The organism is Pseudoalteromonas ulvae UL12, assembly GCF_014925405.1.
In the GTDB taxonomy this organism is placed as follows: Bacteria; Pseudomonadota; Gammaproteobacteria; order Enterobacterales; family Alteromonadaceae; genus Pseudoalteromonas; species Pseudoalteromonas ulvae.
Genome location: NZ_AQHJ01000024.1, coordinates 1 through 57671 on the forward strand (window position 1 = coordinate 1; position 57671 = coordinate 57671).

General features: G+C 42.3%; 53 protein-coding genes and 1 pseudogene (1 of these 54 running past the window's edge). 17 read left to right on the plus strand and 37 right to left on the minus strand.

The window, feature by feature from the left end:
• Positions 1–116 precede the first annotated feature (116 nt).
• Together PULV_RS06940 and PULV_RS06945 are read right to left on the minus strand one after the other, a co-directional pair.
• On the minus strand, positions 117–1844 hold the full coding sequence (locus PULV_RS06940) for a hypothetical protein (RefSeq protein WP_193331276.1): 1728 nt from the start codon (positions 1842–1844) through the stop codon (positions 117–119).
• 132 nt (positions 1845–1976) lie between these two features.
• Positions 1977–2516: a hypothetical protein gene (locus tag PULV_RS06945; RefSeq protein WP_193331277.1), complete on the minus strand. Its 540-nt coding sequence runs from the start codon at positions 2514–2516 to the stop codon at positions 1977–1979.
• A 334-nt stretch (positions 2517–2850) separates the two neighbouring features.
• Between PULV_RS06945 and PULV_RS06950 the strand changes: the two genes are divergently transcribed.
• Complete coding sequence (locus PULV_RS06950; RefSeq protein ID WP_193331278.1) at positions 2851–3801, plus strand: IS110-like element ISPtu2 family transposase; 951 nt, start codon at positions 2851–2853, stop codon at positions 3799–3801.
• 40 nt (positions 3802–3841) lie between these two features.
• On the opposite strand, the gene PULV_RS06955 is transcribed toward PULV_RS06950, so the two are convergent.
• Positions 3842–4267, minus strand: coding sequence for a hypothetical protein (locus PULV_RS06955; protein ID WP_193331279.1), 426 nt, complete (start codon positions 4265–4267; stop codon positions 3842–3844).
• Between the two features lie 256 nt (positions 4268–4523).
• Between PULV_RS06955 and PULV_RS06960 the strand changes: the two genes are divergently transcribed.
• Together PULV_RS06960 and PULV_RS06965 are read left to right on the plus strand one after the other, a co-directional pair.
• The gene (locus PULV_RS06960; protein ID WP_193331280.1) at positions 4524–4763 is read left to right on the plus strand and encodes a site-specific integrase; all 240 of its coding nucleotides are present in this window, start codon (positions 4524–4526) and stop codon (positions 4761–4763) included.
• A 211-nt stretch (positions 4764–4974) separates the two neighbouring features.
• Positions 4975–5757, plus strand: a pseudogene (locus PULV_RS06965) (integron integrase); the annotation flags it as partial.
• A 259-nt stretch (positions 5758–6016) separates the two neighbouring features.
• On the opposite strand, the gene PULV_RS06970 reads toward PULV_RS06965, so the two are convergent.
• The 6 genes from PULV_RS06970 to PULV_RS06995 all read right to left on the minus strand — a co-directional run bounded on the left by PULV_RS06970 (position 6017) and on the right by PULV_RS06995 (position 13088).
• On the minus strand, positions 6017–7630 hold the full coding sequence (locus PULV_RS06970) for an ABC-F family ATPase (RefSeq protein ID WP_193331282.1): 1614 nt from the start codon (positions 7628–7630) through the stop codon (positions 6017–6019).
• Between the two features lie 209 nt (positions 7631–7839).
• On the minus strand, positions 7840–8397 hold the full coding sequence (locus PULV_RS06975) for an isochorismatase family protein (protein ID WP_193331283.1): 558 nt from the start codon (positions 8395–8397) through the stop codon (positions 7840–7842).
• On the minus strand, positions 8391–8831 hold the full coding sequence (locus PULV_RS06980; RefSeq protein WP_193331284.1) for a helix-turn-helix domain-containing protein: 441 nt from the start codon (positions 8829–8831) through the stop codon (positions 8391–8393). Before PULV_RS06980 ends, PULV_RS06975 begins: the two co-directional genes overlap by 7 nt.
• A 206-nt stretch (positions 8832–9037) precedes the next feature.
• Positions 9038–11218 (minus strand): catalase/peroxidase HPI, encoded by a 2181-nt coding sequence (katG, locus tag PULV_RS06985; RefSeq protein ID WP_193331285.1) that lies wholly within the window; start codon positions 11216–11218, stop codon positions 9038–9040.
• A gap of 195 nt (positions 11219–11413) precedes the next feature.
• Positions 11414–11872 (minus strand): GNAT family N-acetyltransferase, encoded by a 459-nt coding sequence (locus tag PULV_RS06990; protein WP_193331286.1) that lies wholly within the window; start codon positions 11870–11872, stop codon positions 11414–11416.
• 46 nt (positions 11873–11918) lie between these two features.
• Positions 11919–13088: a tetratricopeptide repeat protein gene (locus tag PULV_RS06995; protein ID WP_193331287.1), complete on the minus strand. Its 1170-nt coding sequence runs from the start codon at positions 13086–13088 to the stop codon at positions 11919–11921.
• A gap of 174 nt (positions 13089–13262) precedes the next feature.
• Here PULV_RS06995 and PULV_RS07000 point away from each other — a divergent pair, with 174 nt between their 5' ends.
• A complete protein-coding gene (locus tag PULV_RS07000) occupies positions 13263–14579 on the plus strand; it encodes a DASH family cryptochrome (RefSeq protein ID WP_193331288.1) in 1317 nt (438 codons plus the stop codon).
• Positions 14576–16129: a cryptochrome/photolyase family protein gene (locus tag PULV_RS07005; RefSeq protein WP_193331289.1), complete on the plus strand. Its 1554-nt coding sequence runs from the start codon at positions 14576–14578 to the stop codon at positions 16127–16129. The genes PULV_RS07000 and PULV_RS07005 overlap by 4 nt, the downstream gene beginning before the upstream one ends.
• Here PULV_RS07005 and PULV_RS07010 read toward each other — a convergent pair.
• The 3 genes from PULV_RS07010 to PULV_RS07020 all read right to left on the minus strand — a co-directional run bounded on the left by PULV_RS07010 (position 16126) and on the right by PULV_RS07020 (position 17660).
• A complete protein-coding gene (locus tag PULV_RS07010) occupies positions 16126–16416 on the minus strand; it encodes a YciI family protein (RefSeq protein ID WP_086742192.1) in 291 nt (96 codons plus the stop codon). The genes PULV_RS07005 and PULV_RS07010 overlap by 4 nt on opposite strands.
• Before the next feature lie 23 nt (positions 16417–16439).
• Entirely contained in the window at positions 16440–16685 is a 246-nt protein-coding gene (locus PULV_RS07015; RefSeq protein WP_086742193.1) for a DUF6868 family protein, read from the minus strand.
• Between the two features lie 69 nt (positions 16686–16754).
• Entirely contained in the window at positions 16755–17660 is a 906-nt protein-coding gene (locus PULV_RS07020) for a LysR family transcriptional regulator (RefSeq protein ID WP_193331290.1), read from the minus strand.
• A 155-nt stretch (positions 17661–17815) separates the two neighbouring features.
• On the opposite strand from PULV_RS07020, the gene PULV_RS07025 reads away from it, so the two are divergent.
• A complete protein-coding gene (locus tag PULV_RS07025) occupies positions 17816–18343 on the plus strand; it encodes an NADPH-dependent FMN reductase (protein ID WP_193331291.1) in 528 nt (175 codons plus the stop codon).
• 237 nt (positions 18344–18580) lie between these two features.
• On the opposite strand, the gene PULV_RS07030 is transcribed toward PULV_RS07025, so the two are convergent.
• On the minus strand, positions 18581–19807 hold the full coding sequence (locus PULV_RS07030; RefSeq protein ID WP_193331292.1) for a nucleoside recognition domain-containing protein: 1227 nt from the start codon (positions 19805–19807) through the stop codon (positions 18581–18583).
• Positions 19808–20064: 257 nt separating this feature from the next.
• Between PULV_RS07030 and rsmF the strand changes: the two genes are divergently transcribed.
• Positions 20065–21504, plus strand: a complete 1440-nt coding sequence (gene rsmF, locus PULV_RS07035; protein ID WP_193331293.1) for a 16S rRNA (cytosine(1407)-C(5))-methyltransferase RsmF — start codon at positions 20065–20067, stop codon at positions 21502–21504.
• Between the two features lie 323 nt (positions 21505–21827).
• Here the strand turns inward: rsmF and PULV_RS07040 are convergent, their stop codons facing one another.
• From PULV_RS07040 to yceD, 14 genes are all read right to left on the minus strand, one after another.
• Complete coding sequence (locus tag PULV_RS07040; protein ID WP_193331294.1) at positions 21828–23699, minus strand: metallophosphoesterase family protein; 1872 nt, start codon at positions 23697–23699, stop codon at positions 21828–21830.
• A 6-nt stretch (positions 23700–23705) separates the two neighbouring features.
• Positions 23706–24485: a TatD family hydrolase gene (locus PULV_RS07045; protein WP_086742198.1), complete on the minus strand. Its 780-nt coding sequence runs from the start codon at positions 24483–24485 to the stop codon at positions 23706–23708.
• Between the two features lie 13 nt (positions 24486–24498).
• Positions 24499–24825 (minus strand): PilZ domain-containing protein, encoded by a 327-nt coding sequence (locus tag PULV_RS07050; RefSeq protein WP_086742199.1) that lies wholly within the window; start codon positions 24823–24825, stop codon positions 24499–24501.
• A gap of 8 nt (positions 24826–24833) precedes the next feature.
• A complete protein-coding gene (gene holB / locus PULV_RS07055) occupies positions 24834–25742 on the minus strand; it encodes a DNA polymerase III subunit delta' (RefSeq protein ID WP_193331295.1) in 909 nt (302 codons plus the stop codon).
• Positions 25743–25744: 2 nt separating this feature from the next.
• Complete coding sequence (tmk, locus tag PULV_RS07060) at positions 25745–26368, minus strand: dTMP kinase (RefSeq protein ID WP_086742201.1); 624 nt, start codon at positions 26366–26368, stop codon at positions 25745–25747.
• Position 26369: 1 nt separating this feature from the next.
• Complete coding sequence (gene mltG / locus PULV_RS07065; protein WP_227009371.1) at positions 26370–27362, minus strand: endolytic transglycosylase MltG; 993 nt, start codon at positions 27360–27362, stop codon at positions 26370–26372.
• Entirely contained in the window at positions 27355–28152 is a 798-nt protein-coding gene (pabC, locus tag PULV_RS07070) for an aminodeoxychorismate lyase (RefSeq protein WP_193331296.1), read from the minus strand. Before pabC ends, mltG begins: the two co-directional genes overlap by 8 nt.
• 81 nt (positions 28153–28233) lie before the next feature.
• Positions 28234–29472 carry a beta-ketoacyl-ACP synthase II gene (fabF, locus tag PULV_RS07075; protein ID WP_193331297.1) on the minus strand — a complete coding sequence of 413 codons (1239 nt, stop codon included), beginning with the start codon at positions 29470–29472 and terminating at the stop codon, positions 28234–28236.
• A 91-nt stretch (positions 29473–29563) separates the two neighbouring features.
• Positions 29564–29800, minus strand: a complete 237-nt coding sequence (gene acpP, locus PULV_RS07080; RefSeq protein ID WP_009840252.1) for an acyl carrier protein — start codon at positions 29798–29800, stop codon at positions 29564–29566.
• Positions 29801–30031: 231 nt separating this feature from the next.
• Complete coding sequence (gene fabG / locus PULV_RS07085) at positions 30032–30778, minus strand: 3-oxoacyl-ACP reductase FabG (RefSeq protein ID WP_193331298.1); 747 nt, start codon at positions 30776–30778, stop codon at positions 30032–30034.
• A 17-nt stretch (positions 30779–30795) separates the two neighbouring features.
• The gene (gene fabD / locus PULV_RS07090) at positions 30796–31731 is read right to left on the minus strand and encodes an ACP S-malonyltransferase (RefSeq protein WP_193331299.1); all 936 of its coding nucleotides are present in this window, start codon (positions 31729–31731) and stop codon (positions 30796–30798) included.
• A gap of 127 nt (positions 31732–31858) precedes the next feature.
• Complete coding sequence (plsX, locus tag PULV_RS07095) at positions 31859–32896, minus strand: phosphate acyltransferase PlsX (protein WP_193331300.1); 1038 nt, start codon at positions 32894–32896, stop codon at positions 31859–31861.
• A gap of 23 nt (positions 32897–32919) precedes the next feature.
• Positions 32920–33084 (minus strand): 50S ribosomal protein L32, encoded by a 165-nt coding sequence (gene rpmF / locus PULV_RS07100; RefSeq protein ID WP_086742207.1) that lies wholly within the window; start codon positions 33082–33084, stop codon positions 32920–32922.
• A gap of 10 nt (positions 33085–33094) precedes the next feature.
• The gene (yceD, locus tag PULV_RS07105) at positions 33095–33619 is read right to left on the minus strand and encodes a 23S rRNA accumulation protein YceD (protein WP_086743165.1); all 525 of its coding nucleotides are present in this window, start codon (positions 33617–33619) and stop codon (positions 33095–33097) included.
• A 118-nt stretch (positions 33620–33737) separates the two neighbouring features.
• Between yceD and PULV_RS07110 the strand changes: the two genes are divergently transcribed.
• On the plus strand, positions 33738–34331 hold the full coding sequence (locus tag PULV_RS07110; protein WP_086742208.1) for a Maf family protein: 594 nt from the start codon (positions 33738–33740) through the stop codon (positions 34329–34331).
• A gap of 23 nt (positions 34332–34354) precedes the next feature.
• Here PULV_RS07110 and PULV_RS07115 read toward each other — a convergent pair whose 3' ends face one another.
• Together PULV_RS07115 and rluC are read right to left on the minus strand one after the other, a co-directional pair.
• Positions 34355–34990, minus strand: coding sequence for an HAD family hydrolase (locus PULV_RS07115; RefSeq protein ID WP_193331301.1), 636 nt, complete (start codon positions 34988–34990; stop codon positions 34355–34357).
• Positions 34980–35942 (minus strand): 23S rRNA pseudouridine(955/2504/2580) synthase RluC, encoded by a 963-nt coding sequence (gene rluC / locus PULV_RS07120; RefSeq protein WP_086742210.1) that lies wholly within the window; start codon positions 35940–35942, stop codon positions 34980–34982. The genes PULV_RS07115 and rluC overlap by 11 nt, the downstream gene beginning before the upstream one ends.
• A gap of 443 nt (positions 35943–36385) precedes the next feature.
• Here rluC and rne point away from each other — a divergent pair, with 443 nt between their 5' ends.
• Positions 36386–39427, plus strand: a complete 3042-nt coding sequence (rne, locus tag PULV_RS07125) for a ribonuclease E (RefSeq protein WP_193331302.1) — start codon at positions 36386–36388, stop codon at positions 39425–39427.
• 137 nt (positions 39428–39564) lie between these two features.
• Here rne and yejK read toward each other — a convergent pair whose 3' ends face one another.
• Positions 39565–40584 carry a nucleoid-associated protein YejK gene (yejK, locus tag PULV_RS07130; protein ID WP_086742212.1) on the minus strand — a complete coding sequence of 340 codons (1020 nt, stop codon included), beginning with the start codon at positions 40582–40584 and terminating at the stop codon, positions 39565–39567.
• 63 nt (positions 40585–40647) lie between these two features.
• Between yejK and PULV_RS07135 the strand changes: the two genes are divergently transcribed.
• The 7 genes from PULV_RS07135 to PULV_RS07165 all read left to right on the plus strand — a co-directional run bounded on the left by PULV_RS07135 (position 40648) and on the right by PULV_RS07165 (position 47544).
• On the plus strand, positions 40648–40860 hold the full coding sequence (locus PULV_RS07135) for a YejL family protein (RefSeq protein ID WP_086742213.1): 213 nt from the start codon (positions 40648–40650) through the stop codon (positions 40858–40860).
• Between the two features lie 3 nt (positions 40861–40863).
• A complete protein-coding gene (locus PULV_RS07140; protein ID WP_193331303.1) occupies positions 40864–42357 on the plus strand; it encodes a DUF3413 domain-containing protein in 1494 nt (497 codons plus the stop codon).
• A gap of 72 nt (positions 42358–42429) precedes the next feature.
• Positions 42430–42942: a BAR domain-containing protein gene (locus PULV_RS07145; protein WP_086742215.1), complete on the plus strand. Its 513-nt coding sequence runs from the start codon at positions 42430–42432 to the stop codon at positions 42940–42942.
• 89 nt (positions 42943–43031) lie between these two features.
• Positions 43032–44129, plus strand: coding sequence for a hypothetical protein (locus PULV_RS07150; protein ID WP_193331304.1), 1098 nt, complete (start codon positions 43032–43034; stop codon positions 44127–44129).
• A 3-nt stretch (positions 44130–44132) separates the two neighbouring features.
• On the plus strand, positions 44133–44777 hold the full coding sequence (locus tag PULV_RS07155) for an LOG family protein (RefSeq protein WP_086742217.1): 645 nt from the start codon (positions 44133–44135) through the stop codon (positions 44775–44777).
• 24 nt (positions 44778–44801) lie between these two features.
• On the plus strand, positions 44802–46532 hold the full coding sequence (gene aceK / locus PULV_RS07160) for a bifunctional isocitrate dehydrogenase kinase/phosphatase (protein ID WP_086742218.1): 1731 nt from the start codon (positions 44802–44804) through the stop codon (positions 46530–46532).
• A 70-nt stretch (positions 46533–46602) separates the two neighbouring features.
• Entirely contained in the window at positions 46603–47544 is a 942-nt protein-coding gene (locus PULV_RS07165; RefSeq protein WP_193331305.1) for a LysR family transcriptional regulator, read from the plus strand.
• A gap of 99 nt (positions 47545–47643) precedes the next feature.
• Here the strand turns inward: PULV_RS07165 and gap are convergent, their stop codons facing one another.
• The 5 genes from gap to glk all read right to left on the minus strand — a co-directional run bounded on the left by gap (position 47644) and on the right by glk (position 53571).
• Positions 47644–48651 carry a type I glyceraldehyde-3-phosphate dehydrogenase gene (gap, locus tag PULV_RS07170; protein ID WP_193331306.1) on the minus strand — a complete coding sequence of 336 codons (1008 nt, stop codon included), beginning with the start codon at positions 48649–48651 and terminating at the stop codon, positions 47644–47646.
• A 10-nt stretch (positions 48652–48661) separates the two neighbouring features.
• Entirely contained in the window at positions 48662–49285 is a 624-nt protein-coding gene (locus PULV_RS07175; RefSeq protein ID WP_193331307.1) for a bifunctional 4-hydroxy-2-oxoglutarate aldolase/2-dehydro-3-deoxy-phosphogluconate aldolase, read from the minus strand.
• A 29-nt stretch (positions 49286–49314) separates the two neighbouring features.
• Entirely contained in the window at positions 49315–51180 is a 1866-nt protein-coding gene (gene edd / locus PULV_RS07180; RefSeq protein ID WP_193331308.1) for a phosphogluconate dehydratase, read from the minus strand.
• Between the two features lie 343 nt (positions 51181–51523).
• The gene (locus PULV_RS07185; protein WP_086742223.1) at positions 51524–52543 is read right to left on the minus strand and encodes a LacI family DNA-binding transcriptional regulator; all 1020 of its coding nucleotides are present in this window, start codon (positions 52541–52543) and stop codon (positions 51524–51526) included.
• A 44-nt stretch (positions 52544–52587) separates the two neighbouring features.
• On the minus strand, positions 52588–53571 hold the full coding sequence (gene glk, locus PULV_RS07190) for a glucokinase (RefSeq protein WP_193331309.1): 984 nt from the start codon (positions 53569–53571) through the stop codon (positions 52588–52590).
• 294 nt (positions 53572–53865) lie between these two features.
• Here glk and PULV_RS07195 point away from each other — a divergent pair, with 294 nt between their 5' ends.
• Entirely contained in the window at positions 53866–54897 is a 1032-nt protein-coding gene (locus tag PULV_RS07195) for a LacI family DNA-binding transcriptional regulator (protein ID WP_086742225.1), read from the plus strand.
• Positions 54898–54913: 16 nt separating this feature from the next.
• On the opposite strand, the gene PULV_RS07200 is transcribed toward PULV_RS07195, so the two are convergent.
• Positions 54914–56461 carry a hypothetical protein gene (locus tag PULV_RS07200; protein WP_193331310.1) on the minus strand — a complete coding sequence of 516 codons (1548 nt, stop codon included), beginning with the start codon at positions 56459–56461 and terminating at the stop codon, positions 54914–54916.
• 176 nt (positions 56462–56637) lie between these two features.
• Positions 56638–57671: the final stretch of a glucan 1,4-alpha-glucosidase gene (locus PULV_RS07205; protein WP_193331311.1), read on the minus strand. Its footprint extends 1384 nt past the window's final position; the window shows 1034 of its 2418 coding nt (coding positions 1385–2418); its start codon lies beyond the right edge, outside the window — the gene reads right to left on this strand; its stop codon occupies positions 56638–56640.

The following is a 57671-nucleotide window of genomic DNA, read 5'->3' on the forward strand; positions in this document are numbered from 1 at the left end:
GCAACACCAAATAAACTGAGTATCAAAAATTCCACATTTTTACCCGAGTAACATAACGCCGTGCTCACCGGTAGATTAGGAGCGAAGCGAGTAATTTATCCGTGTGCAGCAATTTGTTATGTGCATTCTTCAACCTCTTGCATCGTACAAAACTCTAACTGACCAATCTTCCATCGTGTCGTAGGTTCTGAGAGATGAGTAATCCTCTCAGTTTTATCTTGACTTTCTTTCAGCGAGTTAAATAAATCCATAAGTACTGGGCTGGGGTAATCTCTTTTAACGATTTGACTACAATTATAGAATTGTGGCCAATTTGAGAATGCTGTGTCTTCACTGCCGAGGATTGATCTCAGTGAATGAGCATAATGCCTTGATAGAGCAATGCGGAAGATATTAAATTCGTCAGGCCAGTCACTATCTAATTGAAATGTAGACTTTACACCCTGATTGCCAACTGTTATCAGCCATTTTTCCACTGCATCCATCCAGCTTGATATTTGCTTATTTAGTCGATCAGTTCTGATAGATTTTGCGTGTATATCAGCACCATACAACTCTTGATGCTTGAGTTGTACTAGCAATATTGTGCCGGTTTTTTTCTCTAACACGACCAAATCTATGTCGGATATGACTTGCTTGTTTGTGCGTATTTTAATGTTTTCTAAATAGCTCAAATTTTTAATAGAATCATTTAAAACTCTTCTGCACGCACGCTGAAAAGACATTTCCCTGCTTGTTTGGTTCTTATCATAGTCTTTGGGGAAGTAAAATCTAAGTGATTCAAGCATGTATCTAACTGGTTCGGAGTGCGCGCCGAATATTGATTTAATTAGGCCTGTCTCTGAATTCCTTATGAATATTGGGTGGGGGCTTCCAGGGGCGTCAATAATATCCAGACTGTCACGACTATAAGTTAACACTTCAAATATTCTTTTTGCTTGTTCGATTGAGATTTCGCTAAACTCTTTATAGTAAGAGCCGAAATAATTAACCGCATCATGTAAACTTTCAACAAATGTATCTACATCAGCGCTAATTGTAAGAATATCTTCCAGTCTGATTTCAGGGTGCTTTTCGATCAAAACCTTGCAGCAATGATAATGCCTCAAGCTACTAGAGATCATGAACTTGAGCCCTAACATATAGTGCTGCATTCTAATTCCACCAAACTCAACAGCATAGTGAAAACTGTCATAACCTTCTTGAAGGCTGACTTCATGTGTTGCCAGTGCAAAAAAGTACTCATCTAGAGCTGGATCAGATTCATAACCAATAAAGTGATCCATGAAAGGGTAAACAAGGTCATAAATCTTCTCTGTAACGTTGCTTTCGATCTCTTTCCATTCTTTAAGTGATTTAACCCCATTAAATAGCCGTCTGGACTCTCTATAATAGTGTTCTAATACTCCTCTTTCATGAAAGTCATCATCATAAATATCTTGTGGAAGTGTAATTAAAAAATTATTCTCACCTAAGTTTTCAATCTTTCCGATTCCCTTTGAAACAGTTTGAGCAACACGTCGGCCATGCTGGATCATTCCCAATCCAGAAACCATTTGCAATGCTTTCACTGACATATCAGCTTGCCTGCGAAAGGTAAGAACAGGTGCATCAAAGCTAGCTCGACTTCCCAGTGCCAGCTTAATCAGCCGGGAAGTACCTATTTGTAAAATATATAGCTGTTCTTGTTCCTGTTCGGTAGGATCGTTCAGGTTGGAGTAATACCAGTCAAGCTCATTTACTGCACAGCGCAGAATCCAACCAACATTATCTTTTTCCAAAATAGGGATAATTTTGGATTCTTCCTTATTTAGCGCCTTAAAAAAAGCTTTCAAAGTTTGCACAAGTTATCGCTCGATGGTTGGCTGTGAGGCACATAACGCCTCATTCAGAGGCAAAAAATAGTTGGTTAAAATAAGCGACGCAGGAGCAAAAACCAACTGTTTTTTTGTCCTTTGGAATGACTTGTTATAAGCCTATTCACCATACCACTCTGGTTTTGGTTCTTTTGAGTTCCAAGCCCAGTCTCTCAAAGTTTCAATGACGTATTCACGATTATACTTATCGTAGTATGTTGGATTAAGTCCTGTACTTTGAAAGTCATCTAATTTATTTACTTCAAAGCAAGCCTCATCATCGTCTTTTCGAGATGTAATCAACGTTCCGTTTTTACCACCAAATTGAGGAAGTAAACCCGTAATTTGATATTCTTCGCCATCTGAACCAGTGAACTCATATGGAGATATAAATTCTATACCCAAATCTTTTGCTGCATTTAACCAAGCTTTCTGGGGACGGTTAAACAGAGACTCTAATAAGTCCACATTTTCATTGTCTGGCGCATCTATATCTTTATAAATGACAAAATCAACGAAACCATCTTCATCGAAGGAAACAACCCAACGCTCTGAAAATGCTTCAACTTCTACATCAACGCACCCGATATGTTCTCGGTACTCTAAACGAAGTGGAAATTTTTTTTCTCTCATTCGAGCTAAGAACTCAAAAAGTTTCATCGGAATCCTAAAGGCTTATAACGCCTTGCTAAGCGGCGTGAAACAGTTGGCTAAACTCGCGAGGAACGAGCGTGAGCCAACTGTTACACGTCCGTTTAAGCAACTTGTATGGATAATAAACCCATCTAATTATTCTTTTAAACCAAGTTCGGGTAATGTGAGACCCAGGCTTTAGCTGCAACTAAAGCTCTCTTTTGTGGTAGTTCGATTAAGCGATGGATCCTCTGTTGAGAGACCGATAACAAGAATGAACGCCACAAAAGACTCCAAGCATCACACTCGAATAGTCTACTGGGTCTCGAACCCGCATTATGCAAGCAAGAGTTAGCTTATTATGAAAACAAATACTAATCAAAACATTAATGTCGGTGTCGATACCGGCAAATTTCAACTCGATATTTATATTCGCCCTCTTGATATCTATTTCACCGTTAAGAACGATGAAAAAGGGATTGCTGAGGCAATTAAAAAAATCAAAATTCACTCTCCAAAACGTATCATTATTGAAGCCACTGGCCGCCTTGAAATGCCCTTTATTATTGCATGTGCAAAGGCCAATTTACCCTTTGTCATTGCCAACCCAATACACATAAAACGCTTTGCTGGCGCCATTGGTCAACGCGCTAAAACCGACAAGCTAGATGCACAGTTGATTGCACATTATGGCGAAGCAATTAAACCCACACTCTCCACCCTAAAGCCTGACATCATGCAGATTATGAGTGATTTGGTTGCCAGAAGAAATCAGCTGTTAGTCATGCAAACGATGGAAAAAAACCGCCTGCAAATTTTACCAAAAGAGCTGATTTCAACCATCAAACCTATTTTAACAGCCTTTAAAAATCAGATTGAAAAAATTGAAAATAAAATTCTAAAACTCATTGAATCATGCCCTGAATATTCAGCCAAAAACACGATCCTACAAAGCATGAAAGGCATTGGTAAAATTGCCGCTGCTTCCATCATCAGCAACTTACCTGAGCTTGGCTATATGTCGAATAAAGAAGCCGGTGCATTGGTTGGCGTTGCACCTATGAATCGTGAAAGTGGCCGCTATAAAGGGCTTCGGAAAATTCAAGGTGGGCGACATCAAGTGCGCACCGTTTTATACATGGCGATGATGTCAGCCATCCAATCAAACCCTGTTTTTAAATCAACTTATCAGCGATTAGTTGCTGCTGGGAAACCAAAAAAAGTAGCGCTTATTGCGTGTGTCAGGAAGATGATTGTGATCTTAAATTCGATGCTCAGAGACGGGGTGATGTGGGAAGCGCCAAAAGTTTAAAATTAGCTATTGACGCCATAGTCTCTTGTTAAATGGCTACTTAGTCGCTTAACTTAATGTCTTCGCTAATTAACTTTTCAATTTCAACTGATAAGGCTTTGGCAACCTTAGATTTTTCCATCAGCTCGAAACGTTGCTCTTTAGTTATTTTGGTGGAATTCAAATCTGCAATATAAAAACATTGATCAAAATAGTTTTTTAATTTGTCAGCAATTTTCCCACAAAAATAAAAGCGAGCATTCCGCGAGCCATAATAAAATTTATGTATGTGCTCTCTCTCTGCGGTATCTGCTTTTTGCTCCATATGCATTTTCAGTTCAAAAAATGCATCATAAATTTCCTTTTTATGGCCATGTAAACTAATTTTATTAGCCTTATGAGCTTCACTCCATGCCCAACGAGCATACAGAGCAGATAATGCCGCAACCAAAATCGCTGCAAAAGCTAACCAATCACTAGTATCCAAATTTAACTCCGAATCAAATAATACACACATGCCATTTAACAATTTAATATCGAGCGATTGGGTCGTTTTTCTGCCGTGAACCGTCTCGAGTTTCTACTTCAGGAATTTTTATCACATTGGATAACATATTGCTACAAAAAGCTTTCTACCTCTAAGGCTAAAATTGCTTTGGGGTGAAAACGACCCAATCGCTCGTTTTCTTGACTATACGAGAAACTCACTAACACTGTATATATATACATACAGGAAAGTATCTATGAAAACGCACTCACCGTTTCTTAACCACATTTATGATTTTATGTTAACTCGACAATACTCGTTAAGGTCAATCAAGCCATACCTTAAATGGATTTCGTCTTTTATCCATTTTCATAATAAGCGTCATCCAGCGTCAATGGGTGATAATGAGGTCGAACAGTACCTTGATCATTTAGTCTTAAACGACAATGTATCACCCAAAACTCAAGCAACAGCGTTAAACGCACTGGTCTTTTAATATACCCTATCAACTTGAAGATGCATGTTTCAGAGCACCATCGTGTTTTCAATACTAGGCACGCTAATGCAGGAATGTAGGCACCTTTTAAATTATCGTAACAACGTAGTGGAAACACGGTGGCGCTTCCAAAGGGCAAGTTTTACAAGCGTTTATGCTGCGTTATTGATTTTGATAAGGGGAAAGCCATTACCTGCAATCAATGCCTTGCCTAAACGCTTGTAAATTCTTGCTGAAATCAAGCATCTCCAGGTTGATTGGGTATAAACACATTATTAAACAAGAGCTCAATTGCTCGTTGAACTTTGTGAGGAGTAAACGTCAATCAAAACTTCCGATCGTGATGACACCCGAAGAGGTCAAACTGCTTATGTCGCATTTGGGCAAACGCTATTATTTAATTGCAGGATTAATGTATGGTAGTGGTTTACGAGTGATGGAAGCTGTCCAGCTTAGGGTTCAAGATATTGATTTTGACTATAAGTGTGTCTGTGTTTGGAACGGCAAAGGTAACAAACACAGAATAGTCACCTTGGCAGCTGAGCTATTTCCATTACTTAGAAATCAAATCCATCAGGTAGACGAATACTTAAAACTCGACCTACAAAACCCAACGTTTGCGGGCGTTTGGATGCCGCATGCGCTAGCTAAAAAATATCCAAGCGCCAATAAATCATTGCCTTGGCAGTATCTTTTTCCATCTTACAAACTCAGTGCTGATCCCGAAACGGGTGAAATCCGTCGTCATCACTTTCATGAAACCGGGATCCGAAAAGCAATCAAACAGGCTGCCAAAGCAGCACATTTAGCAAAACCCATTACACCACATACACTGCGCCATTCTTTTGCAACACACATGCTGCAAAATGGCGCAGATATTCGTACTGTACAATCACAATTGGGGCATTCGGATGTCAAGACCACGCAAATTTACACTCATGTTTTACAGCAAGGTGCTAATGGCGTTGTTAGCCCGCTGTCTAAACTGCTTTAATAATCAATGTGGTTATTTATACAAATACTGTAAATTTTGAACATCGACGTTTTTTATGGTTAAAAAAGCTATCATTCAAGGCTGTTGAGTCGGGCTAAAGCCCGACCTACAATTTACACACAAAACAAGTCGCGACATAAAGTCGCTGCTACGAAACAAGTTACACGGATACATGCAGGTAACAAAAAACCGGCTTTCGCCGGTTTTTTTAATCGTGATATTAATCACTTATAAGTGAATAAAGTATGGCTCGCCTAACTTAGCGCACACCTAATAGCGCAGCTTGCTCTGCTTGACTGGCTAAGTATTCATCAAACGTACCGTGAAAATTCACCACTTTTTTATCTTTAATGTCGATGATGCGTGTCGCAAGAGATGAGACAAACTCACGGTCGTGGCTGACAAAAATCAACGTACCGTGGTAGTCTTTTAACGCGTTATTTAATGCTTCAATGGCTTCCATATCCATATGATTGGTTGGCTCATCCATAATCAGCACGTTGATGTCTTGCATCATCAATTTGCCAAATAATAAGCGATTTTTTTCACCACCCGAACAATTTTTAGCTTTTTTATTCGCGTCGTCAGCGGTAAATAATAACCGCCCTAACATAGCACGCACCATTAAATCATTGTGCTTAGCGGTGCGCCACTGTGACATCCAGTCAAATAAAGTTAAGTCGTTATCAAAGTCTTTGGTGCTGTCCTGTGGGCAATAACCAATTGAGGCATTTTCAGACCATTTGATGACCCCTTCATTTGCGTTTAGCTCATTGATTAAACAGCGTAAAAAGGTCGTTTTACCCACGCCGTTTTCGCCAATGATCGCAAGCTTTGCTCCAGCTTCTAAAATCAACTCGCCTTTAGAAAATAACACTTCGCCGTCAAAGCCATGGCCAAAATCTTCTAAAATAAGCGCCTGACGGTGCATTTTTTTACCTTCATCAAAACGCAATGAAGGCGAAATGCGACTCGTCGATTTCACCTCGTCTAGGGTGATTTTTTCCATGCGTTTTGCACGCGAGCTGGCTTGTTTTGCTTTTGACGCATTGGCACCAAAGCGATTGACAAAATCTTGTAATTCTTCGATTTCAGATTGTTTTTTCGCATTGCCAGCGAGTAATTGCTCGCGGATCAATGACGAGGCTTCAACAAACTTTTCGTAGTTACCTGGGTAAATGCGCAGCTCACCGTAGTCGATGTCTGCCATGTGTGTGCACACTGCATTTAAAAAGTGACGATCGTGCGAGATGATGATCATGGTGCATTTACGCTGATTCAATTCGTTTTCGAGCCAGCTAATGGTATGAATATCAAGGTTATTGGTCGGCTCATCGAGCAATAAAATATCTGGGTTTGCAAACAAAGCTTGTGCCAATAACACACGCAGTTTCCAACCTGGTGCCACTTGCGACATTAAACCAAAGTGAAATTCTTCTTCAATGCCCGCTTTTAATAAAATTTCGCCTGCACGACTTTCGGCGCTGTAACCGTCCATTTCACCGTATTGACTTTCAAGATCGCCGACACGCATGCCATCTTCTTCGCTCATTTCGGGTAACGCATAAATACGGTCACGTTCTTGTTTGACTTTCCAAAGCTCAGTGTCACCCATAATAACAGTGTCAACTACTGTGAACTGCTCAAAAGCAAACTGATCTTGGCTCAAGTTACCGACTTTTAGACCCGGTGTGATTGAGACGTTGCCCGATGTCGGTGTTAACACCCCGCTCAGGATTTTCATAAAGGTTGATTTACCACATCCATTTGCACCGATTAAACCATAGCGGTTACCGTTGCCAAATTTAGCTGAAATATTTTCGAACAAAGGTTCTGCACCAAACTGCATGGTGATATTTGCGGTTGAGATCAAGATGAATTCCTAAACAAGCTGCATTACCGGCCATTTAAAAATGAACAAGTAATTAAAAAAAGATTGGTCTAAATGAGGGCGCAAATTATACAGAGCCTTTGCCCATGCTGTCGAGCAATGCTTGCTTTTATTATCTGTTCTCTTTAGATCGATATTCCAATAACATTGGACCTTGAAATCACAATCGCAACAATATTAATCTCATGACATTACGAATTTATTGACTTGATCAGCTTTAACACGGATTTAAATTCAGGCGCTAAGCAATCGCCCATCAATTCAAACAAGCACATTTCAACACTGGTTTGGCGCGCGCCAGCTTGCAGCATGTTAGCGATGGCCAGCTCTTTATTACTTAGAGTGCGCGATGAGAGGCATTCAGTTACTAACTCGACCTGCAACCCTTGAGATAATAAGCTCATGACGGTTTGATACACACAAATATGGGCTTCAATACCGACCACTAGCCATTGAGTGATCCCTTCGTTGACTGATTGCTGTATCTTGTCAGTAAAGTCTGGATTGCCACAGGCATCAAAGGTCATTTTTGTGACAGGCGCAGTGGGTAAATATTCAGCAAGGCTTTGCACTGTACCACCTAGTTTGTCGGGATTTTGCTCTACCGCCAATATTGGTAAGCCCAATAGTTGCGCGCCTTTTAACAGGGTTTGAGTCTGTGCAATCATTCGTTCACTGTTGTGAACTAAGGTTGCAAGGGTTCCCTGAATATCAATCACCAGTAAACCCGTGGTCTGTTTGTTTAACACTCTGCTGCTCCTTGGTGGATTTCGCGCTGTAAAACGGCCACTAATTGCCCTGTTTTACCTGTGTGCACGCTTTGGGCTAAGTCAGGTGTCAGAATTTGCACCAATGACCAGCCTTCGAGGCCTTGTTGATTCAAGATACTCGCTAAATCAGGCAACGTCGATTTTTTAAGCCCGGCTAAAAACCCTTGATTGTTCTCTATGGTTAATGTTTTAAATTCATACTGCTTGAGGCTAGGTGTGAGCTGTTTATCAAACGTTGAAATTGCAACATCAAACGCCGCGGCGATGGCTTTTTTTGATTGTAAAGACGCATGCCCTTGGCTTTCGATGCGTTGGATGGTGCGAATATTCAGACCACTTGCGAGGGCTAATTCTTCTTGTGACCAAGCTTGTTCTTTACGTAGGGTGATAATACGTTGTGTATCGATGATCATAATGACTCCTTGATTGTCTGTTAGTGTTTATCATCGCGTAACATGGGTGTCAGCGTCACGACAGTCTGGCGTTAATTACCCGACAATAACACGACAGTTTTACGTCAAAAAGTCCATTTTGTTATTAATGTGCGTTATCAGAAGATAAAAAAGCCGACTTAACACAAGGTTTGTCGGCTGATAAGCACTTTTAAGCTAGACAATGCTTAACGCAAATCAAAGCGGTCAAGCTCCATCACTTTGACCCATGCACTCACAAAGTCATCGATAAATTTTGCTTTGGCATCTGTTGATGCGTACACCTCAGCTAACGCTCTAAGCTGCGAGTTTGAGCCAAAAATCAAATCGACTCGGCTGGCTTGCCAGCGTACTTCGTTCGTTTGTCTATCGCGCCCTTCGAATACTTGCTGATCGCCATTGCTTGGCTGCCATTGTGTATTCATATCGAGTAAGTTAACAAAAAAGTCTGTACTGAGGGTATCGACTTGATGGGTCAACACACCCAAAGTTGACTGATCGACATTGGCACCGAGCACTCTTAGTCCGCCAATTAATACGGTCATTTGTGGTGCGCTTAACGTCAATAACTGTGCTTTGTCTATCAATAATGCTTCGGCGGGTACACTGTATTGGCTTTTTTGATAGTTTCTAAAGCCATCGGCTATGGGTTCAAGCACAGCAAACGAGGCTTCATCGGTTTGTGCCTGACTTGCATCGGTGCGCCCTGCCCGAAACGGGACGCTAATTGTATGGCCTGCATTTTTCGCAGCTTGCTCAACCCCGACACCACCCGCCAGCACAATTAAGTCAGCCAAGGATACATGTTTGCCAGCACCATTATTTTGATTAAACCTTTGCTGGATGGTTTCAAGTTCTGCCAGTACAGCCGATAACTGTGACGGCTGATTGACTGGCCAATCTTTTTGTGGCGCAAGTCGAATCCGTGCGCCATTGGCTCCACCGCGATAATCAGAGCCTCTAAAGATCGACGCTGCTCCCCAAGCTGTACTAACAAGCTGTGATACGGTTAAATCACTGGCGCCAATCTGTTGTTTTAATACCGCGATGTCATTGTCATCAATAAGCGCGTAGTCACAAGGCGGGATCGGATCTTGCCACAGCATCTCTTCACTTGGCACTAATGGCCCTAAACAGCGGGCTTTTGGCCCCATATCACGATGAGTTAGTTTGTACCATGCACGAGCGAACGCGTCGGCGAGTTGATCAGGATGCTGGTGAAAACGTTTTGAGATTTCTGCGTAAATGGGATCTTCACGCAAAGCAATGTCAGAGGTGGCCATCATAGGGGCATGGCGTTTATTGACATCGTGGGCATCTGGCACTGTGCCCGCGCCTGCTCCGTTTTTCGGTGCCCATTGTTTGGCTCCCGCTGGGCTGCTAACTAGCTCCCATTCATAGCCAAATAAGGTATCAAAATAACCGTTATCCCATTTGATTGGATCCGGTGTCCACGCTCCCTCTAGCCCACTGGTAATCGTATCGACCCCCTTGCCTGAGCCAAGGCTATTTTTCCAACCAAAACCTTGTTCGCTGATGTCTGCAGCTTCTGGTTCGGGGCCGACATGCGCGGGATCGCCTGCTCCATGGGTTTTGCCAAATGTATGACCACCGGCAATCAAGGCGACGGTTTCTTCATCGTCCATGGCCATGCGCGCGAATGTATCGCGAATATCACGTGCAGATGCTAACGGATCTGGTTTGCCATCTGGTCCTTCTGGATTGACATAAATTAAGCCCATTTGCACTGCTGCAAGAGGGTTTTCCAGTTCACGATCCCCTTGATAGCGTTTATCGCCGAGCCAAGTCGTTTCAGCGCCCCAGTAGATATCTTCTTCTGGCTGCCAAATATCGGCCCGTCCACCAGCAAAACCAAATGTTTTGAATCCCATGGTTTCAAGGGCGCAATTTCCAGCCAAGATCATTAAATCGGCCCACGAAATCTGCGCACCATATTTTTGTTTGATTGGCCAGAGTAATCGGCGTGCTTTATCTAAATTTCCGTTGTCTGGCCAACTGTTAAGTGGGGCAAAACGTTGCGAGCCCGATCCTGCGCCACCGCGACCATCTGCGGTGCGATACGTGCCCGCGCTATGCCACGCCATGCGAATAAAAAATGGCCCATAATGGCCATAATCCGCCGGCCACCAAGGCTGTGAGTCTGTCATGAGTTGATTTAAATCGTTAATTAAACTGTCTAAGTCCAGTGACTTAAATGCGTGGGCATAATCAAACGTGTCTAGCATTGGGTTTGAGGCTGTGCTGTGCTGATGCAACACTGAAAGATTCAATTGATTAGGCCACCAATCTTGATTACGTGTTCCGCCGCCCGCAGCATGGTTAAATGGGCATTGACCTTGTTGAGACATAACTTACTCCATTGCATGTGTGCCAAGAACCTTTACTCTGGATAATCAATCTCTTCAGCAGAGCAGAGGTTCAATATAACGAAAAAAAATACCCCTAAGTTATAGAGGTATTTTTTTATTCGCGCCAATGGATAAAAACTAAGTGTTCAATCGATTAAACTGATGGTTAACCGATGTGCTTTAAGCATATTATGATTAAAGAGCGTTAACCGTCGCTGTGCCTGGCTTGATGACAAAGCCTTTTTCAATCCCAGCTTGAAACCCAACTTTTTCATACACCCGATGAGCACCTGTCAATTGCTCGCCTGATAACAACATCACCTTATAACAATTGTGTTGCCAAGCAAGTTCAATGGCAAATTCTAGTACTTGCTGACTTAATCCTTGCCTGCGAAAGGCTTCAGCGGTAATGACATGTTCAATAATGCCAAACGGCCTGGCTCCGTTGGCAATACTATTATTAAGGCCAAGGGCACAGGTCGCGGCCAGTTGCCCATTTTGTTCGGCCACAATAATAAAACAAGTCGGATCATCGAGCATGATTTGCCATGCCTGCTGTGCTTGCGCTTCGCTAAGTTCAGGATCATCTGGCCGCAACTCTTGATAAAGGGCTTGAACTGCGGCTCTGTCGGCTGCCTCGGCAAGTCGGATCATGATTGTCTTACTCCTTAGTCAATCGTCAATAAATGGCGATACGCTATTATTGTGTATCGGATGCTTGTCGCTGTGCTTGGTAGCGCTCTAATGTGGCTTGTTGTTTATTTTGATGCCACTGAATCAAAGTTTTTGCCTTCTCAACAGCGCGCAGTTGCACGGCTATCGCTTGCTCAATCTGCCCCTGTTCGCTATAAAACTCGGCCAAAGCAGATTCTGCATACGATGACTCAGGATACAATCCAATAATGCGCTTAAATAAGCCTTCAGCTTCTGCGGGTGAATCAGTAATGAAAGAAGTGGCAAGACTGTTTAAAGATGGCTCGGCTGAAACCTCAAAGCCATATTTTTTATCCGATAAACGCTGATAATAGGCAATAATGGCATCTGCCCCTTGTTTTGAAATCGCAGAATCTGCAGGCAATGGGGTGAATTTATCCGCAAATAACCCTTCAATGCCATTAATCAAAGTGATGATTGGTCGCGACATATAATTATTGGCTGTGTCAAAATCAACATGCCACTCTAGGCTTTGTGGTGCAGCACGTTCGAGTGTTTGTTTAAATGTGTTCACTCCCGCAATGTGGCTTTTTTCAAAGCTATGCTTACCAATAGAGATATACACGTAGCGTAAACGATCATCTAAGGTTTTAAGCTTAGTTTCTGCAATTGCATTAATGTTGAACATGTTCTCGCCAAGAGTTGGGCTTGCTAGTATGTAACCCGTAAACAGTGCCGGACGATTTAATAAAATGTGCAGTCCTAACGCCGCATTGCCCATAAAACCACTATAGGTTCTAAAACCATTGGTACGATATTGCTTATCAAGGTTAGTCAGCAAGACTTGTTCAAGATAATCAAGTAACAAAGGATTAGTAGGCTCTGCCCCTAACTGTTCAAAAGCAGCAGCAAATTCACTGTGGTAATCGGTCGGTGTCACTATGATAGTTTGTGGCCATGGCCATTCACCATTATGACTAAGCCAATCATTGAGTTGGCTAATAGAACCATGGCTTCGTGGGTGTAAATCAACATGAAGGTAATAACGTTTGTGTTGATTTTTCTCATCATGATACCCCTTTGGTAGCGTCACGGTGTAATCAATCGGGGTAGTAAAAAAACGCGATGATATTTGCATTGTATCTGTAGCCAGTACTTGTGATGAGAAAATCAATGCAATCACCAGCGTTATCGACTCTTTTATACACCTTAACATCCTGTCTTCCTTTTGTTTTTATTGTATTTTTACAACCTTAAAACATTAGAGCTTCTAAGTCCAACTCAACCAGTTAGCCCAATTTACTCTGCGTTTTTAGATTAATTGGTCTGTACTGGCCTTTTTGACGTACTGAATTAAATAGTATTTTTTCGATGAGAGACAACGTGCCATATGAAAAAAATTGGCCTGTATATTTTCGACCATGATTGCAGAGTGCTCGATAACCCTGCACTGACCCAGTTTAGCCAACAGGTCGATGCCCTGATCTGTGTTTATGTGTTGCCTGCACCCAGCACGTTTGACCGCCAATTTAGCCAAACTCATGCCAGTGACGCACAACAGGGGTACATTCACCAAACACTCAGTGAACTTGACGAGAATCTGCGCTTGCTGGGCCAAAAACTGCTCCTTGTCCAGGCACCTATTCAGACTGTTATTGCGCATTATCTCAAAGTTGAGCACATTACCCATGTGGGGCGCAGCATTCATAGTGGCTATTATGAGCAACAACAATGGCAACATGTTCAGCGCCTTTACCCACAACTGCACTATTTTGCTGCCAACAGCAGTCATTTATTCGATCTTGAGCAGCTGCCTTTTACTCTTGACGAACTTCCAACCAGTTTTACTCCCTGCAGAAAACACTTTGAGCAGCTCGACGTCCCTGCGCCCTTAGCAACATTAACTCATCTACCTGCGCCTCCCAAGCACTTAGCCAATGTTGATTTCAAGGAGATATTCCCGCCATTTAATGGCTATTATTCAGGGGGAGAAATTAGTGCCCGCGACCACCTCAACCTCTATTTCGCAAGCGAGGCACCAAAAAGCTATAAAGAGACACGGAATGAGTTAATGGGTGATGATTTTTCGACTAAGTTCTCCGGCTTTTTGGCGCATGGTGCTATCAGTCCAAGACAAATCATGGCATCTTTACGCGAATACGAAGCTTTAAATGGTGCTAATGAGTCGACTTATTGGGTTTATTTTGAGCTTTTGTGGCGAGAGTACTTCTATTGGTATACCCGTAAACATCAGTCTCGATTGTTTTGTTTTTCGGGTGTCAGAAACAAATCACTCACGACCAGTTTTTATCCGAGTCGCTTTAAACAATGGTGCGAAGGCGCAACGCCTTATCCGCTGGTCAACGCTTTAATGCATGAATTAAACGAAACCGGTTGGATGTCAAATCGGGGGCGGCAAATTGTTGCAAGCTGTTTGGTGAATGAGCTACAGCTTGATTGGCGCTACGGTGCGGCGTATTTTCAACAGCGCTTAATTGATTATGATGTCGCCAGTAATTGGGGAAATTGGCAATATATCGCAGGGGTTGGCCCCGATCCTCGAGGCGGCCGTCATTTCCATATCAGTAAACAAACGGCTATGTATGATCCGCACAATATTTTTATTTCCCGCTGGCATGGAGATGCCAATTGCCAAGCAATCACCCAGACTGACATGGTCGACTGGCCAATAAGCGAGCAATCATGACTCCCACTTACTCTACACTGCGTTTAATTCTGGGCGATCAACTCAACGCCCAGCACTCTTGGTTTAAACAAGACACTAAAAACGTGTTGTACGTAATCGCAGAGCTTCGCCAAGAAACGGATTACGCGCCCCATCATATTCAAAAGATATGTGGCTTTTTTGCTGCTATGGAGCAATTTGCGACCGCTCTTCACCAAGCTGGATTTAATGTGTTGCATTTAACATTAGATGACACCCAGCATGATGCAGATTTACCGCATTTACTGACACGATTATGCCAAGAGTATCAGTGCCAGCAGATTGAGTATCAACAACCAGACGAATACCGCTTAGCTAAACAACTGCGCCAACACGACTTTTCGCCTATCAATACACGCTGCGTCGATAGCGAGCATTTCATGCTGCCCTTTAATGATATTACCCAGTATTTTAAAAAAGATAAGCATGTCACTATGGAGCATTTTTATCGAAAAATGCGCAAGCGTTTTGATATTTTAATAGACAATGATCAGCCTCTGGGTGGGCAATGGAATTATGATGCAGATAATCGTGCCAAGTTAAAGAAAACTGATTTAGCCGCTATTCCTGCGCCGCTGTTATTTGACACCGATGTCAGTGCTATTACAGCACGCTTAGCCCGCCATCAAGTGAACACCATAGGCAAGTTAACCGCCCCCTTCATTTGGCCCGTTACTCGCAGCCAAGCTAGGCAGCTGTTAGCTTATTTTTGCCAATATTTACTGCCAAATTTTGGTCGCTTTCAAGATGCAATGACCGCCAATAGTCAACACAGCTGGAGCCTGTATCATAGCCGCCTCTCATTTGCGATGAACTGTAAAATGTTGCACCCTCAACAGGTAATGCAAGCCGCCATGGATGCCTATCATCATTCGAATGGTTTGATTAATCTTGCCCAAGTTGAAGGATTTGTGCGACAAATACTCGGCTGGCGAGAATATGTTCGCGGGGTTTACTGGATGAATATGCCCGACTACAAAACCTATAATACATTGGGCGCTAAGCGCGATTTACCCTCGTATTTTTGGCATGGCCAAACCAAGATGAATTGTTTGAAACATGCAATCAAACAAAGCCTCGAGACCGCTTACGCTCATCATATTCAGCGTTTAATGGTGACAGGTAATTTTTGTTTACTGACCGCAATCGATCCAGATCAAGTCGATGACTGGTACTTAGGTATTTATATCGATGCCATCGAATGGGTCGAGTTACCCAATACTCGTGGCATGACTCAGTTTGCCGATCATGGCATTGTAGCCACAAAACCCTATTCTGCCAGCGGTAATTACATCAATAAAATGAGTGATTACTGCAGTGGCTGCCACTATCAAGTAAAAGAAAAAACCAGCGAAAACGCCTGCCCGTTGAATAGCTTATATTGGCATTTTATGGTTGAACACCGTGAACGCTTGGCAAAAAATCCTCGCATTGGCATGGTCTATCGCAATTGGGATAAACAATCGAGCGATTTACAACAAGCCACGCTGGCTCGAGCAAAATGGTGCCTAACTCATCTTGAGCAGCTTTAGCTGCTCACTATGTCTTTTAAACACTCGGCCGATTTGGTGACGGTAAACTCTGTAATTTCGTACACTGCGATGCCTTCGCGATAAAAAGGATCGTTTTCGAGTAAAATGTGCAGCTCATCACGGCTTTGCATATTGACCAAAATAATCCCACCTGTGCGTGGAACTTTCGGCCCAGAGGCAAGAAAATGCCCAGCTTGGTAGTTATCATCTAAAAAATTGAGATGCGCTTGTAACGCTTCTTCAACTTGACTCAAATTGGTGTGATACGTAATTGAGACAATAAACATTGGGTACCTTTAAATTATTATTTTTATGAAGTCATCGCTTTTAATGCCAAATAAGGCACGATGAATAATATAAACATCAAGAGCTTATATTGAGCAAAATACTTTAGATAAATCAGGTTGAGGTCTTCTTCATTTAAATCAAAAATTTGAGTATGGATTTGAAGGATCCCTTGCTTAAACACAGTCAACATCATAAACACCACACACAGTACCGCGATGCTTATCACACTGGCCCAACCAAAAAATTGTGTTAATTCAGCTATGTTCATATACCATCCTTGTTTAGCGTGAAAAGATTGACCAACTTTAACAAATAGTTACCCGCTTGTAAGTAGATTTTAGCTAAGTTGATTAGGAAGCTCGTCGCTCAGTAAATCGATAAAGGTCCGTACTTTAGCTGAAAGGTGCTTACGACTCGGATAAACCGCATAAACATGGATCTCGGGCTCTACAAACTCTTCAAAAAGTATTTCGAGTTCAGGGTGATCCCAAGCTTCCGTCAGGTAAAAACCCGGTAAGCGAGTAATGCCTTGCCCAGCAAGCACCATTGCCAGTTGGCTTTGACCATGATTGCAGCGGATTTTTTGTTTTACATCCACAACAACTTCGTCGCCCTGTTGATCAACAAACGCCCACCGAGTAGGGTTTTTTAAATTGGCATAACAAATACAGTGATGTTTCGCCAGCTCAAAGGGGTGATGAGGCCGGCCAAATTTTTCGATATACTTTTTGGAAACAATTACATAAGAGCGGGTCGAATAAATACGCTTACAGATCAGGCTCGATTCATCAAGTTGCGGAGCCGCCCGAATAGCCAAATCAAAACCATCTGCAATCACATCTATTTTTTTATCACTGAGATCCCAATCTAAACTGACGTTTGGATAGCGCTCAAGATACTTTGTCACTACTGGGCGTAAATAATGCTCACTAAAGCCAATTGGACAGCTTATTTTCAACATCCCTTTGGGGTTAAGTTGATTGTGGGTGATTAAATCAACCGCCTGCTCCGCATCAATCATGAGTTGTAAACAATGCTGATAAAACACTTCTCCTTCTGGGGTTAACGCAATGGAGCGCGTCGTGCGATTCAACAATCGAGTACCAATACGTGTTTCGAGCTTAGTGATCACTTTACTGACATGCGAGCTGGAATGACCGAGCTGTTCAGCGGCAGCATTAAAGCCATTGCTCTTAATTACTTGCACAAAAATTTCAATTCCTTCAAAACGATTATTAGTCATATAGAAGTAGTCACTTTATTTTTAAGCTATTAATTATTTATGTTTATGAATATACACTAAGGTTATTGAATTTTGCAGTGTTGCTGCTTAATTAACTTACACTTTGAAAGTCATCAGCACGCGACTTTCTCACTCTTTACAGTTGGAGACATAGTATGAACGTATTAGCCTTTGCAGCCTCAAGCTCGAAACAATCTATTAATAAACAATTAGCCACTTTTACAGCCTCATTGGTGAAAGAGGCCAATGTGGAAGTGTTGGATTTAAACGAGTTTGAAATGCCAATTTATAGCAGCGACCGTGAAAACGAGTCCGGTATTCCGGTGCTTGCTCAACAGTTTTTCAATAAAATTACCCAAGCAGACGCTGTGATTATTTCATTTGCTGAACACAATGGTTCCTATACAGCTGCGTACAAAAATATTTTTGATTGGGCTTCTCGTATCAACCAAAAAGTATTTCAAAACAAAGCCATGGTTTTACTTGCCACTTCACCCGGCCCTGGTGGTGCAAAATCGGTGCTCGCTGCTGCTACTGGTTCAGCGCCATTTTTTGCCGCTGATGTGAAAGCCAGTGTGTCCGTCCCAAGTTTTTATGACAATTTTGATATGGACACACAACGTATTGCTAATGCTGATATTTTAGCGCAATTACAGCAAGCAGCAGATCTGTTAGCGCAATAACACTGCCTGCGGATGCATCCGTTCAATCGTCTTTATTGAACTTATTTGAAAGTTTATCAGCACTGCACGGGTCACCTTGGCACTTAAGATTATATTTGGAATTTTTGTGACTAAGCTGACCCAACACAGTGTTTTATATTAGGGGTTGTTGATCTTTAGTGATTATTTAGCATGGGTACTACCATCAGCAATCTAAAATAAATGCTGATTCAGCTAACTAAGTAACTAGTTGGCTGATTAACCGAAAAACCAATAACACACTGCGATTGCTGTCATAATACCGGCTAAGTCGGCAGCCAAGCCACAAGCAATCGCATGTCGGGTATGTTTAATCCCCACCGCACCAAAATAGACCGCCAGCACATAAAAAGTGGTTTCTGTCGAGCCTTGAATGGTGGATGCCAATCGCCCAGAAAATGAATCTGCACCGTGGGTATTCATGGTCTCGAGCATCATTGCACGTGCACCAGAGCCACTAAGCGGTTTCATAAATGCCGTTGGCATCGCATCAACAAAGCGTGTATCACCATTACATAACGCGACTAAATAACGTAGTCCATCCAACAGAACATCTAACGCACCACTGGCTCGAAAAACCCCAATGGCGCATAACATCGCTAATAAATAAGGGATTAAAGAAATCGAAAACTCAAACCCTTGTTTGGCCCCATCGATAAATTGCTCATACACGTTCTGTTTTTTATAGTACGCCCAACAAAAACAAATCAGCACAAACGAAAAAATCAAAAAGTTACTTAATACCGCAGACTGATAACTTAATTGCTCAGCCGCTAAGGTGCCAAAATACAAAACCAGCGCCAATATAGCCGCAACCAAAGTGCCTAAATAAGCCAAAGTAACTGCATGATATAATTTAATTTTTTGTACCCAAGCGACCACTAATAAGCCAACCATAGTGGAGCTAAATGTCGCAAGTAAAATAGGAATAAACACATCCGTCGGTGACGCCGCCCCTTGCTGCGCACGATAAACAAACACAGCTATCGGAAACAGTGTCACAGAGCTGGTATTGAGGACTAAAAACAAAATTTGCGCATTGCTGGCCGTTTCTTTATTGGGATTAATGCTTTGTAAATCATGCATCGCTTTAATTCCCAGTGGCGTTGCAGCGTTGTCTAAACCTAATAAATTAGCCGAAAGATTCATGGTAATTGAACCAAACGCAGGGTGATTTTTTGGTACATCTGGCATTAAACGAGAAAAAAGAGGCGACAATCCCCGAGCAAGGACATCAACCATGCCGGCTTTTTCGGCGATTTTCATCACTCCTAGCCAAAAACACAAGGCACCAATTAACCCAATCGCAACTTCAACTGAGACTTTTGCCATGCTAAATAAGGCTTGCACCATGCGCTCAAACACCAAGCCATCTCCGCCTAACCACATAGCCAATGCAGAAAAAAACGCGATGATAAAAAAAGACAGCCAAATTTTATTTAACATAGAAGATAAGTTCTTAATTACGAGGGTAATATTGTTTCATTAACTATCAGAAAAGTCACAAAAAAATACTCAGAGCTAAAACGATGCAACGAAGGAATAATCGAGTATTCATTACACCTCTTCAGATAATTGGTTTTAATTTACTTTAAATTAACACTAAGCCAATTGATACCTTTAACGTTCAAAGAGTTAAATTATTTAATCGCACCGCGCTTTGCTGGTATTATGGCGCCCTGATAAATCCAAGGGCGAATACATTGGACGCACACACTTATATTCCAGCAGAATTTATTGCTGATGTTCAAAGCTACATTCCACAGCATTTAACCATTGCAGACTACATTGAGAGCTGCCAACGCCCTCTTCGCCCAGCCTTGAGGGTCAACACCTTAAAAACCACTGTGGCTGAGTTTCAGGCCTATGCCGATGAGCACTCTTGGACGTTAACGCCTATTCCGTGGTGTCCCGATGGGTTTTGGTTTGAACGACCTTTAGCACAACAGACTCTTTCAATTGGCAATACCGATATTCATTTAAGTGGTGGTATTTATATTCAAGAAGCCAGCTCGATGTTGCCTGTATTTGCATTGCAACATCAAACAAACTTAGCAGACTGCTGCGTACTGGATATGGCCGCAGCACCGGGCTCAAAAACATCACAATTAGCGGCAGCTATGGATAACAGTGGATTTTTAATTGCCAATGAATTGTCTTCATCACGTTTGAAGTCTCTCAGTGCCAATATGCAACGTTTAGGGGTTGCCAACACGGCGTTATCCCACTTTGATGGGGCTATTTTTGGCTCATATATGGAGCAATGCTTCGACCATATTTTGCTGGATGCCCCTTGCTCTGGTGAAGGCACTGTACGTAAAGATCCAAATGCACTTAAAAACTGGTCTATCGAATCAAATCAGCACATTGCCGAAGTTCAAAAGCAGCTGATTGAGAGCGCCTTTTATGCGCTAAAAACCGGGGGGACACTGGTCTACTCTACGTGTACTTTAACTCCGTTAGAAAACCAACAAGTCTGTCAGCACTTGCTAGAAATGTTTGCTGACCACATTGACGTGCTCCCCCTTGATACATTGTTTGAAGGTGCAGAGCAGGTCGTCACCGACGAAGGGTATTTGCATGTTTGGCCACAAGTTCACGATACCGAAGGCTTTTTTATTGCCAAATTTAAAAAACTTGGCCATACCCCTCACCCCAACCCTCAGGCAAAAAAAGGCGCTTTCCCTTTTTCTGATTTTTCGAGCAAAGAATCACAAGCGTTTATGAAAACACTTACAGATCAGTTTGGTATCAGCCACTTAGCTGGAAATTTGGCGATCCGAGACAAAGAGCTGTGGTTATTTCCAGAGCAATCAACTGATTTAAAAGAAAAAATAAAATTTAGTCGCCTCGGAATTTTAATTGGTCAAACGCACCGCACTGGGGTGCGATTATGCCACGAGTTTGCAACCGCCTTGGGGCATCTCGCCACAAAAAACCATTATGAATTGAGTACTTTAGAGGCTTGTGATTATTTTCAAGGTAAAGATATAAAATTACCACATCCCACTTCGCAGCAAGGTGAAGTGCTACTGACACTCTGTGGCAACGTGATTGGGCTCGGCAAGTGGCAAAAGAATAAAATAAAAAACAGCTTGCCCCGAGATTTAGTCAGGGATAACCAGTTAATAACTTGGGAATAACCTTGCTAAAAGATGTGTCTAAGATGGGAATAAATACGGGCAAACAATTTTAAATTGTTGATTTAAATGACTTTAAAAATATTGGAAATTTTTTCACTTTTTTTTATTTGTTAACTACACTTAATGTTACTTTCACTTCTCCCTAAAGTTTGTGAAATATTTTTGAGTTAGCGCACGGCTCATTATGAGCCATTCCCCTATGCCTAGGACAATTTGGATTAGTCCTAGGCGTTTTTTCTTCTGAAATAGAAAAATCTCACCACAATATTGTAAGCAATTGATTTAATACAGAAAGGATTAAAAAATTGACAGAAATAAGTCAATTAGTGGTTTTCTAGGTCAAATTCCGTAATTTCACCATTTCCGTGCAAAATCACATAGCGGGCTAATTTTTGATCAGCTAACTCAATGATACTAATACCACTTTGACTGACTAGATGCCTTGGATGATCTGCTAATGTGGCATGCTTTTCTACTTTCATTTGCCAGCGTTTTGTAAAAAAGTTCAACGGACTGTATCGACCATAGAAAAAGCTATCGAGTTTATCTAAACAACCCAGTAACGATTTTGGAAATTCGTTTTTAATCCCACTGGCTGTTAATTGCCAAATGCGATTATCACGATTTGAAAAACGCGCTTGTACTGAAAAACAAAACGAGTAATGCACATCTCCAGAGAGTATCAGTGTTTCGCAGGGGGTATCCGCGCGGCGAAAAATATGCATCAGTTTTCTGGCTGCGCCTTCATGGGCCATCCAATTCTCGACATCCACCAATAAAGGCTGGCCGCAAACATTAAAAATAGCTTGAATTGCTTCAATTGATTTAACGCCAAAAACCGGCGCAGGGGACACTAGAATGACTTCATCTTCGCCTTCTAATGAATCTTCTAAAGCACTGAGCTGTTGCCAATCCATTAATCCTGAGGGCTCATTAAAATTTTGCTCGTTACGCCAACGTTGAGTACGTGTATCAATCACCACCACTTTTGGCTGGCAATCGAGTTGATACGACCATGTATCAAACTGTTTTATTTTTTGGTCAAATTTGCTGAAGTCCCAACTAGTCGTGTCATCTCGCTGGCATAAACTAGCTAAAAAGGCCGCCGATAATTTTCCTGTGTCAGCACCACTGTCATTGCCAAACCCTTGAAATAACCAATAACTGATTAAACCATTACAAATAATTCGATTACTGACAGGGTCGTCATACACAGCTTGCTCCCAAGCCGCTGTCAGGTTCCAGTCATCGGTTACATCATGGTCATCAAACATCATGATGGTACAAATATTTGCCATCAAGCGCTCACATTGCCCGAGCCCATTTGCAAACTCGGTTAACATGCGCTGTTGGGACTCAAACGTGGCCAGCTGTTTTTTGTTTAAACACGAAGGCGCTGTGACCGTCAGATCAAGCATTTGCCAAGCATTGGCGCTATAAGTGAGCAAATACAGGGCGATGAATTCTTCAAAAAACACTAAATGGTTTTCAGATTTTAAGCTGGTAAAGTGCTCTAAGTCGCGACGAAGCCAATAACCAAGATCTGTTTTATCGCGTTGTTGCCAAGGTGTATAAGGCAAAAATCGATCGCGATTATACAGTTGCTGCTCTATCGTTGGCGGAAGGGAGATATCTAAATTTTGCTCACGATAAATGCCCAAAACTTCAATTAACTGCTGAATATACAACAGCATGGGGCCTGCCACATCGTCGGCGTAGATTTGGTCGCCCGATAAAATAAGTAGCTGCGCACCCTGTGATTGATTATCGCGTTGCACTTGCTGATCAATGTCTGCCATCGCAAGCGCATCTTCACTGTGATGGTGCGGATTACGACAAGAGCCATGTAAGACACGTGTCAATATGTTGGGAATTAAAAAAGCCGGTAATTGAGCAGAACCATAGCTGTATAGATTATGATCAATCTCAACATCGCTGACTAAGCGATAAGCAATTAGCGTATCAAGAGGCAATCCAGCCTGCGAAGAAATCAGTAAGTGACGTAGATAAAGGTGCTCACCAAGTCGAAATTGTGTTTCGCTAGACGAGTAATCTACTGATATATCAGGTAATTCTATCGATAGTGATGCATCAGAGCTCGTTAAAATACTGATGCACACTTGGTGAGGCTCAGCCCGTCTAACCTGCGGCCCTGTGATTAAAAACGGAATAGACACAGAGTGAGCGTTAAACAAAGACACTTACCCTCGGTTAATTAAATTAAACAAGTTATAAAAATTATCCGTGGTGGCTGTCGCTAATTCTTTGTAAGACACCCCTTTTAAATCAGCAATAAAATACGCTACATCTTGCACATAGGCAGGCTGATTTGTCTTACCTCGATGTGGAACTGGAGCTAAATAGGGAGAATCGGTTTCGATCAACAAGCGATCTAACGGGATTTGTTTCACTACATCACGTAATTCGACGGCATTTTTAAACGTTGCAATCCCAGAGATAGAGATATAAAAACCCAAATCAATTGCGGCTTTGGCCATTTGCCAATCTTCGGTAAAACAATGTAAGACCCCTCCGACTTCATCAGCACCATGGCTTTTTAATAGATTGAGCGTGTCTTGGCGAGCATCGCGGGTGTGAATAATCAGCGGTTTTTTTAATTCTCTGGCCACTTCTATGTGTCCAATGAATGAATCTAATTGAACCTGTTTTGTTTCTTCGCTGTAATAATAATCCAGCCCAGTTTCCCCAATTGCGACTACTTTTGGATCCACGGCAAGTTGACGTAACAAGGCTTTATCTAAGGCATCTTTTTGATCGAGTGGGTGAACTCCACACGAGGCAGACACATCTGGGTAATGCGCTATTTTAGCAAGCATTGATGGAAATTGCTGCAAAGTGACACTCACACATAAAAAGTGTTCAACATCTTTTTGTCGAGCTTGGGCTAAAACCTGGTCTAGGTCTAAATCTAATTTATCAAAATCAAGTCTGTCGAGGTGACAGTGGGAATCTACAATCACAATATCTACTTACTTACATCGTATAGGTAGCATCGCTCGAATTGAGCATGCTGGCTAAAAGGCGTTCTATTTTATCACGAAGCTGATGTTTATCATCGATAAAACCAATGCCAATACCTGGAGGGTTCGCGTTTTGACTTCCTTGAGGGGTCATCCATACGACCGAACCCGTTACGACGTCTTCTTCTAACGCGTCAGGTAAGGTCACTCTCAGTGCCATCGGTTGGCCCATCTCGTACTGCATGTTTGTACGAACAAATAAGCCGCCATTTTTCAAATATGGCATATAGCACTTATATAATTCTCGTAAGTCTTCAAAATCAATTAACAGTTCTTGCAAAATACACCCTAACTTTTAAGTTGCTGCCCGAGCGAAAACACTAACTCACTGACTTGCAGTGGAAGATTGATACCAGATACATTGTCTACCGCTTGTTGGTATTGTGATAAATGCTGCATACATGTCTGATATACTTGAAACTCAATCTGTTGATGAATCAAGCTTTGTTTAATCATTTCGCTGATAAATATCGAAAAGACTGCGATATAGTCTGATTTTTGCTGCAAAATATCAACTAGTAACTGCGGCTCAACCCCATTTTTTATCTGTTGAGTGAGTTGATAAAGTTGATTGATTGCCGCTAGTTCATTATTTTCCTGCCAATTTAATAATAATAACGGCTGGTGGGTAAAAAACTGATGCCAAACTTGTGTTTCTAACTGAAAATTAAGTGATGACAACCAATGGTTCACCTGCACTTGATCCCCAGCATGAAGTTGTACATGAGCACAACGACTTAAAATGGTTGCAGGTAATCGCGCGGTATCGGCACATACCAACAGTAAAAAACGGTTTTTTGCCGGCTCTTCTAAGGTTTTCAATAGTGCATTCGCTGCCGCAACTGTCATATTTTGAGCATTGTAAACCACGACAACCTTATGGCCGTTTTGTCCCGCTGAGCTTTGACAAAAATTGGCAATATTTCGCACTTCATCAACACCTATCGTCGAGCCATCCTCACCAAGTTGCAGGCTATCTGGATGACTATGAGCGGCTAACAAGTGACATGATTTACATTGCCCACACGCAGTCAAATTAACTGGCGATACACACAATAGAGCATCCGCTAATGTCTGTGCGAACGCTTGTTTACCCACTCCTGCAGGACCTTGTAATAACAAGGCATGATGTAATCGTTGTTGATAAAACGAATCACTTATTTGCTGATGAGCGGCATGCAACCAAGGGTACAACATGATTATAACCCTTGGAGAAACTGTTCTAGCGCAGCTTGAATATCACGATGAACGTGTTCAATCCCTTGTGCTGCATCGATGACTTTAATACTGGGATCTTGCTCTGCTATCTCTAAATACTTTGCACGACTACGTTGAAAAAAGCTCAGTTGTTCTTGTTCGATTCGGTCTAATTCGCCGCGCCCTGCAGCCCGAGCTAAGCCAATTTTAGGATCGATATCAAGATAGAGGGTTAAATCTGGTTTTAAATCTTTTAATACTATTTTGCTCAGCGCCGCTAATGTAGCATCATCAATCTGACGTCCACCGCCTTGGTATGCACGAGATGACAAATCGTGTCTATCGCCCACCACCCATACATCATTTGCTAACGCGGGATTAATCACGTTATGGATCAGTTGCGCGCGGGCTGCATACATAATCAACAGTTCAGCTTCTGGGCTCACTTTCTCTTCATGGGAGGCTTTGATTAAAGTTCTCAAAGATTCCGCTAATGGGGTACCACCGGGCTCGCGTGTGTTAATAAATTCGATTTGGTGCTGGGTCAAAACTTGCTGACATAATGCGATAGCAGTTGATTTACCTGCCCCTTCCAGTCCTTCGATGACAATAAATTTGGCGGTCATATTACTTCTTTAATTGATATCGACGCACTGCAGCATTATGCGCATCGAGTGTTTTTGAAAATTGGTGGCTGCCATCACCTTTGGCGACAAAATAATAATAATCAGACTGCAGCGGATCCAACGCCGCTTCAATCGCTTTTTGCGAAGGATTCGCGATAGGTGTAGGCGGTAATCCCTTAATCACATAGGTATTGTAAGGCGTTGGTTGTCTTAAGTGGCTGCGCTTAATATCCCCTTTATAATCATCACCCAATCCATAAATAACGGTCGGATCGGTTTGTAAGCGCATTTTTTTACGCAAGCGATTAATAAACACTGAGGCAATTAACGGTCGCTCTTCTGCAATGCCGGTTTCTTTTTCGATGATAGACGCCATGATTAATGCTTCATAAGCACTTTGATAAGGCAGATCTGCTTGTCTTTGTTGCCAAGCCTCTTTGAGGGCTTGTTGCATTTTAAGGCTAGCTCGTTTTAATAACGAAATATCTGTGTCATTCGCTGTATAAAAATAAGTATCGGGATACAGCCAACCTTCTATATTTTCACCTGTGAAATTTAAGGCTTTTTGTACTTTATCTTTATCATAAATATAAGTTGAGCGCTGAATAAAAGGTAAACTAGCTAGGTTATCAATGACTTGATAAAACGTTTGCCCTTCTATAATGGTAAAACTGAATAAATGCACCTCACCGCGATTAATTTTTTGCACATTGCTCAGAACCGTGCCGGGGTTTAATTGATACATACCCGCTTTAATATCCGTCAATGAAGGATCCAGCTTCGCCATTACCTCTAAACCAAAACAAGATTCAATAAGCTGATTGATTCGCCATTGCTGACATAACTGTTTTAAACCAATCCCAGATTGCACTAAAAATAAACGAGATTGTTCAATCGATAAGGTTTGTAATGGGTATTGTTTTAGCTGCCAATTGACAGCCATAATGGCGACAATACATGCAACAAAAAACGTTAAAAAGATTTTTTTAAGCACTGGGTTCCAACTTTTGTTTTAATTGTTTGGCCAGTTCGAGATCAAAATAGCGATGCTGTATTCTCGTAACAGGAATAAGGCCCATGAGGCTATTACAACAAAATACCGCGTCCATAGCCAACAATTGTTTTAAATCGATTGTACACACAGATATCGCATATTGTGATGTAAGATGTTGTAAATAAACACCTTGGATCCCACTATTTTGCAAAGAAGGTGTAAAAAAGTGATTGCCTTTGACGGCAATTAAATTTGCCATTGACGACTCAATGACATGACCATTTAAATCAAGTACCACAGCATCTTGCCAATGGTTGTCATTAATTTCTTGCTTAATTAATACTTGTTCGAGCCGATTAAGGGTTTTTAGCCCTGCGAGTAGCGGCTGTAGCCCTAATCGCGTTGACGCGATTTCCAGCTCAAGACCTTGCTGGTGTAAGCTCAGATAATGCGACGGATATTCAAACATCGATAACACGATAGTATGGGATTCAATGCTCGGGGGGCCATAACCTCGCCCGCCTTCACCTCGCGTAATGACTATTTTAAGCCCAGCTAAAGACACACCGCAGATGAAATTCATTACGTCCGTGTGTAACTGCTGAAAATCGAGTGCTGAAAACCCTAAACGCTGCTGACAAGTCAGTAAACGAGCGCAGTGCAAATCCCAATGTTCAACTTGACCATCACTAATTTTAGCCGTGGTAAAAAAGCCATCGCCATAATTAAACCCGCGATCAAAAACGGAGATCTGATCACTAGTGAGTGTATTGATTCGTGTTTTTTTCATCACAAAAAAGCCTGGTCAGTACCAGGCTCTCTAAAACGCAGTTCCATGTGGGTATTATACTCATGAAACGGCGTAATGTATTTACACTTTTTTAAACAGTAATGAACCGTTAGTACCACCAAAGCCGAACGAATTACACAGTGCATAGTCAAGTTTGACATCACGTGCTGTGTGCGGCACATAATCAAGATCACAGCCTTCATCAGGGTTATCTAGATTGATAGTAGGCGTCACTTTTTGATCTTGTAATGACAAAATACTGATAATGGATTCCACTGAGCCTGCTGCACCAAGTAAATGACCCATCATAGATTTTGAAGAGCTGACCATCACATCTTTTGCTGCATTGCCAAAAATAGCTTTAACAGCAGATGTTTCTGCCTTATCACCAGCATTGGTTGATGTGCCATGTGCATTGATGTAGCCCACTTGCTCAGCATTAACGCCAGCATCATTTAAGGCATTTTCCATTGCAAGTGCAGCACCTGAGCCATCTTCTGGTGGTGAGGTCATGTGATACGCATCACCACTCATACCAAAGCCAACTAGTTCAGCATAAATTTTCGCGCCTCGCGCTTTGGCATGCTCATATTCTTCTAATACAATCACACCCGCACCGTCTGCCAATACAAAGCCGTCACGATCTTTATCCCAAGGTCGTGACGCCGCTTGAGGATTATCATTACGTGTTGATAAAGCACGTGCTGCACTAAATCCGCCCATTCCGATTGGCGTAGACGCTTTTTCAGCCCCACCGGCAACCATAGCATCAGCATCACCGTAAGCAATCATGCGAGCGGCATGACCTATATTGTGTAAGCCTGTTGTACATGCTGTCACAATTGAAATATTTGGACCTCTTAACCCGTGCATAATTGATAAGTGACCAGAAATCATATTGATGATGGTCGAAGGCACGTAAAACGGAGAAAGTTTTCGAGGGCCACTATTGAGTAATTTAACGTGATTTTCTTCAATCAAGGTTAAACCACCGATGCCTGAACCAACAGCCACGCCAATGCGATTTGCATTGTGATCTGTCACTTCAAGCCCAGAATCTTTAAATGCTTGAACACCCGCAGCAATACCATATTGGATGAATAAATCCATTTTCTTGGTATCTTTTTTGGCCATATATAATGAGGCATCGAAGTCTTTTAATGTGCCTGCGAATTTAGTACCAAAATCTGATGTATCGAAGTGGGTGATAATGTCTATGCCACTTTCGCCATTCAGTAAACCTTGCCAAGTAGACGCAACGTCATTACCTAACGGGGTCAACATACCTAAGCCAGTAACTACAATTCGACGTTTAGCCACAGTGTCCTCCAATGGGAAATATGATGGTTTTTGATTTAGGGGGGTTAAATAGATTAAGGGCAGCGAATGCTGCCCTTAACTTGCTTATCTATTACTCTGCGTGTGCAGTTACGTAATCGATAGCAGCTTGTACTGTAGTAATTTTCTCAGCTTCTTCGTCTGGGATTTCAGTATCGAATTCTTCTTCTAAAGCCATTACAAGTTCAACAGTGTCAAGAGAATCTGCACCTAGGTCATCTACAAATGAAGATTCGTTTTTAACTTCTTCTTCTTTAACACCTAGTTGTTCAATGATGATTTTCTTAACGCGTTCTTGGATGTTGCTCATTCTTCTTTCCTTTATTAAAACGCTAAAGCGTTACTTTTCAGATTGCAGCGTAGTTTACGGTGCAAAATAATGTGATTCAAGAATAAAACCATACTTTTTCAGCTGGTCAAACCTCATGAACCTAAAAACAATCTTTTATCGCTCATTTTAGCAGCGATTTCAACCTAAAATTCAGTAAGATCGTAGAAGTTTAATATTTTTTTAAACAACCACGGTACTCTAGCACTGAGTTTAGATCATGTACATACCACCATTCACATGAATGGTTTCACCTGTCACATACGCACCCGCATCAGATGCTAAGTAGGCAACTGTTGCTGCAATTTCAGCTGGCAGACCTAAACGACCGGCAGGAACATTCGCAAGTGTGGCTGCTTTTTGCTCGTCCGTTAACTCATCTGTCATATCCGTTTGAATAAAGCCTGGCGCCACGACATTTACCGTAATACCGCGCGATGCCACTTCACGAGCCATTGCTTTTGAAAAACCAATGACGCCCGCTTTCGCTGCTGCATAATTAACCTGACCAGCATTGCCCATAGTGCCCACTACAGAACCGATATTGATAATACGACCCGATTTTTTCTTCATCATTGGGCGTAAAACAGCTTTTGAAAGACGGAAGATAGAAGTCAAGTTCGTGTCGATAATATCGTCCCACTCTTGATCTTTCATACGCATTAATAAGTTATCACGGGTGATACCTGCATTGTTAACCAGTACGTCAATATCACCTAAGTCAGCTTTTATGGCTGCTAAAACAACTGTGACTGAATCTGCATCGGTTACATTTAACGCATAACCCTTACCTGACTCACCCAAGTAGTCTGAAATCGCAGCAGCGCCCGATTCACTGGTCGCAGTCCCAGCAACGGTTGCCCCTTGTGCAACCAATGTTTCTGCAATTGCTTTACCAATACCACGGCTTGCACCTGTTACTAAAACCACTTTTCCCGCTAAAGAAAATAAATTACTCATATTAGTTTTCCGTTTAATTATTCTTGGCTAAACACTGCCGCGAACGACGCTAAGTCGTTGACAGACACACAACTGACTGATTTATCAATACGTTTTGCTAACCCAGATAACACTTTCCCAGGGCCAAATTCGTATGTGGTCGTAATGTCTTGCGCGACGAGTGTTTGAACTGTTTCGGTCCAACGAACTGGACTATATAATTGACGAACAAGGGCATCTTTTATAGCGGCTTGTTCTGTTTCCACTGAGACATCAACATTATTAATCACTTTAATGTCAGTGGTATTAAATTCGATATTATTTAAATCATTGGCTAATTGTTCAGCCGCTGGCTTCATTAAAGCACAGTGTGAAGGCACTGAAACTGCCAGAGGTAAAGCGCGTTTTGCTCCCGCTTCTTTACACGCTGCTGAGGCGCGATCAACTGCATCTTTACTGCCTGCAATCACAACTTGGCCAGGTGAGTTAAAGTTCACTGGCGCAACAACGTCACCATTGGCGACACTGTCACATGCTTGGCGCACTAAATCGTCATCTAAACCAATAATCGCAGCCATTGAACCAGTGCCTGCGGGAACAGCTTGTTGCATGTATAAACCACGCTTTTCGACTAATTTAACTGCATCTTCGAGTGATAACACCCCTGCACAAACTAATGCTGAATACTCACCTAAGCTATGACCAGCCATGACGGTTGGTTGTTGGCCACCTTGAGCTAACCAGTGACGATAAATAGCCACACTGGCCGTAAGCAATGCCGGTTGTGTTTTATCAGTTTGATTAAGAGTCGCTTCTGGTCCATCTAAAACTAACTGTGCTAAATCATAGCCTAAAGCCGCTGAAGCTTGTGCGAACGTGGCTTTAACCACTTCAGACTCTGCAAGCAAATCAGCTAACATACCGACAGATTGAGAACCTTGACCTGGAAATAAGATCGCGAATTTTTCTGACATAAAGTTTCTTCTTTTACATGAAAAATAAATAATTGATTAAGGATGATAGAATGAAATTTATTGTTGTGGGAATTTCCAAACCAGCATCATAATAAGCCCACTGACAACATAACAACTTGATTGGTCGTTATTGTTCAGCAGCGCTGTTTTTTAAAACCTGCTCAAATTTGTGCTGAATTTTTTCTGGTAACTGACGCTCAACCTCTCGTACAGCTTCTTTTATTGCTGCATAAAAGGCCTTTTCTGAGGCATTTCCATGACTTTTCACCACAATACCGCGCAATCCTACCAGACTTGCACCATTATACTGGTCGGGGTTCACCCTTTTATAGAGCTTTTTTAAAACAGGAGTGAGTAATAAAGCAAGAACCTTGTAAAAAATGCTCTTATTTAGTGCTTTATTTAATTTGTGGAAGATCAGTTTTGCAATGCCTTCGCATGTTTTAAGGGCCACATTACCGACAAAACCATCACAGACAATGACATCTGCTTTGCCTGTAAAAATATCACTGCCCTCACTATAACCAATGTAATTGAGATCGGGGCAAGCTTGCATCAACTTGGCCGCTTCTTTTATACACTCATGACCTTTAATTTCCTCAGCACCAATATTCAATAAACTCACACGGGCTTTTGTTAGGTTTTGCGCTTGTTCAGCGACAACAGAGCCCATAATGGCAAACTGAAATAAGGTTTGCGCGTCACAAATAACATTGGCGCCTAGGTCGAGTAAGTAAACTGGTTTAGGTGTTTGAGTGGGTACTGAAGATATCAAAGCTGGACGGTTAATGCCCGGGAGCATTTTGAGCACATAATGGGCTGTGGCCAGTAATGCGCCTGTATTTCCCGCACTGACACACGCTTGGGCACGACCAGATTTAACCAGTTCAAGTGCGATGCGCATTGACGAATCTTTTTTGTTTCGCAGTGCTAAAGAGGGTTTATCATCATTGTTAACAACTTCAGAACAATGTTGAATATGAATTCTTGGGTGTGTTAATGCACCACGCTTATCTAATTCAGTGCGAATTAGGCGCTCATTACCACATAGGATAAGTGTAAGGTGTTCAATAGAGTTCACTGCATCGACTGCAGCTGGAAGAGATGAACGGGGGCCGTAATCGCCCCCCATTATATCTAACGCTATGGTTAGATTATTTGGCATAAAATAATCTCTTAATTAAGAAATTAAATTACTTTAACGCCTTTGTAGTAACCGTCAGCAGTTACGTGGTGACGACGATGAGTCTCACCAGAAACTTGGTCAACAGTTAAAGTTGGTCCGCTGATCGCATCGTGCGAACGACGTGTGCCGCGTTTTGCACGAGACTTTTTGCTTTTTTGTACAGCCATTAGCCTTCTCCTAAGAGTTTTTCTTAAGTTGTTTCAAAATTTCAAATGGATTTGGTTTATCATCTTGTTCGTCAATTTCACCAAAGCTTAAAGGCTCTTCTGAATAACGACAAGTTGATTCTTCATGCATTGGTACTATAGGTATAGCCAAAATCAGTTCATCTTCGATAAGCTGATGAAGATCGACCTCACCTTCCTCATTTAACTCAACAACTTCATAGTAGTCAGGCAAATGATCAGACGATTTGCCCGCAGCAATCGCTGCATAAGCTAAGTCTATTTCCAAATCCAACCCAATATCCCCATTACAGCGTTGGCACGTTAAAGTAACTGATGTATTCGCGTTTCCGTAAATCGCCAGTCGCTCTTGCGCGTCATACTTGCAATGGATTTTTACCTGTACCTCGCCTACTTCATCTTGTACAAGTTTCTCTAAACGAGAAAGCTTGTTGAGCTCCACAATACCTTCATAAGCAAGGCGTTGTTTTGCTACTTTTACAGGATCAATAGTCTTAGGAATCTTTACCTTTTGCATAGGGGCTGCATCATATAGATAGTTACCAACATAGTCAAAATAAAAATAAACTTTCCTTTGCATTTCGCACCTTAGGGGCCTACTCTGCTCAGAAATTGCATTATCACATAGGAATCATATGACCGCACGCATCATTTTAGCTTCTACTTCCGTGTTTCGTCAGTCTCTTTTGCAAAAATTCAATATTCCCTTTGAGGTCTGCTCACCCCGAGTTGATGAGACCGCTATTGAAAATGAAACAGCCGAAGAGTTAGTGAAACGATTAGCCATAGCGAAAGCCCAAGCAGTTGTTAAACAAGGTGACGCCGGGATTGTCATTGGTTCAGATCAAGTGGCGTTATTCAAGGGTCAGATATTAGGCAAACCCCATACTCGAGAAAATGCCATCGCACAGTTAATGAAGTTCAGTGGCCAAAAAGTGCAGTTTCTCACCGGGCTGGCGTTAGTCAATTCAGCGACACAGGAAGTGCAAGTCACTGTTGAAACCTTTAATGTCTACTTTAGAACTCTCACTGAAAAACAAATAGCGCAATACGTTGACGCTGAGCAGCCACTTAATTGCGCCGGGAGCTTTAAAAGTGAGGGTCTCGGCATTTGCTTATTTGAACGTTTTGAAGGACGAGACCCTAATTCATTAATTGGCTTGCCTTTAATGGCTCTCAACGAAATGCTACTAACCTGGCAAATTGATATTTTGTCGATGCAGGGATAAATCGAGACATCAATAACACGCTATTAGACGTACTCCAAGAGCTGTTGGAGCTCATCAATCACCACTATCGGATGGTACGGTAAAAGCTCTTGGGCACGACACACACCAAAACTCACACCAATTCGATCCATGTTGATGGCCTGCGCCATTTTTAAATCTATCGTTGTGTCGCCTACCATCACCGCTTGCGACACACACACATTCGCTTCATTCAGTAATTGATTAAGCATATCGGGTGAAGGTTTTGAGTCTGTTTCGTCTGAACTGCGACTTAAATCCACATATTGATCTAGCCCAGTTTCATTTAATAGACAATCTAAGCCGGGTCGTCCTTTTCCTGTTGCTATCGCAATCTTATAACCGCGCCTTTTTAATGATTGCATGACTGATTTTGCACCATCAAATAAAGGAGTCGCGATTGTCGATGATTGATAATGGTGCTTGTATGCATCAATTAATTGCGCGTGCAACATGCTATGAGAGGGATACAAAGTGTCAACCGCTTGAGGGAGGCTCATACCAATAATTGATTTGACAGATTGTGCACTAACAGGAGCTAATTGACACGATACGGCAGCATTGTGCATCGCACTCACAATACGAGGCACCGAATCCATTAAGGTGCCATCCCAATCAAAAATGACCAGCTTATAACGCATGATCTTCACGTAATTTGATAATCGTACGCTTAAGTACTGCATCCAATGGCGCTTCAACACGCATTGTTTGCTCCAGTTTTGGATGATAAAAAGCCAGATCATGGGCATGTAAAAATAAACGGTTTAAACCAAAACCTTTCATTTTGTCATCAAATTCAGTGATGCCGTATTTGTCATCACATGCAATTGGATGCCCTTTACATTGTGTATGAACACGAATTTGGTGAGTTCGACCCGTAACTGGTGAGGCTTGCACTAAGGTGCCATCACGAAAACGTTCTAAGACACGAAAACGGGTGTGTGAGGGTTTCCCTTCTTCGTGATCGACCCTGACCACACGCTCACCTGATTGCAAAGTGTTTTTACGCAGTGGCTCAGTGACATTTTTTGTCTTAGATAACCATTCACCAGATACCAATGCCCAATAATTTTTTTCCATGGTTTTTTCACGTAACTGATCATGGAGACTTTTTAATACTGAACGTTTTTTCGAAATCAACAAACAACCTGATGTATCCCTATCTAAACGATGCACTAACTCAAGGCTTCGCTCTTCAGGGCGTAATGTCCGCATGGCTTCGATTAAGCCATAACTTAAGCCGCTCCCACCATGAACCGCCATGCCAGACGGTTTATTAATCACGATTAGATATTTATCTTCGTACAAAATCGCATCTTCTAGACGGCTAATCACATCTAGATTTTTAGGCACAAACTCTTCTTTTTCGGCCATTTTAATCGGTGGAATGCGTACTTCGTCACCCACTTGTAACTTATAAACTGGTTTGATCCGTTTTTTATTAACACGTACCTCACCCTTACGTAAAATTCGGTAAATGGCGCTTTTTGGCACACCCTTTAACTTCGTTATCAAAAAGTTATCTATTCGCTGCCCATCATGGTCTTCTGTAACTGTATGAAAAATAACTTGCGTTCCGAGTTTTTCTGACATTGCCTAATCACTGATTTGAGTAATAATTTTAGTTGCTAACAGGTAATGAATAGTGGGATAATCCGACCGTAAATTACCTGTTAAACAGGAATTTTGGTGCTTTTTTGCACAAAAAGGAAGTGGTGCTGCACACTTCGGATACAAGATCATACAGATACAAGCTAAGTTTTCCAAAGCTTTTAATAGATATCCGAATAACTCGTGCCTTCAACCTACGACGGTGAGCGTAATATATCGTCAGAACCGTTGAACACCCTGCCTTCAAAAAAGCGAACGTAACGATTTTGTCAAAACTTATATGGCGAATATTGTTCAGTTTGAAAAGCGTAATACTATCTCCCCCGACAGACATCCAGTCGTGAGACTGCACAAAAATAAAGGGGTGTCTGAACTGATGATAATGAACCGTATAAGCAAGCAAGACACATAAATAGAGTAACAATATGAAACGTATGCTAATCAATGCGACGCAGCAAGAAGAAATGCGCGTGGCACTGGTTGACGGTCAGCGCTTATACGATCTAGATATCGAAAGCCCTGGTCACGAACAGAAAAAAGCCAATATCTATAAAGGTAAAATTACCCGCGTAGAACCTAGTCTAGAAGCTGCATTTGTTGATTATGGTGCACAGCGTCATGGCTTCTTACCCCTCAAAGAAATTGCCCGTACTTACTTTCCTAAAGATTATAACTTCAGTGGTCGTCCAAACATCAAAGATGTGATCAAAGAAGGTCAAGAAGTCATTGTTCAAGTAGACAAAGAAGAACGAGGCCAAAAAGGTGCTGCGCTAACAACATTTATCAGCGTTGCAGGTAGTTACCTTGTTTTAATGCCAAATAACCCACGAGCAGGTGGTATATCACGGCGCATTGAAGGTGATGAGCGTACTGAATTAAAAGATGCGTTAAGCCGTTTGCAACTTCCTAAAGGTATGGGACTCATTGTACGTACCGCGGGTGTGGGTAAATCATTCGAAGAACTCGATTACGACTTAAAAGCATTGCTTATCCATTGGGATGCCATTGTCACAGCATCAGAAAAAGGTCCAGCTCCTTTTTTGATTCACCAAGAAAGTAATGTGATTTTCCGTGCAATTCGCGACTATTTACGTCGTGACATTGGCGAGATCCTTATCGATAAAGCGCGCGTTTTTGAAGAAGCAAAAGCCCACATTGAGCGCTTCCGTCCTGATTTTATGAGCCGTGTAAAGCTATACAAAGGTGATGTACCTTTATTTACACACTATCAAATTGAAAGCCAAATTGAATCTGCCTTCCAACGTGAAGTGCGTTTACCTTCTGGTGGTTCTATTGTCATTGATCCAACTGAAGCGCTGACTTCTATTGATATCAACTCATCAAAAGCAACCAAAGGCGGTGATATTGAAGAAACCGCTTTTAACACCAACTTAGAAGCTGCGGATGAAATTGCCCGTCAATTGCGTTTACGTGATTTAGGCGGCCTGATTGTTATCGATTTTATCGATATGACCCCTCCTCGTCATCAACGTGAAGTTGAAAATCGCTTAAAAGACGCCGTACGCCCAGACCGCGCACGTGTCCAAATAGGTAAGATTTCACGATTTGGTTTGTTAGAGATGTCGCGCCAACGTCTTCGCCCGTCTCTTGGTGAAGCGAGCCAAGGCACGTGTCCTCGTTGTAATGGTCAAGGTACTATTCGCTCAAACGAATCTATCGCATTATCGATTTTACGTCTTATCGAAGAAGAAGCGATTAAAGACAATACAGCGCAAGTCAACGCACAAGTGCCTGTCAATGTTGCTGCATATTTGCTGAACGAAAAACGTCGCAGTGTCCGCAGTATTGAAAAGCATCATGGTTGTGATGTCGTGATTATTCCTAATCAACACATGGAAACACCGCATTACGAAGTTCAGCGCTTAAAGAGCGATGATACAATCGAAACAGTGAGCTATGGCCAAATCAAAAAGCCGGACACTTACACACACGATGTATCTAAAGTACAAAAAATTGAGAAAGAGCAGCCTGTTTTACAAGGTGTGATTACACCGACCGCCCCTGCTCCTACTAGTGCACCAAAAGCAGCGACTAAACCAGAAAACAAACAATCAAGCGGCGAAAGTATTTTCACTAAGCTCGCTAATTGGGTTAAGGCACTCTTTGCTGCAGAAGAGAAAGAGCCAGAAAAAGACACTAAAACGACCAGCCAGCCGCCGCGTCGTAACAACCGTAATCAAGATGGGCGTAGACGTAATAACCGTACGCGTAACCCACGTCGAAATGGTGAAAACACAGATAAAGACGTTCAAACAGCAGATAAGCCTCAACGGGATTCTGTCGAAGCACGTGAGCCACGTAATAAACGTCGTCGCAATTCACCTAATCGTAAACCCGTTGCTGATAAAGAAACCAATGACTTAAATACAGAGACTGAACAAAAGTCAGTACCTAAAGTCAAAGAACGTCGTCAACGTCGCAATGTACGAAAAAAAGTCCGTTTACAAGATGAGCAACCAGTTGTAGAACAACCGGCTCCTATTGTTGCTGACGAATCGATTATCGATGAAGCGCCAGTTGTCACTGTTAAAGAAGTGATCACACAACCTGTTGTAACTGAGTCACAACCACAAGTTGCTGAAGTTCAAGCTGAGCACATCACTGAAACTGACAAAGCAGCAACTCAAGATGCCGATGCAATAAAAGCAGAACAGCTTGAAGCAGATGCTCAATCAACTGATGCAGATGAAAAAGAACCACGCAGTCGCTCTCGTCGTTCGCCACGTCATCTTCGTGCCGCAGGTCAAAAACGTCGTAAACCAAATGAGTCTAACGAATCTGCCATTGTACTCGAGACGGTTGAATCACCAGGGTTTGTGCCAGTGGCCGATCAAGAAATGGCCGCACAACAAGCTGCTCAAGATTTAAACTCTGATGCACCACTGACTCAAGTAGTACCTACTCCAGTGAATGAAACTGTTGAAGAAGCTATTGAGACCACTAAGGCTGCAGAGACTGTTGAAGTAACACCTGAAGTCATTGTTGAAACCACAGAATCAGCATCGGTTAATACCGACAGCGAAGATCAGCCTGTGGCCGTACAAGCTCCAGAGCAAGACACTGCACCTGTCGCTGAAGTTGAATCGACACCAGCGCAAGAAGTAGACAACAGCGTTGAACCCGTTGTTGAGACGCAAACTACTGCTGAACCTGAAGTGTCTGAAGCAATCGTTGAAACAGTGGTGGAAGCTGTAGCTGAAACAATCGTTGAAACGCCTGTTGAAACCACAGAGACAACACCTGCCGTGGTCAGTACAACCCGTGCAATTGCCCGTGCAAGTGCACCGATGACCAAGCCTACTCAAGTTGAGTCTGGTGAAATCATCACAATCCCAAGTGCGATGCCTGCAGATTTAAGACCTGTTACAGTGCAAAGCCAGCCTTCTGGCTCGGTTGCACCAACAAGTCGTGCTAGCGCACCTATGGCTAAACCTGCTGAAGTTTAAATCTCTGCAGTGATAAAAAAAGCAGCTCATTTGAGCTGCTTTTTTTGTATCTGATGTTTAAAGAACCAGCACTGAGAATTATCAATACTTTAACCTCAGTTTAAGTTAAATAGACCTTCCATGGCCTTACTTAAAAACTAAACGTCCTCTTGTTCGGATAAATATTTTTGTAACTGCTCTTTTAAATTTGCAGGGATCCCTTTGATCAGCAAAGTATCAGTGTGCTCATTGTATTGAATACGATCACCGAGATGTTTTCGCTCGAAACTGACACTCACTCCGCCACCGACTCCTGAAAATTTCACCATACTCGTGACTGTTTTCTTATCTACCGGGAATGTTTCTTCTAAATCATAGCGTTGTTCACGATAAAACGTATCAAACGACGTCCCATCACCTTTGCTAATAGTGTCTGATAACGAGACAACATCCGCATCGCTGCCCGTTGTCACACAATCATTACAGTAATCAAAGACCTGCTTACGTAAATCGTTCTTTTCTGTGCGATCGAATTCCTGCTCAGCAAAATAATCTTCAACCGCTTCGAGCATGACTTGGCTTTGCTGTTTAGCATCAATCCCTTCTTCACAACCTAGAAAATCAAGGAAGAAATCAGCGACTTTACGACCTGCTCGCCCTTTAATAAACGAAACATAACGATTATCTTCAGGCTGAGCCGACCATTGTGCAAGGTTAATTCTGGCCGCTAATTGCATGCGACTAATATCGAGGTGACGTGATGATGCTAAATCTAAATCAGATGTGATGGTGTAATGATCTTTAATATTAATTAACGCAATCATCATATAATCATCAGCGACATATCGATAATGGCAAAAGACTAAATAACCGGTTTCGTTAAAGGCGTATTTATTCAATTCTTCTTTTAAAACGTCTGTAGCCTGCTCTGTCATATTCCAAAAATGACAGTCCCCTTTACGATAGCTTTGCAATGCACTGGCTACCACACTATTTTTGTCTGCACTAAAACCACAAAACCCTTTGCCAGGTTTTCCATTGTAGGCATGGTGGAGTTGTTCGATGAATACTTCAACACGATCATTTATCGGCATCTCATCATTTCGTAGATGGATATCGATTTTTTCGTCTTTTTTGTCGACATAATGAACGACTAACCTCTCAACTTGTGTTGTCATCTTTGTTTTTCGCGCCTCCAATGTTAATATGCGAGCAATTTTTCTTGTATGAAGAAACCTTTAATGCCAATTTTATCAAAATACTCAAATGAACAAGTCGAATCAATCGTCGATGAACTGATTGCAGTTTTATCAAAACATAATGCGCCGGTCGACTTGAGTTTAATGTGTTTGGGTAACACCCTGACACATATTATCAAAGAACATGTGCCTGAGTCTAAACAAGCTGACCTAACAAGCAATTTTGCAGCAGCGTTAAGACAGTCGGTAAAATAATCAATGAATCTATCAGGACAAAGCCAATTCGCATCTAAAGCAAATCAACTGCTCAGTTGGGGGCATTGGTTTACCTTTGCCAATATTGGTTTAGCGTTAGTCATTAGTTTAGGTTATCTCGCAGCTGATACCTCACCAACCACATTGATGGGCAGTATTTATTTAGTGCTCAATTGGGTCGGTCATATCAGCTTTTTAACCTTTATGGCGTTTGTTCTGACTATTTTCCCGTTGAGTTTAGTTTTCCCCTACCCGAGACATATTCGGGGAATGGCTGCGATTTTAGCCACCCTAGGTGCATCACTTCTCGCGCTCGATGCGTTTATCTATTTTAATCTAGGCTACCATCTCAGTCTCTCTGCGTTAGAGCAAATTATCAGCCTGACTTGGCAAACGTTTGTTCAAGGCTCATTGTTAGCCACCTTTATTGCCGGTGCCTGCGTATTTTTGATTTTAGCGTTTGAATTAATTGTCAGTAATCATTGTTGGCGTCACCTAGAGCAACTCAAGCAAATCTCATGTGGTAAAAAAATTACAGCTGTTTTAGTAAGTTGTTTTGCAATGAGTCATTTATTGCATATCTGGGGCGATGCGAATTTAAAATTTGATATTACCAAACAAGATAATGTATTGCCTTTGTCTTATCCGACGACAGCGAAAAGTTTGCTTGCTAAAAATGATCTATTGGATCTTGATTTATATAACCAAGAACGTGATTTGAGTTTATCGGCCATTAGTCAAAACTATCAATTACCTGACAACATCCCCGCTTGTAGTGCGTCAACACAAAAACAAACAGCAGCTTTTTTAGTGTTCGAGACAGATGCTCAGTTACAGCAATATCTCATAGAGCAAGCTCACCCCTATTTTGCTATCGATACCTTTTTACAACCGGCACTTAGTCAAGATACGCTGTTTAACCTTATCTATGGCTTACCGGCTTATTACAAACCGGCACTGATGGGCAATCAAGCAACTCCTGCATGGTTAGATCCCGCTCTTAGTGTAAGCATCGATGGCTTTACGGATTTTAATTATTTAAATACTGATGCCCCACAGCCTACGCTGTCATTTATCAATGCTAATGCTCACAGTCAAATACAAGCCGATTTAATATTTGCCTTTAGCCTTGCTCCAAATCAAGCGCGTCCTATCCATAGTTCAACACTGTACGTAAATGATAATAACTTGCCATTACAAAGTGATATCGTGCAGCCAATGGATTTATTGGCCACCATTGTTGGGCAATTATGGCAATGCGACGAGGTAGCCAATACCACCATCATGGGACACAATCTTTATCACGCAGAACAAGAAACGGGTATTAACTATACCCAAGGTATTTTTGTTGCGTATAAAAAAGATCGCATCACACTGATTGAACCTGACGGTAGTTTTAAAAATATTTCTGCTGCGCAAGGTTTTGCCTTAGAGCACCGACTCGACGTGCCTTTTTTAGTCGAAAGTATCAAAAAACTGAAACAATTTAATCATTAACACTAGACTAAAGTACGACTTGTAGATAAATTATTCTCTGGTTATGTTTAAAATGTAACAAAAGGAGATACGATGACACTAAGCCGAGCCTTACTCAACCTATGTATATGTATCACTGTTTCAATCACCCTGCCGTTATCGGCTAATACCGATAACACACGCTTCTATCAATGTGATGGCGGCGCTAAAGGGGTGATCATTAGCCAGTTTCCTTGTAGCAAAGATGCCGAAGTAAAAACGGTTTCCACCTTTGTCCCACGTGATATCCGCAGCACCACTCAAGATGTGGTGCAATTAAACAAAATACAGTTCGACCAACAAGTTGACATTTTAGAATCTCAAATCCGTGGTTCAAAACAAAAAATCAGACAATTTCAGCGCAGCCGGATGACAGAGCGACGCGACTCACTCGAAAAACTTGAACGTTTGATGGATGCTGACACCAAAAAAGCACTCAAAAAAACAGTTAAAGCTGAAGTCTCTGTTATTGAAGACAAATATGACCGATTGGTTCAAGAGCAACGCCAACTTTTAACCAGCTTAACCAATGAATTATCTGTGTTAAAAAAACGCTATAACCAGTGATTTATCCCGAGCAGTAACTCAAAGCAAATCAGTTGCTTATTTATTGAGATTTATTAGACTCACCCCATCGATCTTTTTGAGATGTTGTTATGTTTAAAACTTTGCTCACTGCAGCGCTGGTTATCCCGTTTTCGTGTTTCTCGTTATCCTTTTCACCAGAAATACCGACCCAAGCGTTGCCGATAAATACCAATACTGATGACCTATGTCAGGTTGCATCCTCCACACGCGCTTACTTAAACAAAGGGCAACAATACGATCCCGCAGTGATCCATACTCAAGCGCTCTCGCACCTTAACATCAACCCAAAGCGCGTTTCTGAGACATTGGCGTTTATTTGTCATGTCACACAGCAAGATAAACTGCACAATCGTCCATCACGCTTGCAGTCCATCGATTTTATCAAACAACATTTTGAGTTTATTCGTTGGCAGCCAGATACAGCCAATGCCCGTCAGTTTTCTGAGCGAAAGCCGTTATTGCAACATTTACCTGATACGCAACTTTTAATGACCAAATATTATGTACATTTAGCCGATGGACAAGCCTCCCCGTCGGCACAATATCCTCATGCTTTATATGCATTGCCTTATGAGGAAATGAATTTATCGCTCGAAGAGGCAAACTCCCAGCCTGATTTAGTGCGCCATCACACCAAAAAACAGACTGTATTACAACAGGGTTTGTCTGCAGATATCGCCAAACCTCTTGTTTATTTATCCCGCAAAGATCTCGAATCTTCGTTATTACAAGGCACGGTTGTCGTCGAGGTTGATCAACAACAAAGCGTATTTAATGTGCATCGAAATAATGGCATTGCCTACAATCGAAATATCAAACCAGAGCAACAAGAGCGATACTGGTTTTTCAAGCAAGTCGACGGTATTTTAGGCTACGGAAAAGATGCTGATTATAAAATTACAGTGAAACCTGAAGTTACATTTGCCGGCGACATTAAACATCTCGGCCTTGGGCATTTATTACTGAGCCAATTTAATTTTAACGGCCATCAAGAGTATCGTTTAGCCGTGTTAGCCGATACGGGCGGTGCATTTGATGACAACCTTTACCAGCTTGATTACTTAGCGGGCAGCTATCATGGCTTTGCCGAATACGCAAAAGCCAATCGTCATTTACCCGACTATATTAATGTCTGGTTTATGGTTGTTAAACAAGCGGAGCATTAAACGATGATCGATAATCTTAAAGGGAACGAATCATGGCGTATGTTTCGCATTATCAGCGAGTTTGCAGATGGCTTCGATAAACTCTCTGACATCGGGCCTGCCGTTTCAATCTTTGGCTCTGCACGCTTAACCGAAGATTCCCCGTATTACCAAAAAACCGTGCAATTGGCACAAAAGTTAGCCCAAAACCAGTTTGCAATTATTTCTGGTGGCGGCCCTGGGATTATGGAAGCAGCAAATAGAGGTGCGTGTTTGGGCAATGGTTGCAGTGTTGGCCTTAATATCGAATTACCACACGAACAAGTTGCCAACCCTTATCAAACCGTACCGATCGAATTTCGTTATTTTTTCACCCGTAAGGTCATGTTTGTAAAACATTCTTTAGGATATGTTTGTATGCCGGGTGGATTTGGTACTCTGGATGAAACCTTCGAAGCCCTGACACTGTTACAAACAGGCCGCATCACCAGTATGCCGGTTATTTTATTCGGTACTGAGTTTTGGCAAGGTTTGATCAATTGGATAAAAGATCAGCTTATTCCGCTCGACTTAATCGAACCTATTGATTTTAATTTGTTTCATTTAACCAATGATATTGATGAAGTAGTTGAAATCTTGAACAAACATAGGTTACTGTCACATAAATAGAGTAATTACTCAAAAGAGGCTTGTATGCGCAGTGCCAGAAAAATCGCCCACACGATTTTAAATGGATACAAAAAGCATTACCAATTGTTCCAACACATCACCGCCACTGCGCCGCAGGCTTTTGCCCATGCTGATTGGCAAGCGATTCAATCGGCAACCACCGACAGGATCAGCTATTACGATATCCGAGTAAATGAGACAATTGATACGTTAAAAGCGCAATTAGGTGAACTCACACTCACTGCATCTGAGCCATTATTGTGGCAAAACACCCGTAAAATTTACCACGATTTATTACTGTTTCACCCTCAACCAGAGTTAGCCGAATCCTTCTATAATTCAGTTTTTTGTCGTCTATTTCATCGCAGTTACTTCAACAATGATTATATTTTTGTAAAAACCACACTGTGTGAACAACCGACAATTCCCTGCGCGTCTGAATACCAAAGTTACTTCCCTGTGGTCGATGGCCTCAAACAAACCATTCGGGACATCATTGCACACTTTAATTTTGATGTGCCCTTTGTTAATTTAGAGCGCGATATTCGACTGCTCGTGAAGGCTTTTTTAAAACAAGCACCCAGTACACACCACTACGCGCACCAAATGCGCTTTGATATTTTAAAAAAGCCATTTTATCGCAATAAAGCTGCTTACCTTATTGGCCGCGTGGTATCAAAAAGTGGTATTCAGCCTTTTATTGTGCCGGTATTACACCATTATAATCACGGCTTATACCTGGATGCTTTGATTACCCAATCAAGCCAAATGCGAGTGATTTTTGGTTTTGCTCGGGCGTATTTTATGGTTGAAACAGCCTCACCTTCTGCCTTAGTCCATTTTTTAAATGAGTTGATGCCCAATAAAACCCCAGCAGAGTTATATAGTGCGATTGGTTTTCATAAACAAGCTAAAACGCAATTTTACCGTGAATTACTCAACCAACTCAGTCAAACCGATCAGCAATTTATTCCGGCAGCAGGCACCAAAGGCATGGTTATGACTGTATTCACCTTGCCCACTTTCCCTTATGTTTTTAAAGTGATTAAAGATAAATTCGGCTCCGGTAAGCCTTTTGGTCGCCAAACCGTGCTCGATCGTTACCAATTGGTCAAACGCCACGATAAAGTCGGTCGCATGGCCGATACCATCGAATACTCTAATGTGGCATTACCTTTAGATAAAATTAGCCCTGAGTTACTCAGTGAGCTAAAAGAAACCGTTGCTTCTTCGTTAGAGTTTGATGGTGATCTGCTGATCATCAAACATTTGTATATCGAACGGCGCATGACGCCACTCAATTTATACTTAGAGCAGGCTAACGAGGCACAAACCCGGATTGTTATTGATGAATACGGACAAGCCTTAAAAGAAATGATTGCTGTTAATATTTTCCCTGGGGATATGCTGCTAAAAAACTTTGGTGTTACCAGCCACCAGCGGGTCATTTTTTATGACTATGATGAAGTCCAATACTTAACCGATATGAATTTTAGAGCCTTGCCACAACCGAGCAACTATGATGATTATTTAATGGCAGAATCCAGCTATTCTGTGGCACCGCAAGACGTTTTTCCTGAGCAACTGACTACGTTTGTCACCACCAACGATACGGTTCGTACATTGCTTAAAACTCTTCACCCTGAATTAATGGACGTGAAGTATTGGCAACAAGCGCAACAAAATATAAAAGCGAAGAAAATCGCCAACATTTGTCCCTATCCTAAGCATCTTAGATTTAAAAATGATTGGTAGTTGTAACATTGGCAAAGGCGCCGTATCATCATTCACAATAAGAATAATGATTGAGTTAGGTATGTAATCAATGAATATAAGTAAAATTGACCTCAACTTGTTAGTGTACCTCGATACCCTATTAAGAGAGTGCAATGTCACTCGTGCTGCAAATCAATTGAGCATCACCCAACCAGCCATGAGTAATGGCTTGAAACGCCTGCGTAATCTGCTCAATGATCCTATTTTAGTGCGCACTTCAGATGGCATGGTGCCCACTGAACGAGCACGCGAACTGCAGCCTGTTATTCGTGGCGTGTTACTGACACTTGAAGAAACCCTACAGCCCAATCGCGATTTTGAGCCGAGTCAAAGCAAACGTTGTTTTCGTATTATGGCCAGCGATTATGCAGCCAGCACACTTGCACCTAAGTTATTGTCAAAATTACAGCTCCATGCTCCCGACACCACGCTGGATATCATGACGCCGAGTGATGTCACTTTTCATGACGTTGAAAACGGTAAAGTAGACATGGCGATTAATCGATTTGAAAACTTACCCCAGTCGTTTCATCAAAAGCGAATTTGGAAAGACAGTTTTTCGTGTTTAGTCAATGCAAATAACCCCATTATTAACAACTTCAGCCTCGATGCGTATTTAAAAGCACGCCATATTTGGGTCAGTAAAACTGGCTTTGGTGTCGGGGTCGGCATGGATCCTGAAGATGTGCAAAAACTCGGTTGGGTAGATGAAGCGCTCGCAAATTTTGGCAAACACCGAAATATTGCCTCGTTTACCCGAAATTATCATGTCGCGATTCACTTAGCGAAAGAGCAAAACTTAATCGCAACATTACCTAGTAAAGCGGCCAATATTTATCGCAATGATCCTGAACTAACCATCATCGATCCGCCCTTTGCCATTCCACCTTTTGAGCTGGATATGATTTGGAGCCCACTGTTGCACCGCGATGCCAGTCATATTTGGCTGCGTCAACAAATTGCTGAAGTTGCCCACGAGTTACAAGAATAACGTCTCGTACTGTTGCCCATTCATATCAAACCGTTTCGGAAACATGAGTCATAAAAAAGGCCGGTAAAAACCGGCCTAAACGTCACACACTAAAAACAATTAGTTCATTAATTTAGCTAAAGTCGCAACTTGGTCTAACATGCGGTTTGAGAAACCCCATTCGTTATCGTACCAAGCCATTACTTTGACTAATTTTCCATCAACTTTGGTTTGTGTTGCATCAAAAATTGACGACGCAGGATTATGATTGAAATCAATAGACACTAACGGTGATTCGTTATATTCAAGAATATCTGCCATTGCGCCTTCAGATACCGCTTTGATCGCCGCATTCACTTCTTCTGCTGTTGTATCACGCTTAGCGATAAACGTCAGATCAACCAGTGATACATTGATAGTTGGAACGCGCACAGCCATGCCATCTAATTTACCAGCTAATTCAGGTAAGACTAAACCAACGGCTTTTGCAGCACCTGTTTTGGTTGGGATCATTGATTGAGTCGCACTACGTGCACGGTATAAATCACTGTGATACACGTCTGACAAGTTTTGGTCATTCGTATAGGCATGAATGGTGGTCATGCTACCTTGCTCTATACCAATTGCATCATTTAAGATTTTTGCAACTGGCGCTAAACAGTTTGTTGTACATGACGCATTTGAAATAATAATGCTATCAGGTGTGAGTACATCAGAGTTCACACCATGCACCACAGTTGCATCCATGTCAGTACCTGGGGCAGAAACAATGACGCGTTTCGCACCCGCTGTAATGTGCTTACCCGCAGTTTCACGCGATGTGAATAAACCCGTACACTCTAAAACAATATCAACGCCTAATGCTTTCCAAGGTAAATCCGCTGGATCACGCTCTTGGGTCAAAACTATTTTGTCATCAGCAACAAGCATTGCATTGTCAGCGAGTGTCACAGGGAAATTGAAACGACCATGAACAGAGTCATATTGTGTCAAATGCGCGTTAACATTGGCCGGCGCTAAATCATTAATCGCGACAATTTTAATCTCTTTATCTCGGCCTGATTCATACAAAGCACGTAATACATTACGACCAATACGACCATATCCGTTAATAGCTACCTTAATCATCTCATTCCCCTTATCTATTCAATTCACACGCTTGACGCGCTAAGTGCTCAATTGCTGTCCAGTCTTTATTAGCAATTAAGGTTTTATCTAACATCCATGTACCACCGACACAAACAACGTTTGGTAACGCTAAATAATTAGGTGCAGTCGCTAAGCTAATTCCACCGGTTGGGCAAAATTTAACTTGTGGTAGTGGGCCATTAATGGATTTAAGCATCGCTGTGCCTCCCGCCGCCTCGGCTGGGAAGAATTTCAAAAATGAAAAACCATGTGAGGCAAGCTTCATCACTTCGCTCGGCGTCGCAGCACCCGGTAAAAATGGAATATCTGTATCAGCTGCTAAAGCGAGTAGTTCATCATTCACTCCTGGGCTCACCATAAAGTCAGCACCCGCATCAACAGATGCTTGGAAAGTTTCACGATTAATCACAGTCCCTGTACCAACATACGCATCAGGCAACGCCGCTTTCATTAATTTAACCGCTTGGGCAGCAACCGGTGTTCTCAGTGTAATTTCTAATGCTCGTAAACCACCGTTATACAGTGCTTGCGCTAGCGGCACTGCATCGTCGATATTATCAATGACAACCACTGGAACCACTGGCGCTGAACGTAAAATCTTCTCAATACTCATTGTTGTTATCCTTAATTGATTACGCGTGGTTATTCTGAATCTGGGTAAATTAAGCCAAATGCACTCGCACCTAAGTCCGCACTGCTCACTGTATTTCTAAAGCCTGCAAATAATTCACGACCGGTACCAAATGTGTTGGTTTGAACACTGATTTCAACGTCACGCGCCGCTAATTCAGCCTCTTCAACATGCAGTACTAATGAGCCTGCTGGAGCATCGAGTGTGATTAAATCACCTTCGCGGATTTTACCAATCACGCCACCTTCAATCGCTTCAGGCGCAAGGTGGATAGCAGCAGGTACTTTACCTGATGCACCTGACATACGACCGTCAGTCACAATGGCCACTTTAAAGCCTTTATCTTGTTGTGACGCCATAATCGGTGTCAGTTTATGCAGCTCAGGCATACCTTTGGCTTTCGGGCCTTGTTCTTTAATTACAGCTATAAAATCAGTCTCTAATTCACCACGTGAAAACGCATCTTGCAGACCCGCTTGCGAATCAAATACTTTAGCTGGAGCCGTCACAATTTGATGCTCTTTAGCGACCGCAGATACTTTAATCACCGCATGACCTAAGTTACCTGTTAACAATTGCAGACCGCCTTGCGGGCTAAATGCATCTGAAATTGGACGAAGCACTTCTTGATCTAGCGACTCTTCAGGGCACGCCACCCACTTCACTTTTGAAGGGCCAGTTTGCGTACTCATGATTAAATTGCTGTCGTTTGCCAATAAAGGTTCAGTGGTATAAGGATCCAGACCGTCACCGACAATGGTTTTTACATCGTTGTGCAAAAAGCCTGCGCTGCGTAATTCACGCATTAAAAAGCCCATGCCACCTGCTGCTTGGAAGTGGTTTACATCCGCATGACCATTTGGATAAATACGTGCCAGTAAAGGCACCACTTCAGATAAATCTGACATATCTTTCCAAGTCAAAATTACACCGGCCGCTTTTGCAATCGCAACAAGGTGAATGGCGTGGTTAGTTGAACCACCTGTGGCCAGTAGGCCCACTAAACCATTAATAATGGTTTTTTCAGAAACCACATCCGCTAAACAATTGGCATTTTTGCTTTCAATAAGCTGTTTGAGCATTTCTTCAACAGCATGTGCCGTTAAGCCATCACGCAATTCTGTGTATGGATTAACAAATGAACTACCCGGTAAGTGCAGCCCCATGATTTCCATCAACATTTGATTACTGTTAGCGGTACCGTAAAAAGTACATGTCCCAGCACTGTGATAAGAAGCACTTTCGGCTTCAAGTAACTCATCACGCCCGACTTTACCTTGGGCAAATTGCTGACGAACACGGGCTTTTTCTTTATTAGGTAAGCCTGACTGCATTGGGCCAGCAGGTAAAAACATCGTCGGTAAGTGACCAAACGATAACGCACCAATTAATAGGCCTGGGACGATTTTGTCACACACGCCTAAACAAAATACGCCATCAAATACATCGTGAGATAACGAGACAGCTGTCGACATGGCAATGACATCGCGTGAAAACAACGATAACTCCATGCCATCACGGCCTTGCGTTACCCCATCACACATCGCAGGTACGCCACCAGCCACTTGTGCGGTTGAGTTATGTTTTTTAGCGATGTCTTTAATTAAATCTGGATAATCTTTGTAAGGTACATGTGCAGATAACATGTCATTGTATGAGTTGATGATGGCTAAATTCGGTTGTTCATCTGCTTTGAGTAATGATTTTTCGTCTGAGCTACACGCCGCCATGACGTGCGCTAAATTACCACATCCTAAACCGGCTCTGACACGTGTTTGAGATTTGGCATGATTAATTCGGGCCATGTAGGCGTCGCGAGTCGCTTTGCTTCGGTTGATTACACGTTCAGTGACTTCTTGAATACGAGGATGCAGCATAAAATTCAACTCTATTTGATAGTGGATAAAAGGCTCAGTACTACACTCTCCCGACTCCAGGGCGAGTCACAGTACTGAGCACATTTTGATTTACCCGTTCAAAGGTGCGGCATTAAGTTGTGTCTCTCACAATCACAACCTGACACCGGTGTCACTGTATTAACTCACGTTTGTGACACCGGTGTCAACCATCAAACCTAAAATTAGTTTATCTTTTTGATAATTGCTAGCTGAGATTCAAAACTTAATCGAACTGTCATCGGACAGACATAAAAAAACGCCCCTTGAGGGCGTTTGTAACAATCTGAAATTACTTTAAATAATTGCGTAAGCTGAGATCTGGTTACTGACCGATATACGGTCCGGTCGATTCTCGAGTGATCAAGGTCGCAGGTAGGTTTTCTTTAAAAATCTCGCTATCGGGTTGTTTGATTTGTTCGATTAATTTAGTCACTGCAATATGAGTCATTTGCTCTACAGGCTGAGCTATGGTGGTTAAGCCCGGCCAAATGTGGCGTGCAATTGGCGCATTATCAAAGCCCGCTATCGATAAATCATGAGGAACAGCGAGTTTTAATTGAGAGGCGACTTTAAGCACAGCCGCAGCCATGTAATCATTCGAGGCAAAAACAGCTGAAGGCCTTGGGGATAAATTCAAAATCCTTCGTGCACTGTCTTCACCTGAATGATAACTAAAGTTACCTTCATCCACTAAGCGCTCAGAAAACGTAATACCGCTTTCAGCAAGCGCTTGCTTATACCCTAAAAAACGCTGCTCTGTCGCACTATGATCTGGGTGTCCTTTAATGAAGGCAATGTCGCGATGGCCAAGCGAAATAAGCAGTTTCGTAATTTCATAGGCCGCAAAGCCATCATTGCTGCCAATCGAGATTGAATCATCATCCAACAACACTGACGCAACACGAGAATAAGGCACCTTTTTGGCTTTTAAAAACTCAACCAAAGGTTTTTGATCTGAAAAAGGAGGTGTTAAAACAATGCCATCGAGCTGAGAAGTGTGCAGCAATGTTTCGATATTATCGAGTAATGCCTGACCGCGATGTTCACAAGGGTGGATCAATAAATGATACTGTTGCTCTTGGCACGCTTTGAGCGCCCCAGTTTGCACCCGCGTAATATAACTTTTACTTGGATTATCATATAAGCAACCAATAATGAAACTGCGGTTATTCGCCAGTCCTCGTGCTATGGGATTGGGCTTATAATCGAGCTCTTTAAACGCAGCCAGCACTTTTTCACGGGTCGCATCACTGACGTTGACTTCATTATTCAACACTCGCGAGACCGTTTTTTTAGATACACCAGCGTGCTTTGCCACACTATTGATTGTGATTTTTTCCATTTCAACTCTCATTAATCAATACCATGCAGGTATTCATTACTTGTTTAACGCGCGATTAAACTCGCTGCTGCTCCAATAAATGGAATATTATCTTGGGTGACTAAGGTAACCGGAATATCTGCAACGTAATGACTCATAATGCCTTTTTGCATAAATCGGTCAGCAAATTGGCTTTGCAACAATACATCTTGCATCCGCGGTAAAATTCCACCACCGATAAACACGCCACCACGAGCGCCAAAGGTCAGCGCCAAATCACCAGCGACACTGCCGATCCAATCACAAAATTGTGCCAATGTTTGTTGGCATATATCACACTGCCCCAATAAGGCTAATTCAGAAATGCGAGCGGCAGAATAGTCTTCTACAGGTTGTTGTTTCACTGTCGCAACCGCTCGGTATAAACGCTCTAAGCCTGAGCCTGAAAAAACAGTTTCAACCGAGACATGCTTCACTTCTTGTGCGATAACACTGATCAACTGACGTTCAAATTCATTCACAGCAGCAAGGGTAATGTGCCCCGCTTCACAACTAAGAACACTTTGTTGATGATCATTAAACACCAGCGCTGCAGCACCAAAGCCAGTACCTGGCCCCATCACCGCAATATTGCTATACGTTTCAGCCGTTCCGTGTTTGATTGGCAAGTTTTGATCAGTTTTTAAATAAGGGGCTGCATATGCAAAGGCGGCAAAATCATTGATGACTTTTAATTCTTGAAAATTAAATTCTGTTTTCAAAGCATCTAACGTAAAGCGCCAACCTAAATTCGTTAAGTTAACCTCTTGCCCTTTCATCGGTCCTGCAACAGCGAGCGCAGCCCGTGTAGGCTGTGAAAAAGGTAAGGTCGCAATATACGCAGATAATACAGACTCAAGAGAAGTGAATTCAGCACTCACAAAGGTCTGCGCATGGGCGATAGTAAATTGCAGTGATGCGACATCAAAATCAGTAACCAAAGCAAAGCGTGCATTAGTTCCGCCTACATCTGCGACAATAATGGGTTGAAATTTAGTGACACTGTTCATCGTGTTTCTCTCACTTTACGGCCAAAGGCTTTTATATCGAATTGAAACATACCCATCAAATTACCCTGACACTAGTCATTGAATTCCAATTTGTGTTACCTTCTTCCCGCTACAAAAAGAAGCGCACACACCGTGGATTTTTGATAAATATACGAATTGACAACAATACGACAAAACTGCCACATTATGACACCGGTGTCAGCTAAATTTCAATAATTAACTGCCAATTCTTTCATATATTATACAAAAGTCAGGGTTTTTATTGATGGGTCCATTTTCTGTTTGGGATGTTAAATGAAAGGTAAAGCCACATCTTTTGATATTGCTCATTTTGCAGGCGTATCGCAGTCGACTGTTTCACGCGCGCTGAGAAACAGCCCGTTAGTCAATGAAGAAACGCGTAAAAAAGTGCATGAGATTGCCAAGCAGCTCAATTACAAAGTCGATAAAAATGCCAGCAACCTGCGCACCCAACAAAGCAGTACTTTGGCGTTGTTATTGTTTGAAGATCCCACTGCGGATGATTCACAAATAAATCCATTCTTTTTAGCCATGCTTGGCAGTATCACACGTGCATGCGCGCGTGCAGGTTATGATTTGTTAGTCTCATTCCAACAAGCCAGTCAAGATTGGCACGCAGACTACGAAGATAGCCACCGTGCTGATGGCCTAATTTTGCTTGGTTATGGCGATTTTATCGATTATCAAGAAAAGCTCGATAAACTGATGGCAAATCAAACCAAGTTTGTCTGTTGGGGCGCGCAAGTCCCAAACCGACCGGATCTGTCATTGCGATGTGATAATTATTTGGGTGGCCGCTTAGCAGGTCAGCATTTATTAGGGCAACAACGACGTCAGTTTGCATTTATTGGTGATGCCTCAGAGCATAGCCCTGAGTTTAATGAACGTTTTAATGGCTTTAAAGACGTATTAGTAGAACACAATATGTGCATTGACACGCGTAAAATTGCTAATGCCATCTCGACTGAAAGTTCGGGTTATCATGCCACTCATTCGTTGATCAGCAATAAAATTCAGTTTGATGCGCTATTTGCGGCCAGTGATTTAATTGCCATTGGTGCTATTCGTGCCCTTAAAGAAGCGGGTTTGTCGGTCCCTGAAGATGTATCTGTGATTGGTTTTGATGATATTCCTGTGGCGAGCTTTGTGAACCCTCCCCTAACGACTATTTCGCAAAGCACCTCAAAAGCAGGTGAAATGCTGGTCGAGAATTTATTAAAGTTAATTGCAGGTCATGAGGTCGTACACGATATCCTCACTCCAGAGCTGGTGATCAGGCAATCAACGAGCCCGCTGGCAGACTAGTTTTTGTAAAAATACATTAAATTGAGTATGGCAGTAAGCTAATTTGCTTATCGATTTCGTTTTCAAGGGCGGTTAAATCGCCCAGCGCATAGCTGGCTTGGCGAATGAGTAATGACTGATAGTGAAATACCCAAGTAGTCGTAGTTACATCCAGTGAGGAAACAACAAGATCCGTTTCTTGTATTCGCCCAAGCGCTTTTGCAAACGCGTGTCTATCAACTGTTTCTATTGGCTGAGCCAATAAAGCGAGTGCACTGAGGGTCTGAGACGTTTGGTATTGCAACCACTGCGGCTGGTTATTCAGTAGTTCTGTGACTTTTTGCAACATTTGCTGATTTAATTCCTGCACTGGACTCAGCTCTCCTTGACCAACATACGCTTTTTGTAAAAACGTGCCTAATTCTGGGGTCAAAGCAGCGAGACCGCGTCCCTCTATCAGTTCAATCAGCCCTTGCCAATCGTCCATTTGATGTAAAATAGATGCGTGACGGCTTGTTAACCACGACGACGAAAACATGCCTAATTCTGTGGCATTATTAAGTAGCGTCAGAGCATCGTTTAAGCGCGCTTCGTCTTGTGCAATATAAATAGCGGTCGCCAACGAGGTCGGTGACAACACCTTTTGATCTGACATTAACGCGACAGAATGTTTGAGCTCAGAAAAAAGGCTCGGATCTCGCGTTTCTTTATGTAAATTAATCGCGGATTCAAACTGAGTTTTACTACTACTTAAATCAAATGCGACTTTATCAGACAAAGCCAATAAACCAGTATTATCTGCCACTTGCAGACTGCCACTTACAGGCTCAGCCGTGCTTGGAGTAATAATCAACGCTTGGCTCATAATCGGTTTAGATGCATCTGACACCGTAGCGGGCGAGGTATGTTGATAAAACGTATTCAAATAGCCTAAACCAAGCATCCCCAGTGCGAAACCTTTAGCAAACCGACTGCCATAAACGCCTCTAAGCCATTGCTGTATTCCCTGAAATACAGATATTGTCACTATTGTTTGCTGGACGCTTGAATGGAGTAATCGCTCTGGATCCGGTGCTGTCACCTTGGTGAGCTCTTGTGACTGCTCATCGTGGGGGGGAACAACCTCTATTGGAGCTGATGCTTGCAGCGCAGCAGTTGCCAGCACACACACATCGTTTTCAAAAATAATGATGTTATCTGGCACAAAACATACTTGTACTTCACCATCTTTTTTGCGATCGCTATGAGTCAAAAGCGTTGTTTCATCGTCTAATTGACTCAGCACCTGCTGAACTTTTTGATTAAAGCGCGACAAATGTTTGTTGATCCGTTGATGGGTTTTAGGGGGTGTTTCATCGGGGTAAACCGCTTCAAACAACAGATCTTTATAAATAAACCCGTCGCTGTACGCAGCATTTTCACCGAGTACACTTTGCGCTTTAATTGTCGCCAATTGATAAATGGTGTGGAAATAAACAGGTGTAGCATCGGGTTGATCATTGAGCAGCAGCGTGCGTCCGCAGGCAAGTTGCAGATGAATGGTTATCTGTAATGGTTTTTCTTTAACGCGAAAAATAAACTGCACGGACGTAAACCTAACACTTCAGAACGATCAACCGAGCTATTAAAGCACAACATACACACAGTATGAACCTTTTTGAGTAACAATCTGTGACTTTTAATCATCATACTAACAAGTCCTGCGTTCACTATTGAGCAAGCCGCTTGCCAATGACAAGCAACTTGCTCAACAGGGCGCAATTATTGTTGAAGTGTACGCGACACTATCGGGTAATAATCCCACACTTGTTGATCATGTAATGAACGCACCAACTTAATGTATTCTGCATGAGTCCACGCTAATGGCGTAGCAGAATTTGTGCCTTCACCAAATTGATAGCCATGGGGATTGACCCCTACATTATCCCACACTTGCTCTGGTAACATCATGCCTTGGTTGGCAAACAGCTCCATCGCTTTGACATAGGTATTTTTTAACGCTGCGATTTTTTGTGGTGCAACAGGCTTTCCATCAGCATTCTTGAGCGTACGCGCCAGTTCAAAGTGCCCTCGCTCACCGGTAAAAAATGGCCATACTCGCCCACGCTGACCAGGTGTATTGCCACCTAACTCACCATAATTTGTACCTGTGGCCTCATCTTCGCCATAACCATCATTGCCATAACGACGCCACCCTGGAAAACTTCCTTCCACTTCAGCAAATTTAAAGCTGTATTTCACGCGTAAGTTTTCAGGTAATGTTTCATTGTCATATTCAGCCAAACTCGCTTGAATATGGCTATCATCCACGGCTCTGACGCCATAACGAACTAACTCTAAAAATCCACCATCTAAGATGAGGTCTTTGGCGAGCCCTTCACGTCCATTATTGCTAGCCAGCATTGTTTGACTGTTAGCATCGTCATCTTGACTGATCCGGATGTAATAATGTCCATCACTTTGCGGTAATTGGCCTTTGGTGGTCACCATTTGCTGCTCAATGTCAGCTGAATAACGACGCGCAGTATTGAGATACAAAGAGGCCGATTCAGTGTCACCCGCAAGCTGAGCTATGTCGGCAGCGGTAATAAGTCCAGCAACGACAGCAGCTGTGGTTGAAGGTGAATGGCCAGCTTGCTCTTCCCAGCGTTCTTGCTGTGTCATCGGTGGGGTGATCTGGGTATCATTCCAAAGGATCTTTGCCCGGCCACCATGTACCAAAAAGTCTGCGGCTGGTTTAAGCATTTTTTGATACCAGTTCACCAATTCAGCATCTGACAAGGTCTTTGCTTGCC

What these genes read in the sequence shown, in the direction of transcription:
- PULV_RS06945 (WP_193331277.1), bottom strand. Translation starts at nt 2,516, where the DNA reads ATGAAACTTTTTGAGTTCTTAGCTCGAATGAGAGAAAAAAAATTTCCA.
- PULV_RS06950 (WP_193331278.1), top strand. Translation starts at nt 2,851, where the DNA reads ATGAAAACAAATACTAATCAAAACATTAATGTCGGTGTCGATACCGGC.
- PULV_RS06960 (WP_193331280.1), top strand. Translation starts at nt 4,524, where the DNA reads ATGAAAACGCACTCACCGTTTCTTAACCACATTTATGATTTTATGTTA.
- PULV_RS06980 (WP_193331284.1), bottom strand. Translation starts at nt 8,831, where the DNA reads ATGATCATCGATACACAACGTATTATCACCCTACGTAAAGAACAAGCT.
- katG (WP_193331285.1), bottom strand. Translation starts at nt 11,218, where the DNA reads ATGTCTCAACAAGGTCAATGCCCATTTAACCATGCTGCGGGCGGCGGA.
- PULV_RS06990 (WP_193331286.1), bottom strand. Translation starts at nt 11,872, where the DNA reads ATGATCCGACTTGCCGAGGCAGCCGACAGAGCCGCAGTTCAAGCCCTT.
- PULV_RS06995 (WP_193331287.1), bottom strand. Translation starts at nt 13,088, where the DNA reads ATGTTAAGGTGTATAAAAGAGTCGATAACGCTGGTGATTGCATTGATT.
- PULV_RS07000 (WP_193331288.1), top strand. Translation starts at nt 13,263, where the DNA reads ATGAAAAAAATTGGCCTGTATATTTTCGACCATGATTGCAGAGTGCTC.
- PULV_RS07005 (WP_193331289.1), top strand. Translation starts at nt 14,576, where the DNA reads ATGACTCCCACTTACTCTACACTGCGTTTAATTCTGGGCGATCAACTC.
- PULV_RS07010 (WP_086742192.1), bottom strand. Translation starts at nt 16,416, where the DNA reads ATGTTTATTGTCTCAATTACGTATCACACCAATTTGAGTCAAGTTGAA.
- PULV_RS07015 (WP_086742193.1), bottom strand. Translation starts at nt 16,685, where the DNA reads ATGAACATAGCTGAATTAACACAATTTTTTGGTTGGGCCAGTGTGATA.
- PULV_RS07020 (WP_193331290.1), bottom strand. Translation starts at nt 17,660, where the DNA reads ATGACTAATAATCGTTTTGAAGGAATTGAAATTTTTGTGCAAGTAATT.
- PULV_RS07025 (WP_193331291.1), top strand. Translation starts at nt 17,816, where the DNA reads ATGAACGTATTAGCCTTTGCAGCCTCAAGCTCGAAACAATCTATTAAT.
- PULV_RS07030 (WP_193331292.1), bottom strand. Translation starts at nt 19,807, where the DNA reads ATGTTAAATAAAATTTGGCTGTCTTTTTTTATCATCGCGTTTTTTTCT.
- holB (WP_193331295.1), bottom strand. Translation starts at nt 25,742, where the DNA reads ATGTTGTACCCTTGGTTGCATGCCGCTCATCAGCAAATAAGTGATTCG.
- tmk (WP_086742201.1), bottom strand. Translation starts at nt 26,368, where the DNA reads ATGACCGCCAAATTTATTGTCATCGAAGGACTGGAAGGGGCAGGTAAA.
- pabC (WP_193331296.1), bottom strand. Translation starts at nt 28,152, where the DNA reads ATGAAAAAAACACGAATCAATACACTCACTAGTGATCAGATCTCCGTT.
- acpP (WP_009840252.1), bottom strand. Translation starts at nt 29,800, where the DNA reads ATGAGCAACATCCAAGAACGCGTTAAGAAAATCATCATTGAACAACTA.
- fabG (WP_193331298.1), bottom strand. Translation starts at nt 30,778, where the DNA reads ATGAGTAATTTATTTTCTTTAGCGGGAAAAGTGGTTTTAGTAACAGGT.
- fabD (WP_193331299.1), bottom strand. Translation starts at nt 31,731, where the DNA reads ATGTCAGAAAAATTCGCGATCTTATTTCCAGGTCAAGGTTCTCAATCT.
- plsX (WP_193331300.1), bottom strand. Translation starts at nt 32,896, where the DNA reads ATGCCAAATAATCTAACCATAGCGTTAGATATAATGGGGGGCGATTAC.
- rpmF (WP_086742207.1), bottom strand. Translation starts at nt 33,084, where the DNA reads ATGGCTGTACAAAAAAGCAAAAAGTCTCGTGCAAAACGCGGCACACGT.
- yceD (WP_086743165.1), bottom strand. Translation starts at nt 33,619, where the DNA reads ATGCAAAAGGTAAAGATTCCTAAGACTATTGATCCTGTAAAAGTAGCA.
- PULV_RS07110 (WP_086742208.1), top strand. Translation starts at nt 33,738, where the DNA reads ATGACCGCACGCATCATTTTAGCTTCTACTTCCGTGTTTCGTCAGTCT.
- PULV_RS07115 (WP_193331301.1), bottom strand. Translation starts at nt 34,990, where the DNA reads ATGCGTTATAAGCTGGTCATTTTTGATTGGGATGGCACCTTAATGGAT.
- rluC (WP_086742210.1), bottom strand. Translation starts at nt 35,942, where the DNA reads ATGTCAGAAAAACTCGGAACGCAAGTTATTTTTCATACAGTTACAGAA.
- rne (WP_193331302.1), top strand. Translation starts at nt 36,386, where the DNA reads ATGAAACGTATGCTAATCAATGCGACGCAGCAAGAAGAAATGCGCGTG.
- yejK (WP_086742212.1), bottom strand. Translation starts at nt 40,584, where the DNA reads ATGACAACACAAGTTGAGAGGTTAGTCGTTCATTATGTCGACAAAAAA.
- PULV_RS07135 (WP_086742213.1), top strand. Translation starts at nt 40,648, where the DNA reads ATGCCAATTTTATCAAAATACTCAAATGAACAAGTCGAATCAATCGTC.
- PULV_RS07140 (WP_193331303.1), top strand. Translation starts at nt 40,864, where the DNA reads ATGAATCTATCAGGACAAAGCCAATTCGCATCTAAAGCAAATCAACTG.
- PULV_RS07145 (WP_086742215.1), top strand. Translation starts at nt 42,430, where the DNA reads ATGACACTAAGCCGAGCCTTACTCAACCTATGTATATGTATCACTGTT.
- PULV_RS07150 (WP_193331304.1), top strand. Translation starts at nt 43,032, where the DNA reads ATGTTTAAAACTTTGCTCACTGCAGCGCTGGTTATCCCGTTTTCGTGT.
- PULV_RS07155 (WP_086742217.1), top strand. Translation starts at nt 44,133, where the DNA reads ATGATCGATAATCTTAAAGGGAACGAATCATGGCGTATGTTTCGCATT.
- aceK (WP_086742218.1), top strand. Translation starts at nt 44,802, where the DNA reads ATGCGCAGTGCCAGAAAAATCGCCCACACGATTTTAAATGGATACAAA.
- PULV_RS07165 (WP_193331305.1), top strand. Translation starts at nt 46,603, where the DNA reads ATGAATATAAGTAAAATTGACCTCAACTTGTTAGTGTACCTCGATACC.
- gap (WP_193331306.1), bottom strand. Translation starts at nt 48,651, where the DNA reads ATGATTAAGGTAGCTATTAACGGATATGGTCGTATTGGTCGTAATGTA.
- PULV_RS07175 (WP_193331307.1), bottom strand. Translation starts at nt 49,285, where the DNA reads ATGAGTATTGAGAAGATTTTACGTTCAGCGCCAGTGGTTCCAGTGGTT.
- edd (WP_193331308.1), bottom strand. Translation starts at nt 51,180, where the DNA reads ATGCTGCATCCTCGTATTCAAGAAGTCACTGAACGTGTAATCAACCGA.
- PULV_RS07185 (WP_086742223.1), bottom strand. Translation starts at nt 52,543, where the DNA reads ATGGAAAAAATCACAATCAATAGTGTGGCAAAGCACGCTGGTGTATCT.
- glk (WP_193331309.1), bottom strand. Translation starts at nt 53,571, where the DNA reads ATGAACAGTGTCACTAAATTTCAACCCATTATTGTCGCAGATGTAGGC.
- PULV_RS07195 (WP_086742225.1), top strand. Translation starts at nt 53,866, where the DNA reads ATGAAAGGTAAAGCCACATCTTTTGATATTGCTCATTTTGCAGGCGTA.